General features: G+C 64.3%; 54 protein-coding genes, 1 tRNA gene and 1 pseudogene. 31 read left to right on the top strand and 25 right to left on the bottom strand.

Annotation, left to right across the window (positions count from 1 at the left end; translation table 11 throughout):
• Positions 1–234: 234 nt before the first annotated feature.
• Positions 235–1,299, bottom strand: coding sequence for a carbon-nitrogen hydrolase family protein (locus ACZBJS_RS33460; protein WP_316397764.1), 1,065 nt, complete (start codon positions 1,297–1,299; stop codon positions 235–237).
• 175 nt (positions 1,300–1,474) lie between these two features.
• On the opposite strand from ACZBJS_RS33460, the gene ACZBJS_RS33465 reads away from it, so the two are divergent.
• The 3 genes from ACZBJS_RS33465 to ACZBJS_RS33475 all read left to right on the top strand — a co-directional run bounded on the left by ACZBJS_RS33465 (position 1,475) and on the right by ACZBJS_RS33475 (position 4,412).
• Positions 1,475–2,425, top strand: coding sequence for a LysR family transcriptional regulator (locus tag ACZBJS_RS33465; RefSeq protein WP_057018473.1), 951 nt, complete (start codon positions 1,475–1,477; stop codon positions 2,423–2,425).
• Between the two features lie 76 nt (positions 2,426–2,501).
• Positions 2,502–2,816: a DUF485 domain-containing protein gene (locus tag ACZBJS_RS33470; protein WP_141341333.1), complete on the top strand. Its 315-nt coding sequence runs from the start codon at positions 2,502–2,504 to the stop codon at positions 2,814–2,816.
• Positions 2,817–2,828: 12 nt separating this feature from the next.
• The gene (locus tag ACZBJS_RS33475) at positions 2,829–4,412 is read left to right on the top strand and encodes a solute symporter family protein (protein WP_057018474.1); all 1,584 of its coding nucleotides are present in this window, start codon (positions 2,829–2,831) and stop codon (positions 4,410–4,412) included.
• 255 nt (positions 4,413–4,667) lie between these two features.
• Here the strand turns inward: ACZBJS_RS33475 and glmU are convergent, their stop codons facing one another.
• Positions 4,668–6,026, bottom strand: a complete 1,359-nt coding sequence (gene glmU / locus ACZBJS_RS33480) for a bifunctional UDP-N-acetylglucosamine diphosphorylase/glucosamine-1-phosphate N-acetyltransferase GlmU (protein ID WP_463439793.1) — start codon at positions 6,024–6,026, stop codon at positions 4,668–4,670.
• 183 nt (positions 6,027–6,209) lie between these two features.
• Between glmU and ACZBJS_RS33485 the strand changes: the two genes are divergently transcribed.
• Entirely contained in the window at positions 6,210–7,589 is a 1,380-nt protein-coding gene (locus ACZBJS_RS33485) for a hypothetical protein (RefSeq protein ID WP_463439794.1), read from the top strand.
• Between the two features lie 94 nt (positions 7,590–7,683).
• Positions 7,684–8,064, top strand: coding sequence for a hypothetical protein (locus ACZBJS_RS33490; protein ID WP_016844836.1), 381 nt, complete (start codon positions 7,684–7,686; stop codon positions 8,062–8,064).
• Here the strand turns inward: ACZBJS_RS33490 and ACZBJS_RS33495 are convergent.
• Positions 8,024–9,652 (bottom strand): glycoside hydrolase family 17 protein, encoded by a 1,629-nt coding sequence (locus tag ACZBJS_RS33495; RefSeq protein ID WP_316397760.1) that lies wholly within the window; start codon positions 9,650–9,652, stop codon positions 8,024–8,026. The genes ACZBJS_RS33490 and ACZBJS_RS33495 overlap by 41 nt on opposite strands.
• Before the next feature lie 245 nt (positions 9,653–9,897).
• Between ACZBJS_RS33495 and ACZBJS_RS33500 the strand changes: the two genes are divergently transcribed.
• The 3 genes from ACZBJS_RS33500 to ACZBJS_RS33510 all read left to right on the top strand — a co-directional run bounded on the left by ACZBJS_RS33500 (position 9,898) and on the right by ACZBJS_RS33510 (position 13,817).
• Complete coding sequence (locus ACZBJS_RS33500; RefSeq protein ID WP_057018479.1) at positions 9,898–10,509, top strand: hypothetical protein; 612 nt, start codon at positions 9,898–9,900, stop codon at positions 10,507–10,509.
• A 193-nt stretch (positions 10,510–10,702) separates the two neighbouring features.
• Complete coding sequence (locus ACZBJS_RS33505) at positions 10,703–13,552, top strand: glycosyltransferase (protein ID WP_076828919.1); 2,850 nt, start codon at positions 10,703–10,705, stop codon at positions 13,550–13,552.
• 189 nt (positions 13,553–13,741) lie between these two features.
• Positions 13,742–13,817: transfer RNA gene (locus tag ACZBJS_RS33510), tRNA-Lys, on the top strand.
• 43 nt (positions 13,818–13,860) lie between these two features.
• Here ACZBJS_RS33510 and ACZBJS_RS33515 read toward each other — a convergent pair.
• Positions 13,861–14,061, bottom strand: a pseudogene (locus ACZBJS_RS33515) (IS481 family transposase); the annotation flags it as partial.
• Between the two features lie 362 nt (positions 14,062–14,423).
• Here ACZBJS_RS33515 and ACZBJS_RS33520 point away from each other — a divergent pair.
• Positions 14,424–15,785, top strand: a complete 1,362-nt coding sequence (locus ACZBJS_RS33520; RefSeq protein ID WP_316397758.1) for a TubC N-terminal docking domain-related protein — start codon at positions 14,424–14,426, stop codon at positions 15,783–15,785.
• 770 nt (positions 15,786–16,555) lie between these two features.
• Complete coding sequence (locus ACZBJS_RS33525) at positions 16,556–16,687, top strand: hypothetical protein (protein ID WP_256527598.1); 132 nt, start codon at positions 16,556–16,558, stop codon at positions 16,685–16,687.
• Positions 16,688–17,048: 361 nt separating this feature from the next.
• Here the strand turns inward: ACZBJS_RS33525 and ACZBJS_RS33530 are convergent, their stop codons facing one another.
• From ACZBJS_RS33530 to ACZBJS_RS33540, 3 genes are all read right to left on the bottom strand, one after another.
• Positions 17,049–17,285, bottom strand: coding sequence for a hypothetical protein (locus ACZBJS_RS33530; protein WP_057018484.1), 237 nt, complete (start codon positions 17,283–17,285; stop codon positions 17,049–17,051).
• Positions 17,286–17,427: 142 nt separating this feature from the next.
• On the bottom strand, positions 17,428–18,333 hold the full coding sequence (locus ACZBJS_RS33535) for a ribonuclease Z (RefSeq protein ID WP_316397757.1): 906 nt from the start codon (positions 18,331–18,333) through the stop codon (positions 17,428–17,430).
• Between the two features lie 206 nt (positions 18,334–18,539).
• A complete protein-coding gene (locus ACZBJS_RS33540) occupies positions 18,540–18,734 on the bottom strand; it encodes a hypothetical protein (protein WP_016846119.1) in 195 nt (64 codons plus the stop codon).
• Between the two features lie 255 nt (positions 18,735–18,989).
• Between ACZBJS_RS33540 and ACZBJS_RS33545 the strand changes: the two genes are divergently transcribed.
• A complete protein-coding gene (locus ACZBJS_RS33545) occupies positions 18,990–19,205 on the top strand; it encodes a hypothetical protein (RefSeq protein ID WP_316397756.1) in 216 nt (71 codons plus the stop codon).
• 39 nt (positions 19,206–19,244) lie between these two features.
• Here ACZBJS_RS33545 and ACZBJS_RS33550 read toward each other — a convergent pair whose 3' ends face one another.
• The 3 genes from ACZBJS_RS33550 to ACZBJS_RS33560 form a co-directional block, all read right to left on the bottom strand.
• Positions 19,245–19,703 carry a hypothetical protein gene (locus tag ACZBJS_RS33550; protein ID WP_316397755.1) on the bottom strand — a complete coding sequence of 153 codons (459 nt, stop codon included), beginning with the start codon at positions 19,701–19,703 and terminating at the stop codon, positions 19,245–19,247.
• 37 nt (positions 19,704–19,740) lie between these two features.
• Positions 19,741–19,905 (bottom strand): hypothetical protein, encoded by a 165-nt coding sequence (locus tag ACZBJS_RS33555; RefSeq protein ID WP_016846117.1) that lies wholly within the window; start codon positions 19,903–19,905, stop codon positions 19,741–19,743.
• 88 nt (positions 19,906–19,993) lie between these two features.
• A complete protein-coding gene (locus ACZBJS_RS33560) occupies positions 19,994–20,254 on the bottom strand; it encodes a DUF3551 domain-containing protein (protein WP_463439795.1) in 261 nt (86 codons plus the stop codon).
• 346 nt (positions 20,255–20,600) lie between these two features.
• Between ACZBJS_RS33560 and ACZBJS_RS33565 the strand changes: the two genes are divergently transcribed.
• Positions 20,601–21,392, top strand: coding sequence for a hypothetical protein (locus ACZBJS_RS33565; protein ID WP_253590288.1), 792 nt, complete (start codon positions 20,601–20,603; stop codon positions 21,390–21,392).
• Between the two features lie 156 nt (positions 21,393–21,548).
• On the opposite strand, the gene ACZBJS_RS33570 is transcribed toward ACZBJS_RS33565, so the two are convergent.
• Together ACZBJS_RS33570 and ACZBJS_RS33575 are read right to left on the bottom strand one after the other, a co-directional pair.
• Positions 21,549–22,400 (bottom strand): 3-hydroxybutyryl-CoA dehydrogenase, encoded by an 852-nt coding sequence (locus tag ACZBJS_RS33570; RefSeq protein ID WP_316397754.1) that lies wholly within the window; start codon positions 22,398–22,400, stop codon positions 21,549–21,551.
• Positions 22,401–22,537: 137 nt separating this feature from the next.
• The gene (locus ACZBJS_RS33575) at positions 22,538–22,729 is read right to left on the bottom strand and encodes a hypothetical protein (RefSeq protein WP_316397753.1); all 192 of its coding nucleotides are present in this window, start codon (positions 22,727–22,729) and stop codon (positions 22,538–22,540) included.
• Positions 22,730–23,242: 513 nt separating this feature from the next.
• Here ACZBJS_RS33575 and ACZBJS_RS33580 point away from each other — a divergent pair.
• From ACZBJS_RS33580 to ACZBJS_RS33605, 6 genes are all read left to right on the top strand, one after another.
• Positions 23,243–23,458 (top strand): hypothetical protein, encoded by a 216-nt coding sequence (locus ACZBJS_RS33580; RefSeq protein WP_225646785.1) that lies wholly within the window; start codon positions 23,243–23,245, stop codon positions 23,456–23,458.
• A gap of 128 nt (positions 23,459–23,586) precedes the next feature.
• On the top strand, positions 23,587–23,844 hold the full coding sequence (locus ACZBJS_RS33585) for a hypothetical protein (protein ID WP_057018491.1): 258 nt from the start codon (positions 23,587–23,589) through the stop codon (positions 23,842–23,844).
• Between the two features lie 161 nt (positions 23,845–24,005).
• Positions 24,006–25,295 (top strand): hemolysin family protein, encoded by a 1,290-nt coding sequence (locus ACZBJS_RS33590; protein WP_057018492.1) that lies wholly within the window; start codon positions 24,006–24,008, stop codon positions 25,293–25,295.
• A 121-nt stretch (positions 25,296–25,416) separates the two neighbouring features.
• Positions 25,417–26,016, top strand: a complete 600-nt coding sequence (locus tag ACZBJS_RS33595) for a formyltransferase family protein (protein ID WP_018271570.1) — start codon at positions 25,417–25,419, stop codon at positions 26,014–26,016.
• Positions 26,017–26,207: 191 nt separating this feature from the next.
• A complete protein-coding gene (locus ACZBJS_RS33600) occupies positions 26,208–26,567 on the top strand; it encodes a hypothetical protein (RefSeq protein WP_076828571.1) in 360 nt (119 codons plus the stop codon).
• Positions 26,512–27,066, top strand: coding sequence for a hypothetical protein (locus ACZBJS_RS33605; protein ID WP_076828573.1), 555 nt, complete (start codon positions 26,512–26,514; stop codon positions 27,064–27,066). The genes ACZBJS_RS33600 and ACZBJS_RS33605 overlap by 56 nt, the downstream gene beginning before the upstream one ends.
• Positions 27,067–27,136: 70 nt before the next feature.
• Here ACZBJS_RS33605 and ACZBJS_RS33610 read toward each other — a convergent pair whose 3' ends face one another.
• The gene (locus ACZBJS_RS33610) at positions 27,137–27,535 is read right to left on the bottom strand and encodes a RidA family protein (protein ID WP_316397752.1); all 399 of its coding nucleotides are present in this window, start codon (positions 27,533–27,535) and stop codon (positions 27,137–27,139) included.
• A gap of 231 nt (positions 27,536–27,766) precedes the next feature.
• Here ACZBJS_RS33610 and ACZBJS_RS33615 point away from each other — a divergent pair, with 231 nt between their 5' ends.
• A complete protein-coding gene (locus tag ACZBJS_RS33615) occupies positions 27,767–28,642 on the top strand; it encodes a DMT family transporter (RefSeq protein WP_057018494.1) in 876 nt (291 codons plus the stop codon).
• 80 nt (positions 28,643–28,722) lie between these two features.
• On the opposite strand, the gene ACZBJS_RS33620 is transcribed toward ACZBJS_RS33615, so the two are convergent.
• Positions 28,723–28,962 (bottom strand): BrnA antitoxin family protein, encoded by a 240-nt coding sequence (locus tag ACZBJS_RS33620; RefSeq protein ID WP_050400483.1) that lies wholly within the window; start codon positions 28,960–28,962, stop codon positions 28,723–28,725.
• 18 nt (positions 28,963–28,980) lie between these two features.
• The gene (gene cysK, locus ACZBJS_RS33625; RefSeq protein WP_076828575.1) at positions 28,981–29,955 is read right to left on the bottom strand and encodes a cysteine synthase A; all 975 of its coding nucleotides are present in this window, start codon (positions 29,953–29,955) and stop codon (positions 28,981–28,983) included.
• 224 nt (positions 29,956–30,179) lie between these two features.
• Here cysK and ACZBJS_RS33630 point away from each other — a divergent pair, with 224 nt between their 5' ends.
• A complete protein-coding gene (locus ACZBJS_RS33630; protein ID WP_028332087.1) occupies positions 30,180–30,395 on the top strand; it encodes a hypothetical protein in 216 nt (71 codons plus the stop codon).
• Positions 30,396–30,404: 9 nt separating this feature from the next.
• On the opposite strand, the gene tgt is transcribed toward ACZBJS_RS33630, so the two are convergent.
• Positions 30,405–31,538, bottom strand: coding sequence for a tRNA guanosine(34) transglycosylase Tgt (gene tgt, locus ACZBJS_RS33635; RefSeq protein WP_463439796.1), 1,134 nt, complete (start codon positions 31,536–31,538; stop codon positions 30,405–30,407).
• A gap of 249 nt (positions 31,539–31,787) precedes the next feature.
• Between tgt and ACZBJS_RS33640 the strand changes: the two genes are divergently transcribed.
• From ACZBJS_RS33640 to ACZBJS_RS33655, 4 genes are all read left to right on the top strand, one after another.
• Positions 31,788–32,921 (top strand): patatin-like phospholipase family protein, encoded by a 1,134-nt coding sequence (locus ACZBJS_RS33640; protein WP_463439799.1) that lies wholly within the window; start codon positions 31,788–31,790, stop codon positions 32,919–32,921.
• Between the two features lie 96 nt (positions 32,922–33,017).
• A complete protein-coding gene (locus tag ACZBJS_RS33645; protein WP_141340408.1) occupies positions 33,018–33,779 on the top strand; it encodes a TetR/AcrR family transcriptional regulator in 762 nt (253 codons plus the stop codon).
• A gap of 252 nt (positions 33,780–34,031) precedes the next feature.
• Complete coding sequence (locus ACZBJS_RS33650; RefSeq protein ID WP_057018499.1) at positions 34,032–34,649, top strand: PepSY domain-containing protein; 618 nt, start codon at positions 34,032–34,034, stop codon at positions 34,647–34,649.
• Between the two features lie 244 nt (positions 34,650–34,893).
• Positions 34,894–35,931 carry an aspartate-semialdehyde dehydrogenase gene (locus ACZBJS_RS33655; RefSeq protein ID WP_057018500.1) on the top strand — a complete coding sequence of 346 codons (1,038 nt, stop codon included), beginning with the start codon at positions 34,894–34,896 and terminating at the stop codon, positions 35,929–35,931.
• Between the two features lie 167 nt (positions 35,932–36,098).
• Here ACZBJS_RS33655 and queA read toward each other — a convergent pair whose 3' ends face one another.
• The 5 genes from queA to coaD all read right to left on the bottom strand — a co-directional run bounded on the left by queA (position 36,099) and on the right by coaD (position 39,273).
• Entirely contained in the window at positions 36,099–37,175 is a 1,077-nt protein-coding gene (gene queA, locus ACZBJS_RS33660) for a tRNA preQ1(34) S-adenosylmethionine ribosyltransferase-isomerase QueA (protein ID WP_316397747.1), read from the bottom strand.
• Between the two features lie 108 nt (positions 37,176–37,283).
• Positions 37,284–37,748, bottom strand: a complete 465-nt coding sequence (locus tag ACZBJS_RS33665) for a peptidylprolyl isomerase (RefSeq protein WP_016846097.1) — start codon at positions 37,746–37,748, stop codon at positions 37,284–37,286.
• On the bottom strand, positions 37,724–38,161 hold the full coding sequence (locus ACZBJS_RS33670; protein ID WP_168858294.1) for a hypothetical protein: 438 nt from the start codon (positions 38,159–38,161) through the stop codon (positions 37,724–37,726). Before ACZBJS_RS33670 ends, ACZBJS_RS33665 begins: the two co-directional genes overlap by 25 nt.
• Positions 38,162–38,166: 5 nt before the next feature.
• Entirely contained in the window at positions 38,167–38,730 is a 564-nt protein-coding gene (locus ACZBJS_RS33675; RefSeq protein ID WP_028332096.1) for a peptidylprolyl isomerase, read from the bottom strand.
• A 45-nt stretch (positions 38,731–38,775) separates the two neighbouring features.
• Complete coding sequence (gene coaD, locus ACZBJS_RS33680) at positions 38,776–39,273, bottom strand: pantetheine-phosphate adenylyltransferase (protein ID WP_463439797.1); 498 nt, start codon at positions 39,271–39,273, stop codon at positions 38,776–38,778.
• A gap of 256 nt (positions 39,274–39,529) precedes the next feature.
• Between coaD and ACZBJS_RS33685 the strand changes: the two genes are divergently transcribed.
• The 3 genes from ACZBJS_RS33685 (at position 39,530) to ACZBJS_RS33695 (ending at position 42,834) form a co-directional block, all read left to right on the top strand.
• On the top strand, positions 39,530–39,787 hold the full coding sequence (locus ACZBJS_RS33685) for a hypothetical protein (protein WP_057018505.1): 258 nt from the start codon (positions 39,530–39,532) through the stop codon (positions 39,785–39,787).
• A 167-nt stretch (positions 39,788–39,954) separates the two neighbouring features.
• Positions 39,955–41,853: a potassium transporter Kup gene (locus tag ACZBJS_RS33690; RefSeq protein ID WP_410469775.1), complete on the top strand. Its 1,899-nt coding sequence runs from the start codon at positions 39,955–39,957 to the stop codon at positions 41,851–41,853.
• Positions 41,854–41,874: 21 nt separating this feature from the next.
• Positions 41,875–42,834, top strand: coding sequence for a phosphotransferase family protein (locus tag ACZBJS_RS33695; RefSeq protein WP_463439798.1), 960 nt, complete (start codon positions 41,875–41,877; stop codon positions 42,832–42,834).
• Between the two features lie 88 nt (positions 42,835–42,922).
• Here ACZBJS_RS33695 and ACZBJS_RS33700 read toward each other — a convergent pair whose 3' ends face one another.
• The 4 genes from ACZBJS_RS33700 to ACZBJS_RS33715 all read right to left on the bottom strand — a co-directional run bounded on the left by ACZBJS_RS33700 (position 42,923) and on the right by ACZBJS_RS33715 (position 48,972).
• On the bottom strand, positions 42,923–44,698 hold the full coding sequence (locus ACZBJS_RS33700) for an adenylate/guanylate cyclase domain-containing protein (protein WP_316397744.1): 1,776 nt from the start codon (positions 44,696–44,698) through the stop codon (positions 42,923–42,925).
• A 170-nt stretch (positions 44,699–44,868) separates the two neighbouring features.
• Complete coding sequence (gene gyrA, locus ACZBJS_RS33705; protein WP_316397743.1) at positions 44,869–47,595, bottom strand: DNA gyrase subunit A; 2,727 nt, start codon at positions 47,593–47,595, stop codon at positions 44,869–44,871.
• A gap of 224 nt (positions 47,596–47,819) precedes the next feature.
• On the bottom strand, positions 47,820–48,218 hold the full coding sequence (locus ACZBJS_RS33710) for a DUF2306 domain-containing protein (protein WP_229189812.1): 399 nt from the start codon (positions 48,216–48,218) through the stop codon (positions 47,820–47,822).
• Between the two features lie 259 nt (positions 48,219–48,477).
• Complete coding sequence (locus ACZBJS_RS33715; protein ID WP_057018508.1) at positions 48,478–48,972, bottom strand: single-stranded DNA-binding protein; 495 nt, start codon at positions 48,970–48,972, stop codon at positions 48,478–48,480.
• Between the two features lie 449 nt (positions 48,973–49,421).
• Between ACZBJS_RS33715 and ACZBJS_RS33720 the strand changes: the two genes are divergently transcribed.
• The 4 genes from ACZBJS_RS33720 to ACZBJS_RS33735 all read left to right on the top strand — a co-directional run bounded on the left by ACZBJS_RS33720 (position 49,422) and on the right by ACZBJS_RS33735 (position 54,809).
• Complete coding sequence (locus tag ACZBJS_RS33720; RefSeq protein WP_076828596.1) at positions 49,422–50,168, top strand: outer membrane protein; 747 nt, start codon at positions 49,422–49,424, stop codon at positions 50,166–50,168.
• A 257-nt stretch (positions 50,169–50,425) separates the two neighbouring features.
• Positions 50,426–51,085, top strand: a complete 660-nt coding sequence (locus tag ACZBJS_RS33725; RefSeq protein ID WP_076828598.1) for an outer membrane protein — start codon at positions 50,426–50,428, stop codon at positions 51,083–51,085.
• A 368-nt stretch (positions 51,086–51,453) separates the two neighbouring features.
• Positions 51,454–54,441 (top strand): excinuclease ABC subunit UvrA, encoded by a 2,988-nt coding sequence (gene uvrA / locus ACZBJS_RS33730; protein WP_316397742.1) that lies wholly within the window; start codon positions 51,454–51,456, stop codon positions 54,439–54,441.
• Between the two features lie 50 nt (positions 54,442–54,491).
• Positions 54,492–54,809: a DUF6602 domain-containing protein gene (locus ACZBJS_RS33735; RefSeq protein WP_463439800.1), complete on the top strand. Its 318-nt coding sequence runs from the start codon at positions 54,492–54,494 to the stop codon at positions 54,807–54,809.
• Positions 54,810–54,830: the final 21 nt, after the last annotated feature.

Raw genomic sequence — 54,830 nt, forward strand, 5'->3', positions numbered from 1 at the left:
CCCAAAAGCTGGCGAGAAGATCTCGAAGACGCAACAAACCCAGGTGGGACGGGCTTTGTCGCATCTTGGGATCGAGCATATCGCAGCCTATTCGCCGCAGGCGCGCGGGCGTTCCGAGCGGGTGTTCGGCACCTTGCAGGACCGGCTGCCGAAGGACGAGAATGCCGGACCGCGATGTCCGCGTCGGGTCCCGCACGCGGACGAAGGATCGTGTGAGGCAGCACCAAGGCTTCGTCAGCTCCGGAGGTCGCGGCCCTGCCCATTCGATGCAGCGTCGGCATCGACCGACAGAATTGCCGCGTCTTGCACGTCCGCTATCGGCTGCTCTGGATCGCGGAATCGAGCCGGGGTCAACCGGCTGCGGTCGACCGTCACGCCGAAGATGTCGAAGCGGTTGTAGTAACCGACCACGTCGTGAAACTGTTTCGGCTCGACGCAGCGATTGAGATCGATCTCCGCGTAGGCGATCCCCTCCTCGTCCTGCAATCCATCGCCGAAGACGCTGCCGGTCGGATCGACGAAGAAGCTCGCCGCACGTGGTGTCTGGTCGATCACGTCGGCGATCGTTCGATCGCGTTCAATGAGGAAGGCGCGCAACGCCTGGTCCATGTAGCCGGCGGTGACGATCCCGAATACCTTGGCTTCGAAGCAATGGGCGCTGGCCCGGATGCGGTTGGCGGCCACGTTGTCGAAATTGCCGCCGCCTGCCGGGCGCCGGGTGGGCCACATCGGCGGCCAGCTCGAAATGTGCACCTGCTCGCCCTGCGCCATCAGCGCGAAGCGGGCCAATGGATTGGTATTCTCGCCGCAAATTAACCCGCCGATCCGGCCCTGCCGCGTCTCCGCGACTTTAAGGCCCGCACCATCCCCGGACGACCACACCAGCTTCTCATAGAAGGTCGGAACCAGCTTGCGGTGATGGATGAGAATTTCTCCGGTCTCGCCGATCAGCAGGTTCGAGTTCCACAGCCCCCCGACGCTGACGGCCGAGCGCTCGCTGATGCCGATCGAGACCGTGACGCCGAGGGCGCGTGCCTCGGCGCAGAGCCGCGCCACTTCCGGTCCGTCCGCCAGCACGGATTGCTCCGCCATGCGCACGAACAGATCGTGGTTGTCGATTGGAGGCCACAGCGCAGCCCAGACCGGAAAGGCGGGAATATAGGTTTCGGGAAACGCGATCAGCTCGGCGCCGGCCCCGGCCGCCTCGCGAATGATGGCGATCGCCTTTTCGGTGGTCGCCCAGCTGTCGAGGAAGACGGGCGCGGCGTGGACGGCAGCAGCCTTGAAACGAGGAAGCATGTCGAAAATCCCGGCTAGGACTAGGGGAGCGAAGCGGTATCATCCCTGGCTTGCCGGCGTGCATGGGAATTGTCGCAAGGTCGGTTGCGAAGGATCGGAACCGCCACGCGCTGGAACGGGAATTGCTTTGCTGACAAGGGCCGCAATTTCAACGGCCGCAACCTGGAGGCCGGTGATGTTCGACACGATCAACTGGGACGATCTGCGGGTGTTTCTCTGCGCCGCCCGCGCCGGGAATTTGAGCCAAACGGCAAAGCGGCTGCGGCTCGACCATTCCACCGTCAGCCGGCGCATCGCCCAGATGGAAGCTTCGCTCGGGGTTGCGGTGTTCGAACGCCACCGCGCCGGGCTCAAGCTCAACGAAGTCGGCGAGCGACTGTTGCGCCATGCCGAGCGGGTCGAGAGCGCGGTGATCGCGATCCGCGAGGAGGCCAGCGCCAGCGACACCCAGGAGCTCGTCGGGACCGTGCGGCTCGCCACCATGGAGGGGATCGCCTCGCTTTATCTGGCGCAACGCTTTGCCAAGCTGCGACGCACCGCGCCACAGCTCACCGTCGAACTCGTCACGTCCGCCCAGACGGTCTACGTTCATAAGCGCGAGGCCGATCTGTTCGTGTCCTTCTTCCGGCCGCCCGGTCCGGGCCTGATCTCGGAGCGCATCGGCAAGTTTCGGCTCGGGCTATTCGCGAGCCAGGACTATCTCGACCACCACGGGATGCCCGCAAGCCTGCGCGACCTGCAGGATCATTGGTTCGTGTCCTATATCGAGGACCTGATCCAGGTCGACTCGGTGCGCTGGCTCGCCGATGTCATCGAAGAGCCGAAAATCGCCTTCCACTCCAACAGCATGATCGCGCAGATGAACGCCGCGGCGGGCGGCCTCGGCATCGTGATGCTGCCGAGCTTTGCCACAAGGGACCGGCCCGACCTGATACCGGTGCTGCCCGCTCTCGCCGGCACCGTTCGCGAGGTCTGGCTCAACGTCCACAGCGACCTGCAATTCGCCCCGCGCATCCGCGCCGTCCGCGCCTTCCTGAAAAATACCCTGAAGCAGGATCCCGACATGCAGGTCACGCTGGCCGATGTCGTGCCGCAGCCGCGCACAGCAGATTGCAAAAATCCATAATTCCCTTCCGTCAGCCCCCGGCTGAAGCTCATCCGATTGGCGCAAGCAGAGCGCGCTGAAGTTTTGAGGGGCCGAAATGAACGTGGTTATTCCCGGCAATGCCGATCCGGCGCCGAACGGCGGCGCATTGGCCAAGAAGCAGGCCGAGAAGCTGGCCAAGAAGCGGCTGACAGTCGCGCTCGTTCTGAGCGTTGCGATGATCGTGATCTATTTCGGCTTCATGGGGCTTTTCGCGTTCGACAAGCCGCTGCTCGGCACCATTCTGATGCCCGGCCTGTCGCTTTGCATTGTGCTCGGCCCGCTCGTCATCATCTCTTCCTTCGTGCTCTGCCTGGTCTACGTGCTGTGGGCGAACCGGGTGTTCGACGCAGGCGTTCGCGAGCTTCGCTAAGGGGACAGGCAAATGGGCAGCAGCACGCTTTCGATCGGGTTCTTCTTCGCCTTCATGGCGTTGACGCTGGCGATCACCTATTGGGCTGCGCGGCGCACGCGCACCACCGAGCACTTCTTTGCCGCCGGCGGCCAGGTCACGCCGTGGCAGAACGGCTGGGCACTCGCGGGAGACTTCCTGAGCGCCGCGGCCCTGCTCGGGATTGCCGGCATCGTCACCTCGAACGGCTTCGACGGCATGATCTATTCGATCGGGTGGCTGGTCGGCTGGCCGATCATTCTGTTCCTGATCGTCGAACCATTGCGCAATGTCGGCCGTTTCACCTTCGCCGACGTCGTGGCTTATCGCCTGCGCCAGCGCCCGGTGCGCCTCGCCGGCGCCATCGGTACACTTGCCGTGATCCTGTTCTACCTGATCGCCCAGATGGTCGCGACGGGATCGCTGATCAAGCTGCTGTTCGGCCTGCCCTACACCTGGTCGGTCGTCGTCGTCGGCAGCGTCATGCTGGTCTATGTGCTGTTCGGCGGCATGTTGGCGACGACCTGGGTGCAGGTGGTCAAGGCTGTGCTGCTGATGGGCGGCGGCATCCTGCTCGCCCTCCTCGTGTTGACCCATTTCGACATGAACCCGCTGAAGCTGTTCGCCGCGGCGTCCGAGAAATACGGCACCAAGGTGCTGCAGCCGGGATCGAAGGTGGTCTCGGGTCAATGGGATGCCATCTCGCTCGGGCTCGGACTGATGTTCGGAACCGCCGCGATGCCGCATGTGCTGATGCGGGCCTACACGGTGAAGGATTCCAAAGCCGCACGGCTGTCGATCCTCTATGCCACCGGCCTGATCGGCGTCTTTCATCTCATGGTCTTCATCATCGGCTTCGGCGCCATGGTGCTGGTCGGCGCCGAGGCGGTGGCCAAGGCCGGCGGCGGCGGCAACATGGCAGCGCCCCTGCTCGCACTCACCGTCGGCGGCAACGCGTTCTTCGGCTTCATCTGCGCGGTCGCGTTCGCGACCATGCTTGCCGTCGTCGCGGGGCTGACGCTGTCGGGCGTCGCCACGCTCTGCCACGACGTCTGGACCAATGTGATCAGGAGCGGCACCGCTTCGGAAGCCGAGCAGCTCAAGGTCGCGCGGGTCGCGACGGTTCTGATTTCCATCCTCGCCATCGGCCTGGGCATCGCGTTCGAAGGCCAGAACGTCGCGTTCATGGCGGGACTTGCGTTCTCGATCGCCTGCGCCGCCAACTTCCCTTCGCTCGTGCTCGCCATCACCTGGCGCCGCTTCACGACGCCTGCTGCTGTGGCGAGCATCCTCGTCGGCACACTGAGCTCGCTGGTGCTGATCTATCTGTCCCCGACCATCCAGGTCGACATTCTCGGCAAGCCGCTCGCCGCGGTCGAGCATCAATGGTGGTTCGTGTCGCTGCGCAATCCCGCGATCATCAGCATGCCGCTATCCTTTGCGGTCGCGATCCTGCTGTCGCTGATGACACGGGAGAAGAACGCAAACCTCGCCTTCGACGAGATGCAGCGGCGCATCCTGCTCGGACCGGTAGAGCCGAACACCAGCGAGCCGCGCCAGGCGAAGAATGCGGCATGAACCGGGTCAACCGATCGACGTTGCGATCAGCCCGTTGCGAACCCCGTCACCCGATGCGCATATGTGACTCACAGATCGCGCAACACATTCAGTGTCGTCCCGGCGAAAGGGGACCCATAACCACCGACGGTCATTGCTTCACGATGCTGGAACGACGAGTCCTGTCCCCAACTTCCGCCGCGGAGTATGGGTCCCGGCTTTCGCCGGGACGACATTTTATGGTCGAGACAGGCTCGCAAATATGTCGCGAGAAGATCACTTCCCCTTCGCAGCCTTCTCCTTCAGCTTCGCCGTGCGGTAGCGCGCGGCGCCGCCTTCGCGGATGGACTGCTCGCTGCGCTCGAGCGCCATCGCATCGTCGGGAACATCCTTGGTGATCACGGAGCCCGAACCGATATAGGCGCCCTTGCCGATCGTGACCGGCGCGACCAGCGACGTATTGGTGCCGATGAAGGCGCCCTCGCCGATCAGCGTCTTGTGCTTGAGGAAGCCGTCATAGTTGCAGGTGATGGTGCCAGCGCCGAGGTTGGAATTGGCACCGACATGGGCGTCGCCGACATAGGAGAGATGGTTGACCTTGACGCCGGCCTCCAGCCTCGAACCCTTCGTCTCGACGAAATTGCCGATCTTCACGCCATCGCCGAGCGAGGTGCCGGGCCGCAGCCGCGCGTAGGGTCCGAGTTCCACCTTCTTGCCGATCGTAGCTTGCGTGATGTGCGAGAAGGAATGGATCACGGCGCCGTCGTCGATCGAAACGCCGGGTCCGATCACCACGAACGGCTCGATCGTGACGTCCTTGCCGAATTTGGTGTCAGCGGCGAGATAGACCGTCTCCGGCGCGATCAGGGTCACGCCGGCCTCGAGCGCCTGGTTGCGCAGCCGCGCCTGCATCACGGCCTCGGCCTCGGCGAGCTGCGCCTTGGTGTTGATGCCGCGCACTTCGTCTTCGCTGGTCTCGATCACGACGGCCTCCAGTCCGAGTTCCCTGACAATGCCGACGGCATCGGTCAGATAATATTCGCCCTTGGCATTGGCATTGCCGATCTTCTCGATGATCGCGAGCGCCTTCCTGCCGTCGAACGCCATCACGCCGGCATTGCACAGCGTGATCTTGCGCTCTTCGGCACTTGCATCGGCCTGCTCGCGGATCGCGACCAGCTTGCCGTTCTCGACCACCAGGCGGCCGTAGCCGGTCGGGTCGGCGGCATGGAAGCCGAGCACCGCAAGGGCCGCGCCGTCGCGCAGCGGTGCGCGCATACGGGCGAAGGTCTCGGCCGAGATCAGCGGCGTGTCGCCGAATGCGATCAAGAGGTCGTCGGCGCTGCGGGCGATCGCCTCGCGCGCCGCCAGCACCGCATGCGCGGTGCCGAGCCGCTCGCGCTGCACGAAGGTCTGTGCGTCGGGCCGCACCCGACGCACCTCGTTGGCGACCGCCTCGTGGTCCGGGCCGATCACGACCGCCAGCTGCGACCCCTCGCCGGAGGCCGCGACGTTGAGCACATGCGCCAGCAGCGGCTGCCCGGCCACGGGGTGCAGCACCTTCGGCAGCGACGAGCGCATCCGCGTGCCCTCACCGGCCGCAAGCACCACTGTCAGGCTCGTTCGCGCAGTCATTCGCAATCCTCGATGTCGCGCGCAGTTCGCTGCGCAAAGCTGTCTTCGAGGCCGTCTTTAATTGTTTTCCCCGGCAGAAGAAACCGATTCGCCTCCGTGGCGCTCCGGATTCAAGTTCCCGGTCCATTTCCTGTTAATCTTTACCTCGTGATTCGGCGGGCCTCGAGGAGGGCCAAGCGGGCTTTGGCCAAAGATCGCGACAATCTGGCGGCGGAATTCGACACCGAGAGCACCACCGGCTTTTTGGCCGAGGAGGATGCTCTGGATCGCCGCATGCTGTGGCGGCTCGGCTCGTGGGGCGTTGCCGCGGTCGGCGCCGTCACCGTCGCGGTGATGGCCAACCAGTCGGCGTTGACGCTGCGGCGCGACCAGGTTGCCGCAGCGGACCTCGCGCGACAGGCCCTGCAGTTGCAGACGCTGGCGAAGGAGAGCCACAACGAGACGCGCCGGCTGGCGTCTGCGATCGATACGCTCAACGGCGACCGCGACCGGCTGTATTCGCGCGTCACCACGCTGGAGCAGGGTCTCGACTCCGTGACCGGCGCGATCGCCAAGCAGCCGCCGGCACCATCGCCCTTGGCAGCGCCCGGTACCTCGCCCGCAACCGCCAGTTCGTCGCCCGCCGCCTCCGCGCCAACCGTTGCCGCCGTCGCAACGATGCCGACGGTCGCATTGGACAAGCCGGCGGCGATCGACAAGCTGCCCACAGCCGGCGACAGCAAGGCGACTGGGCCGATCGAGAAGCCGGTTGCGGCGGCCGAAAAGCCGGCAACGGCCGACAAGAAACCGGCGTCCGCGCCCGCCAAGCCGCAGGCCGCCGCGGAGAAGCCGCCAGCCCCCGACAATTCGCCGCCGAATTCCGCCACGGCCGCATCGATCGCAAGTCCAATGAGCGCCGCCGCGGCCGGCGCCGAGGATGCACCCGCTGCGCCGGCGCCGGTCGCAGACAAGTCGCTTGCCGACAAGCCGGTCCTGGCATCGCTCGATCCCGCAGCGAACAAGGCAACCGAAACGGTCAGGCCGCCGACCGCCAGCGATGTCACCGCCGCACCGATCCCTCCGCTGGTGATCACAGCGGATCCGGACGCCGAGGACGATGCGCCGCAGGCACAGATCCACCGCACCGAGTTCGGCGTCGATCTCGGCACGGCCAATTCGGTCAATGGACTGCGCGCGCTGTGGCGCGGCCTGTTGAAGTCGAAGGCCAACGCGCCGCTGGCGGCGCTGCGGCCGATCATCGTGATCAAGGAGAACAGCAACGGGCTCGGCATGCAGTTGCGCCTGGTGGCCGGACCGCTGAACGACGCCGGCACCGCAGCCAGGATCTGCGCGGGCCTCAACCTGGTGCAGCGGACCTGCGAGACGGCGATCTATGACGGCCAGCGACTGGCCCTCATCGAGCCGGCCGCCGGAGCCAAGCCGGCGCCGTCGCATCGCCGGGCCGTGCCGAAGCGCGCCGTCGCGCCGCAGCAGCAGCAGCAGCAGCAGCAGCAGCCGGTCGCCGAGGACAAGAAGCCGGAGCCGACCACGATCTCCTCGATATTCCGGCGGAACAGCCAATAATCATGTGAGCCAAGGGATTGTGGCCGGATTTTCAACCGATTTCGATGCTCCGACCGAACTTGTCCCGCAACCCGATCCCGACCATAGTGCCGCGATGACAAAACCTCCGTTCCGCCTCTCCCCCTATCAGGTCCAGTTCCTGATGGTCGTGGGCTTCGTCACCGTCGGCTACGCGCTCTACGTGCGCTATCTGGCAATCGAGTTCTCTCCCGTTGCGCTGGCCTGCGACGCCGGCGCGCAGACCATGCTCTGCAAGGCTCGCGCGCTGTCGACCGTACTGTTCAAGAACTCGGTGTTCGGGATCACCGCGCTGGTAATCGCGGTGCTCAACCTGACGCGGCCGTCGATCGTGCTGCTCACCGTCGGCTTGATCGCTGCGGGGCTCGGGATCGTGCTCTACAATGTCGTGCTGTCGGGGCTCGCGATCGGGCTGTTCATCCTGGGTTTTGCGCGGCCCGCGCCCGCCACAGCGTAGCGGCGAGCAAGAGGTACATCACGCAGGTCCAGTCCGACTGCCAGTTGATCGTGCCCTCGTTGTAGATCGTGTAGCCGGCGGCGATCACCAGCAGGCCGGCGAATACGGATTCCGCGAGCGGCCGGATGCCTTCCTTCGGACGGTTGAGCATGGTCAGGAGCGCGAATGGCACCACCGCCATGGTCAGCGAGGCATACGGGAAATCGCGGTAGCGCGGATCGAAGGTAAAGCCGAGCGCGGTTTCGGCAGCAATCACCGTGGTGATGATCAGCACAATCGCCAGCGCCGCGCCGATCACGCCCTTGCCGCGATAGTCGCGCGGCCCGACCAGCTCCAGGAAGGTCGGCAGCGACCGCCCGGCGATCAGCGCGTGCGCCGTCAGCAGCGGCGCGGCAATGCCCGCTGCGAGCAGCACGCCCCAATGCAGCCAGCCGCCGACGCCGTAGCTCTCGTAATACATCTTATCGCCGGCAATCCCGAGCAGCGCCCCCGCCGTCGTCGCCGAAATGGCGACCGCGATCCAGGCCGACGGCCGCGGCGTCCAGGGCCGGCGGCGCAGCGTCAGCCAGGCTGCGAGGAATGTGGCGACGGACAGCGCCATGCCGCCCGCCATCTGCAGCTTCCAGTCCGGATAGTTCGTGATAGCAACGCCGGGCGGATATTTCACCTGCCGCTTGACCGAATCGAACAGGCCCCAATTGCCGCCGACGGTGCCCTCGAGCTTGCGCTTCCAGGGCTGGTCGTAGGCCTCGATCAGGTTGACCCGAAAGCCCTCGCGCTTGGCGAGGTCGAGGATCTCGGACACCACCCGCGCCTGGTTGGTGCGCGACGGCAATGCGCCCTCCCGCATCCGCCCCTGGCTCGGCCAGCCGGTCTCGCCGATCAGGATCTCCTTGCCCGGGAATGTCACCGCCATCCGCTTGCGGATATCGTCGACATGCGCCGCGGCGTACTTCGCCTTGACCGGGATGTCCTCCCAATACGGCAGGATGTGAATGGTGACGAAATCGACCGCGTCATAAATCTCGCGGTTCTTCACCCAGTATTCCCAGACGTCGGCATAGGTGACGGGAAGATTGCCCGCCGCCGCCTTCACTGCGCGGATGTTGCCGGCAAGATCGGTGGCGGTCATCTCGCCGCGCAGCAGCACCTCGTTGCCGACGATCAGCGAGGTGACGACGCCGGGATACTCCTTGGCGAGCCGCACCGCGATCGCGATCTGCTGCAAATTCTTGAAGCGGTTGCTGCTGAGCCAGATGCCTTGCATCACCTTCAGCCCGACCTTGGCCGCAACGCCGGGGACCTGGTCGAGGCCGTTCTCGATCGAATAGGTGCGCACGCAGTCGGTGACCTTGGCGAGATCGGTCAGATCCTGCTCGATCTGCTCGACTGGAATCTGCGTGGTGGGATCCAGCGGCGTCTGCGCGCCGCGGAACGGCGTATAGGACACGCATTGCAGCTTTGCAGCGGGATCGATCGGCGCGCGCACGAGCGTAATCGGCGTGGCGAGCCACCACCACACGGATGCAATCACGGCGAGCGAGATCAGGAGATGCGCCAGCGGCGTACGAAGCGAAATCGGTTCCATCCTCCGGGGGACCGTCGAATTAGCCGGTCACAGCCAATCTGCCAAGAGCGGGATTAGGTCAATACCATGGTTGTCCTGCGACAGTTTTGCGCTGGGTCGATAAAGTTGTGAGTTTGCTGGACAAAATACCAAATTCCAGTCATCAGATTTCGCCAGAGTCTCCGCCGCACTGGAGACCTATTTGGACGGCATCACGCGAGCCGTTAGGATGATCCCGCGGGGGCAGGAACATTATCGGGGAATACATGCGTCGACGGCTGCTTGAGTTGAAGAACACTACTTTGCGCCATCTTGCCGTAACGGGCCTTGTCACGGGCCTTGCGCTCCTCATTGGGGCCGGCGGCGCGTTCGCCCAGAGCGGCACGCCGAATCCGCCGGATCAGGCGAAACAGCAGCCTGGACAGCCCGACGCCAACGCAAATGCCGCACGGGAAGCCAACCAGCGCAAGGTCGAGGAGTTCGTCGAGGCCCAGCAGGCCATCAACGGCCCGGCCGGCAACCCGGAATGCGTCTGGCTCGGCCGCCGCGTCGTCCGCCTGATGTGGAACGACGACCTCGATACCGCGTTCCGCCATCTCGACCTCTACGACCGGTTCGGCTGCCCCGGCGGCCACGTCCAGGCGGCGTTCCGCTGCCTGACCCGGTTCGGCGCCCAGATCGACGACAAGGTCCGCGGCAGCCTCGACGGCCGCATCCACGCCTGCTGGATCAATCCGGGCGCGCAGCCCCAGGCCGCGGCCGCCGCCGCTGCTCCCACCCCGGCGCCGGCGACGGCCGGCACCGCCGCACCGGCACCGGCAGCCTCGCCCTCGCCTGCACCGACCCCGTCGGCGTCACCTGCGCCGGCGTCGAAATAGCCATATCCCGCGACCGGGGTCCGGCCGCGATTTTTTCGCGGCTGGAACGGCTTGCGCCCTTAAAACGCCATCGCGGCACACCAGTTGTTAAATCGGATGGCGGAGATATCTTTCCCTCCGCTGTCGTGTTGGTCGAACCCAGGGGACGGGTTCGCTTAGTCCTCAATCTCAGGCCCCGTATGGTTTAACCGCGATGCGCGCCGTCGTCGCCGTCCTGTTGCTTGTCACCGCCGCCCACGCCGCCCTGTGGGGTCTCTTCCAGGAGAAGCAGTCGGCGCCCGATTTCCGTGGCACGCTGCCGAGCCTGTCCTACGCTCCGTTCGAGTCAGGCCACACCGTCGCAGACGTTGCCGCCGACACCGAGAAGGTGCGCACCGACCTGCGAAAACTGTCCACGCTCACCAAAGCGGTCCGCCTCTATTCGTCGACGGAAGGCAACGAGCTGGTGCCGCCGGTCGCCGCCGAGTTCGGCATGAAGGTCACGGTTGGCGCGTGGATCGACAAGGACGCCAACCGCAACAACCGTGAGATCGAAGCCGCGATCAACCTGGCCAAGCGCAACAGCAACGTCATCGGCATTGTAGTCGGCAACGAAACCGTGTTCCGCGGCGAGCAGGTGCCGCTGGAAAACCTCGGCTCGGTTCCGGAGATCGGTGTGCCGCCCGAGGAGTCCGAGAGGATTCTTCGCGAGGAAGCGCAGCGTCTTCACGACGCGGAAATGCAGCCGGATGAAAACGGCAGCAGCGGCTTGAGCAAGCGCGCTGAAGCGATCAAGTGGGCAGTCGCCGAAAACAACGTGCACCGGCTGATCAAGGTGATCCAGCGGGTCAAGAAGTCGGTCAACGTCCCCGTCACGACCGGTGAAATCTGGAACATCTGGCGCGACCATCCGCAGCTCGCCAACTCGTCTGACTTCGTCGCCGCGCACGTGCTGCCCTACTGGGAAAACTTCACCGACAAGCAGGCGGTGGACCAGGCGGTCGACCGCTACAATTTGTTGCGCGACTCCTTCCCCGGCAAACGCATCCTGATTGCCGAATTCGGCTGGCCGAGCCAGGGCTACAATCTGCGCAGCGCCGTGCCCGGCCCGTTCCAGCAGGCCACCGTGCTGCGCAACTTCGTCACCCGCGCCGAAGCCATCGGCATGGACTACAACATCGTCGAGGCGATCGATCAGCCCTGGAAGTTCTTCGAAGGCGGCGTCGGACCCTACTGGGGCATCCTCAATGCCGACCGCGAGCCAAAGTTCGCCTGGACCGGTCCGGTCACCGATCCGAACTACTGGAAGATCGCGCTGGTCGCCGTCCTGGTCGGCCTGTTCATGTCGCTGCCGATCCTGCGGCTGGACCAGCCGACCGTGATGCAGGCGCTGCTCTTGTCGGCGGCCGCCAACGGCGTCGGCGCCTGGGTCGCGACCGTGTTCTCGTACTGGACGACGCACTATTTCGTCTGGGGCTCGGCCTTCGCGCTCAGCCTCGGCCTGGTGCTGCTGGTTCCGCTGGTCCTGATCGCGATGGCGCGGATCGAGGAGATCGCGGCGGTGGCGTTCGGCCGCGGCCCGCGCCGGCTGATCGGCAAGAGCGCGCCGCTCGCGCCCGCCACGATCGGCGAGAACGTCAAGTTTCCGAAGGTCTCGATCCACATCCCGGCCTATTTCGAGCCGGTCGAGATGCTGAAGCAGACGCTTGATGCGGTGTCGCGGCTCGACTATCCGAACTTCGAGTGCGTCTGCATCATCAACAACACGCCCGATCCCGACTTCTGGCGGCCGATCCAGGATCACTGCCGGCTGCTCGGCGAGCGCTTCAAGTTCATCAATGCCGAGAAGGTGCAGGGCTTCAAGGCCGGTGCGCTGCGCATCGCGATGGACCGCACCGCGGCGGATGCCGAGATCATCGGCATCATCGATGCCGACTACGTCGTGCATCCGGACTGGCTGAAGGATCTCGTGCCGGCATTCGCCGATCCGCGCGTCGGCCTCGTGCAGGCGCCGCAGGAGCATCGCGACGGCGATCGCTCGCTGATGCACTACATCATGAACGGCGAATATGCCGGGTTCTTCGACATCGGCATGGTCCAGCGCAACGAGTTCAACGCCATCATCGTGCACGGCACGATGTGCCTGATCCGCCGCGCTGCGATGGACAAGGCCGGCGGCTGGTCCTCTGACACGATCTGCGAGGACACCGATCTCGGCCTCTCGATCCAGCAGCAGGGCTGGCTCACGCACTACACCAATGTGCGTTACGGCGAAGGCCTGCTGCCCGACACCTACGAGGCCTTCAAGAAGCAGCGCCATCGCTGGGCCTATGGCGGCTTCCAGATCGTCAAGAAGCACTGGCGGCGCTTCCTGCCCGGCGCCAGCCGGCTGACGCCCGATCAGCGCCGCGAGTTCTCGCTGGGCTGGCTCAACTGGCTCGGCGCCGAAAGCCTCGGCGTCGTGGTTGCGATCCTCAACCTGATCTGGGTGCCGATCGTCGCCTTCGCCGACATCGCGATCCCCGACAAGATTCTGACGCTGCCGATCATCGCCTCCTTCATCGTCTCGCTGGTGCATTTCGTCGCGCTCTACCGGCTGCGCGTGAACATCAAGGCAGGCCAGATGTTAGGGGCCATGATCGCGGCGATGAGCGTGCAGTGGACGGTGTCGCGCGCGGTGGCGCAGGGCCTGATCACCGAGCATCTTGCGTTCGCCCGCACCTCCAAGGGCGGCCTGTCGCGGATGTCGATCGAGTTCCAGGCGTTCTGGGAAGCCGTGATCGGCGTGTTGCTGCTGATCGGCGCCGTCGTGCTTGTCGTCACCAACGGCTACAAGCAGGTGCGCGAGATCTACATCTTCGCCGGCGTCCTGGTGCTGCAGAGCCTGCCATTCCTGGCGGCGGTCTCCATCGCGATCCTGGAAAATTCGCGGATCAACGAGTTCGCATTCTGGCGCAACAGCGCGATCCGCACCGCGGAACTGATCGGGTTGCGCCCGGTCAGCCTGCCCTCGGTCGCCGCCCCGTCGCAGCCGGTCGGCTCGGAAATCCGCCGCGACAACTAGCGCCGGATTTGGCCTACTTCAAGAAACGGCCCTAACCGCAGGCGCCGGAACGGCAAATCCGGCGCGCCGGTGCACAATTGACCGCCCGTCGGCTATTGACCCGATGGGCCCTGCCCCCTACACAGCGCGGGCTGGAGCACGATCCGGAGCGGTTCACCGCTGGCGTCCGGATCTAATGTTCAGGTGAGTGAGCGCGTAGCTCAGGCGGTAGAGCACGTGACTTTTAATCATGGGGTCGAGGGTTCGAGTCCCTCCGCGCTCACCAAACAAATTCTGTCCAGCCCGGAGACATGGGTAACAGGTCGTACCTAAGACATGGATGACAGCCTCGTGCCGAACGGGTTGTCGAGGGGTTGCAGGGTTTTCTGCTCCAGGTCGAAGTATCCCAAATCATAGTGCATGAAGCTGACGAGCCAAATGCCGTCGTCGACCTCCTTGATGTGTTGGCCGGCCAGCACGGTGGCGATGTTGATCCGCTTTCGGTGCAGGCAAAGCCGCCCGACGCTTGATGGAGCACGCGAGAGCATTCGAGGCGATCCAGGCGGCCCACGCGAGCGGAACGTTCGCGCGGATGCTCCAGCCTGGGAAAGACCTGCTCGCCTGGGCGGTCCCATACATCCGGAGTACCTCATCTAGTGGGCTAAGGCCACGAGACCTTGGCGTTTCGCACGCGCCAATATCCATCGGGAATTTGCACTTCCTTCCTGGGGCTAGGCCGGCGCTACCCGCATGCATTTCAAGCGGACGGCGTCGGGTGTTCTCGCCATGCGGATGATTGACCAGGTGCCGAAAGAAGCTTGGGATAGCATCTGCCCGGCTCCTCCAAGGTCGGGCGCCCATTCCAAGGCGAAGCACCCGAGGACGATCTCAAATGGAAACGGCCACGCTTCTATCGGTTCTCCGCGACCGGAACGTCAGAGTATGGGTCGAAGGGGACCGCCTGAAGTGCAGCGCCCCCGCTGGCGCGCTTGACGCAGAGTTGCGCGCGACACTGGCCGACCGAAAGCAAGAACTGCTCGCCTGGTTTCGGCAGGCGGAGACGCTGAAGAGCGGTCCGGCCGACTCCCCGCCGATCGAGCGCGAGGACGGGACAAGAGCGCTCCTGCCGACAATTTCCAGGGAAGTTCCGTTGCCGATAATCCCGGCACGGCGTGAACGCATGAGCCGTTTCGTCAAGGAGCTCCGAAGTTGCGGTTACGACCTCGCAAGCTGTGCCGAACGTCTTGAGGTCCTTCCTCGCCTCGGCGTCAATTTCTGGCAAAGAATGCGAATGTCCTGGACTCCTCGGAAGAGCGATCCGATCGACAATCTCATTACGCTCTTCATCGATGGCCAGCAGGTGAGCGCAGACGTTATCGCGAAGCAGATTTCGTCGTTCTTTGTCGATGCGGCGCTCGAAATGAGATTGGCTGAAAAAAACGGCGACGTGTTGCAGTCGAACTTCTGTTTGTTTCCATGCTATGGGAAATACCTGATCACCGATCAGGCAGAGAAGAATACCGCAATCAACCAAGTCATGTGGTTGTGGGGAGAGAGCTTTATGCTCGGCGGCTTTGTGAAGAGGATTCCCCGCAGGCGCGCCATTGATCTCGGAACAGGCTCCGGAGTGCACGCTATTCTGGCAAGCGACCATTCTGCGACAGTAGTGGGCGCAGACGTCAGTCCACGCGCCATCGCATTCTCCAACTTCAATGCAGCGCTAAACGAAAAGAGCAACATCGATTTTGTTGCAAGCGATCTCTTCGATTCGATCGACGGGACATGTGATCTGCTGGTATGTAATCCTCCTTACGCACCGGACACGGCCGCCAAGGCGAGCGATAATTTTTGGAGCGGTGGAATAGAAGGCACTGAGCTTCTGCGGAGGGTCGTCGAGGCTCTTCCCACGAGGTTGGATGCGGACGGAACAGCCTACATCAATGCTCTGTTTCCGAATCCTCCAGGAACGAAAATCAGGGATCATTTCGATGCTTGGCTTGAAGGCAATCTCACGGAGTGGGATGTGCTGGATCACACCTGGCCTGTGCCGGGATATCAAGATTTGTTCTCCGAGCAGCCATTCCAAGGTGATATGAGCGCGTGGCGCTTTGGCGTGGTGAGTATGCGTCGATCGCGGATTGGCCGGGGTTGGTGGAAGGAAGTCGCAGGCAATGGCCTGTTTTTTCGAGAGGACGGAAGTTGCAGCGTAATCGCTGATCACGATGCCTACGGGCCACCTGCTGGAATATCGTAGGACACGCGGAACACAGCATCACTCCCGGCAGACGTCCGCCATGGCCTCCTCGTCCAGAAGACAGGCGACAAAGCGACGGCGCTCTTCCATCACCGAACTTGCTTTCCACGGCATCACACCTCCCGCAGAACGGAAGCGGAAAGTGTAACCCATGTGTCCGGTACGGACTGTCGCCCATGTCTCGGGCCGCTCATACATTTGAGCAAGCAGTCAGCCTGCCAAACATTCGCGAAATTTCCGTGCGGCAGTGACATCGCTCTCGTGGTGTTTGGAAGCCGGCCCGGGCCCTGGCGCCGGCTCTTCTTAGTTTTTGTGTGAACCAAGCCACAGTTGTTTGCTGCGATCTTTAGTAGGTTTTCGGTGCTGGGGATTTCAGGGCCCAGAGGCTGGAAGAACAGGGCGTCGCGGGGACAAACCATTTCGGGCCCGGCGGCGTAATTTTTCGGGACGGTCAGAACTGCAATCCCAATGCTCGGACCAGACGCATTCGGACGCCAACGGCTCGTTGCTCTCCCTGTCGCAGTCATCACGTTCGGCGTCGCTTGCGTCGAGCCTGCCTGCGGTTCTCCGGACCGGTCGGAGGCGCGTGTATTCCGGCATGAGCCTTGCTCTTTAGGTGGCGCAGGAAATTTCAGTGTCCCGGTTCAGGAACAAGCTGTCGCCGGATGTGTCTTTTGGAGACGAGCAGCTGGATTCATTGGGAGGTATCGTTGAGATACGCAGCGCCCCTACAGTCAAGGTTTGTCGTTCGGAGAGGAAGCACCGACTGGATGGTTTATGATCGAGAGCTCAAGGGACCAGCGCAGTTGAAGAAAGACGGCCACTTCGCCGAGAAGCTGACGAAGGAACAGGCCGAACACATAAAGCAGGCCTTGACGGACGCCCTTGAGCCCGAGCCGTAGGCAGAGCTGGATCGAATACCCCGATCGGTGGCGACACAAACCGCGAACAGATGACATCTGTGTTACCTCGTAAGGTATATGAACAGAGTTGGGCAAAGCGAACGAGGCGCGGCGAAATGGCGGCGCATCGGTGGAGCAATTAGGCCCTTGCGGAATTCGGCTTTGGCCACGGGACGTTCTGAGCGGGCCAGCGTCGCCGTTGGGAGGGAACGATCGGGGAACAGCTCAAGGCACAACGAAAACCGCCCCCCTCACAAAGTTTACCCCCGCGCCGAGGGAGAGCGCGACGCATGACGGCGCAAGCGCGCCGTTCAGCGCACAATTCGGAGCGAACATTCGGAACGCTGCTGGAGTTCGGCCGTCAAGATAACGGCAGTTCGCCCTGACCGCCTGTCCAGTCGATGATATCGAGCTGCATCCCTCGCTTCAGCATCTCGGCCTCGAGGCTGCCGGCATGCCGTTTCCACTCGGGCGTCGCGCGGACGCGGAATTTTGGCTCTTCGCCGGCTGCCTCGAATTCGTCGTCGGCTCTGAGCGCACCGCGGACGGCTTCGTACATCATCTTCAGGCTGGCGTCGGTGAAGGCGCCGTAGTCCATCGGTCGTCTCCCTTGGCACTGTGGGACGCAAAAAGCCGCCACGTAGTCACTCGTGGCGGCCTTCTGCTAGCGGCCCATCCAGACGGCCTGGGACGACGTTGCGTGAGTCGGGTTAATGAAACGTTGTTCGTGCGGCGCACACTCAGATAGCGATGCGGTCGAAGTCGATGGCTATCCTGCTGTTCGGGAAAGTCCTCGTCGCCTCCGCCAGAATGTCCTCGTCCGGATAGCGGCCGGAGATGTGCGTGAGGACGAGTTGCTTGACCCCGCTCCGCGCTGCGAGCGCGGCGGCTTCGCTGGCCGTCAAATGCCCGTAGTCGCGCGCGATGGCCGCGTCGCGCTCGAGAAACGTCGCTTCGATCACCAGCACGTCGGCGTCCCTGACGTGTTCAGCCAGCCCCTCGGTTGTTTCAGCATCACCGACAATGACGAGCTTCTTTCGCCCCTGGGCCGGGCCAAGCACCTGCTCCGGATCGATGGTGCGACCATCGTCCAGCTTCGCCTGCCGCCCCTCCGCCAGCTCCCGGCGAACCGGCCCATCAGGCACGCGCAGCGCCAGAAGCCGGTCCGGGAGGAGATGCCGGCGTATCGCGCTCTGAAACGAGAAAGCGAAGCTGTCCGTATCCCGGTGGCGGACCGGAAAGCAATCGATGGTGAATTCGCCGGCGTCGAGGACTTGCCCCTCGCTCAACGGCACCAGATCAAGCGGGATCGGCGCTCTGCCCTCGCCCCACAGGCCTGACAGCATCCGGACGACGACATCGAGCGTGCCTGGCCCGGCATGAATCGTCATCGCATCCGAACTTTGCCGCAACCGGAGGGTCGAAAACAGCCCGGGGATGCCGAGCACATGATCGAAATGCCCGTGGGTCAGCAGCAGGTGATCAAGCCGTCGAAAGCCGGCGCCGCTCCGCAGCAGCTGGCGCTGCGTCCCCTCGCCGCAATCGACCAGAATACGACTGCCGGCTGCCTCGACGAGAACGCCCGGGTGATTGCGCTCGGGAGACGGCACGCTTGCCGACGTTCCCAGAAAAGTCAGCGAGAACATCGCAGCACCTCGCCTTCCGACTGCCGACGGCGCCACGCCGCCGAGATCGCGCAATCTGATGGCAGCGTCGCCCGATGTGTTCAAGCATCTTGATGCCGACGACGGTGGACCGAAAGGTCCTGAAGCCGGCGGCTTTAGGCGCAGACCGCATCCGCGCCATCGGGATCGGTCGTCGTGACCGGCGCCCTCGTCACGCCCTCAACCGGTCACAGCCTCAAGCATCGAAACAGCTGCGCGAGTGCGGTGTTGGCGGATTGCGCGCGCCGTTCGACGATTTCAGCCGCAGCGGCGTAGTTGCGCGCCAGGATCTGGAGCGCGCGGCGAGCATCGGGCAGCGTGGATTGCTCCGCCATCTCCAGGCACTGATGCTCGAAATATCTGAGCTCCTCAAGTTCGGTCATTGGCGAATCGTCCGATCGGGTCCTTACATTTTCGAACTCAGTGCGCCAACGCCCTAGTGAAAGTTTGGCAAGTTTGTTGCGGGGGCCGGTCAATCTGATCGCAGTGTTTCTGGACGCATGATTTGATAATCACCGCTCCGTGACCGATGCGAGGGTGAGCAGCGCGGATCGACAAGCGCGTGCAATCGTCTCACAATGCGGCGGGCTCGCTTGGGCGAGCCTCGGAACACACGCGGTTGGTGCGGTATCGAACCGATGAGCAAACGCGATTGGGCTTTCGTGGCGGCCTGTGTGGCAGGCGCGCTGCTGTTTGGCGTCTGGAGTTTCCAGATGGGTATCGCGTTCCATCGATCCCAGCACGCCGCGACGGACCTCTCCAGTTCGCACCGGCGGAGCCAGGACGGCGCGTCCGCGCACAGCCCGGCCCGGCCGAAGGCGGATGATGGCGATCAGGCCGGGCAGCCGCGATAGACGCCACGATCGCGTTCGTCACCGCCACATCGCGTCGGACTAGGCCCAAGCCAAGCCTGCCATGCCGGCGGCGCCATCGTCATCTGTCTTCGCATGCATCAGCCGCGTGCGGCGCGGACCGTCCTTGGCGCGACGGTGACGAATGCCAAACCTGTGCAGTGCCATCGGCACATGCTGCATCACGCCGCGGACGAGACCGATAGCCTGTCTGACGACCGCCACAACCGTCGCAACCCGGGTAAAGAAGCCGATCAGGAAGATCATCGAGAAGATGTCGATATAGGCCAGCACATCGCCGACCAGCATCAGCTCGGGAGGAAGCGGAATCCGGTGCCAATAGGCGCCGATCACGATCGCAACCGGGATCAGCGCGATCAGCTTCCGCAACGTCAGCCGATCGAGCAAGGCGGCGAGCTCAACGACCAGGATCTGCCACAGCCAATCGCCAAGCGCGGCCGGCTTGTCGATCGTCCAAGTTTGCCACAAACGCTGCCACATCGCCGCTCCGCCTCCCCTTGCGCGCAATACCGGCGCGCTACGGCTTCGACGACGCCTCGCTGCCGCTGCCCTCGTCTGCGGCGCCCTGCGCATCAGCCGGGTCGGCCGATGGAAAGATGCGCTCATAATTCGCACGCGCCTCGCGGATCAGACGCGCACGCTCGCGTTCGGACTTCGAGATGAACCTGATGATCTCGCCCATATTCGCTCCAAGGCAGAAAAAATGATCCGACCGTCAGCTATGCAACCATCGTGCCCGACGGTCGCTTGGCCCGACCTCCTTGCACCGCTCAGCGGAACGCCCGCGGCGCCAACCGCTGCTGGCTGAAGGCAACGCGCGGATTGATGCCGCAATAGGCATCGCGGCCCGATGCGGATGCCTGGCACTGCTGATAGGTCTGGTAGCCGCAATAGCCGGGATATCCCTCCTGCCGGCCCTGGATGCACCAGGGATACTCATAGGGATCGGCCGCAGCAGGCGACGCGGAACCGACAATCCAGCTCGTTCCGATGGCCGCGAACGCCAGAATTGCCCAATTCGTCCTGCGCATGATCGTGTTTCCTTGCTCCATCGGCTCCCAGCCGCTCATCTAGGTACGCCGGCAGGATCTGCGAGGTTTCCGGCCACCGCCTCAAGAAGCTGTGACGATGGTTCAAAACCCAGTCGCGGCATCGAGAGGACGGCCGACCGGTCATCGGCCCGCGCGGCCTCCAGACCCGCCGGCCCGCTGCCCGCTGCCCGCCGGCCATCCCAGCGCACGTAGTTAACCGGCGCCTAATCGCAGATGCCCGGTTGAAATGTACGACTTAAGCGCGCTGCAAGACGGCTGCCCTAGTCTCCCGCGCGGCTCAATGGACGACGACACCCGGAGAGGGCTCGTCGCACGGGGGATAATCATGCGCAGCACGCTCATTGCTTCAATGATCCTGTCACTTGCGGCCGGAGCGGCCGTTGCCGGACCACGAATGTCGGGGGCGTCCGAGGCGGCACCAAGCAGCGTCGAGAAATATCGCGGCTACGTCTTCGATCTCTCCGAGAACGCCGACCGCAAGGACGTCACCAGCATCGCCGACATGGTCCGCCGCCAGCTCGACGTCGTGGAAACCGCGGGCTTCAGCCCGAAGGTGTTGCAGTTCTTCCATCGCGTGCCGATCGTTGCGAGCGAGATGGCGTGTCTCGACGAAGGCGCGGCAGCGGCCTGCTATGGCTTGACGCCGCCGGAATGGGACCGCGGCACGACCCGCGACGTCACCATCTGGGATCACGACAAGCAGCAATGGACCAATTCGGATCCGCTCGCGCTTGCGCTCGATTCCGGCATCGGCATCATCAGGATGCGTCCGAACATGATGCGTTACGCGAAGGAGCCGGTGCTGCTGCACGAATTCCTTCACGCCTATCACGCGCGGCTGATGCCGAACGGCTTTGAGAACAAGGGCATCAAGGGCTTCCTCAGCCAGGCCAAATCGAAGGAGCTGTTCGCCAAGGAGGCCTATGCGCTGAAGAACCAGCAGGAGTTCTTCGCGGTGACGGCGAGCATCTTCCTGGCCGGCAAGGATTCCGAGCACGAACCCTATACGCGCGCCACGCTGAAGGAGAAGATGCCGGACTACTACAAGTTCCTCGTCGGCCTGTTCGGCGCCGATCCCGAGGAAACCGGCGTCACGCCGGTCGCATCGGCCAACTGAGCCCGGTATCCCACAAAAAAACGAGGCCCGGTGTGCCTAGGAGACCGGGCCTCGTTTCTGATGTCCCCCGCCTCGTGGCGGATCAGGTCTTGTCGTTACGCGACCTTGTCCGCGCGATCCATCCCGGATGATTACGGGGTCGGGCGCGCGCCGGCCTCACTTGCTGTAGCTGTAGAACCCCTGCCCGGTCTTGCGGCCGAGATGGCCGGCGTCGACCATCTCCTTCAGCAGCGGCGCCGGCCGGTACTTGGGGTCGTTGAAGCCGGTGTAGAACACCTCCATCACCGACAGCATCGTGTCGAGCCCGATCAGATCGGCGAGCGCGAGCGGGCCGATCGGATGATTGCAGCCGAGCTTCATGCCGGCATCGATCTCCTCGGCGGTGGCAATGCCTTCCTGCAGCGCGAAGATCGCCTCGTTGATCATCGGGCACAGGATGCGGTTCACCGCAAAGCCGGGGCTGTTCTTCGCCGTGATCGCCACCTTGCCGACTCGCTTGGCGAACGCTTCGGCCTTGGCGACAGTGTCGTCCGAGGTCTGCAGGCCCCGGATCAATTCGAGCAGCGCCATCACCGGCACCGGATTGAAGAAATGCATCCCGATGAAGCGGTCGGGACGATCGGTCGAGGCTGCAAGGCGGGTGATCGAGATCGACGAGGTGTTGGTTGCGACCAGCGCGCTCGGCTTCAGCCCCGCACAGAGATCCTTCAGGATCTTGATCTTCAACTCCTCGTTCTCGGTCGCGGCTTCGATCACGAGATCGCAGGCGGCGAGCTTGGTCTTGTCGGTGGTCGCATTGATGCGCCCGAGCGTCGCGTCGCGATCGGCCGCGGTCATCTTCTCCTTGGCGACCAGCCGATCGAGACTGCTCCCGACCGTCTTCAGGCCGCGCTGGACCGCCGCGTCGGAAATATCCACCATGGTCACGCCGAGGCCTGCCGCCGCGCAGATCTGCGCGATGCCGTTGCCCATGGTCCCGGCGCCGATAATGCCAACCGTCTCAATCATTGCGTTCGTCCCTCGTCGCTTGCGCGGCCGCGCGGCCGCATCGTCAAAAACGGCGGACCGGAGGGGTCCGCGGATGGCGCATGAATAGCAGTCCGGCCGCACGGCCGATACAGCGGAAGCCGGTAATCCGGTGGGGTCTATTCCGGGCGCGGCGGCACAGGCCGACGTGGCGGAACGGCTGGCCGCGGCGGCAATTGGGTGCGCGGTGGTTCGGCCGCGCGCGACGGTTCGAGCACGCGATTAAGTCGGACGATCCACCAGGCCAGCTGCCCGTAGCTGCGGCGCAGCGCCGATCCAAATCCCTCGTCGATGTCCTGGTCACGATCCATACCCCTATCATTAACGTGCATCCTTGAAGGAACGGTGAGCGCCATCACGTGCCGCGCCGGCAATCGTTAGGAACCTGGCAACTATTTCGCGCAAGCCTCGGTTGACGGCGTGAGCGCCGGTAATCTCCCGGATTGCGTGCGGGAGACCTTGCGCCGCAGCATCGCCATGCCGGTGCGACTCGCATTTTGTTGATCGAATTTTCCGCGGCGCGCCGCGACACAAGGACATTAGACGACGAGGGCTACGCCCATGCTTTCTGAAAAATTCTTTTTGGTGCTCGAGACATTGCTCAACGGCCAGACCCATTCTGACGGAGGCCCCCCCGTGGTGAGCACCGCGCCCCACATCCCGGTCGAGCTTCCGCGCGAAGGATCGCGACGTTTGCCTCCGCCAGTTGGCCCGTCGTGACGCACGAAGCCATTTGGCCGGAGTGGCCCCTCCGCTCGTGATCCAGCTCATAGTTGGTGAAGCCGAGCCACGCTACACCGCTCCCGCAACGACGTGGTGCCGCCGTGGACGACAAGACCGATAGCAAGATCGATTTCGGAAGCGTCGCCGTCGCAATCTGCGTCGCCGCCTACATCGCGATCATGCTGGCCTATCTCGCCCAATACGATCTCGGCCTGACCGCCGCGCAGACGCGTCATCTCTCGATGCTCGCAGCGCTGTTCCTCGCGCTGCCGGTCGCGCTGGATTTGCTGCGCACCGGGCCCAGCGACGCTCGCTGACGCGGACACGAACACGCCTGCAGCCTTCGATCTCCCCTGCCGCAAACGCGCCTGCGCAACATTGCGCTAGGTGAAGCGACGCGAATCAGCGTTACTTTGCAACTGATCGCTTCGTGGGATTTGGCGGCATGACCCAGCCCGACGTGTTTGATCAGAAGGTTCTGGATCAGAACATTCGCGAACTGCAGGAATGGCTGCGCAAGGCCTGGCAGCAACTCGCGGACCCCTCGCTCACCGCCTTCTCCCGCCGCGAATTGCGCAACCAGATGAAGCAATGCAACGCCGACTTGCGCGTGCAACTGCAAGCCGCCTCCAAACGAATGCTGATGCAGCCCGCCTCATCGGGCAGGAGGTTCGCCAAGCCGGCGCTGCGGATCCTCGCCTAGGCATGATGCCAGCGCGCCAAAATGCCGCAATCTCCTGCTGCATGCTGGCCATACGCACCCTCTGCTTGTGCAGGGACGTCCGACAAGGCACAGCAAAACCGCTCCGGTATGCCTATATTGGGTCGTGTAGCGGCCGACGCCGCCAATGTTTAGGGACTCCCGTGTTATATCTGGAACTTGCGATCGTGGCGGTCTTGATCGTCGTCAACGGTCTGTTGTCGATGTCGGAGCTCGCGATCGTTTCCTCGCGTCCGGGGCGTCTCGCGGCGCTGGTCGAACGAGGCGTCAGCGGTTCGCGCCGCGCCCTTGCACTGGCCTCCGATCCCGGCAAGTTCCTCTCTACGGTGCAGATCGGCATCACGCTGATCGGCGTGCTGTCGGGCGCCTTCTCGGGCGCAACGCTCGGCCAGCGTTTGACGCAATGGCTGCTTGAGCTCGGCGTGTCCCCAAGTGTCGCCGACGCGGTCGGCGTCGGCCTCGTCGTCGGCGTGATCACCTATGCCTCGCTGATCGTCGGCGAGCTGGTGCCGAAGCAGATCGCATTGCGCGATCCCGAGTCGATCGCGGTCAAGGTCGCTCCGGCCATGACCATGATGGCGCGGCTGTCGCTGCCGCTGGTGTGGCTGCTCGACCGTTCCGGCAAGTTGCTGCTGTGGGTGCTCGGCCATCGCGAGGATGCACAGGACCGCGTCAGCGAGGACGAGATCAAGACGCTGGTGGTGGAGGCCGAGAACGCCGGTGTGCTCGAGCCCGGCGAAAAGGAGATGATCGCCGGCGTGATGCGGCTCGGCGATCTGCCGGTCGGCGCCGTGATGACGCCGCGCCACGAGGTCAGCCTGATCGACCTCGCCGCCCCCGCGGCCGAGATCCTGGCGACGCTGCAAAAGAGCAGTCACTCGCGCTGCGTGGTGTTCGACGGCAACCGCGATCACGCGCTCGGCATCGTGCAGGCCAAGGACGTGCTCGATGTCTACCTCGCGGGCCAGACGCCCGACATCCGCGCGCTGACGCGCGATGCACCGATCATTCCGGAGACCGTCGACGCCCGCGACGTGGTCGCGATCCTGCGCGACTCCAGAGTGCATATCGGCCTCGTCCACGACGAGTACGGCACCTTCCAGGGTGTCGTCACCAGCGCCGACATCCTCGAGGCCATCGTCGGTGCCTTCCACACCGAGGAAGGACCGGCCGAGCCTGCCTATGTCCGGCGCGCCGACGGCTCCTATCTGATCTCCGGTTGGATGCCGGCGCTGGAATTCAGCGAGCTGCTCGGCATCACGCTGCCATCGCCGCGGCCCTACCAGACCGCGGCCGGCTTCCTGCTGCATGAATTCGGCGCGATCCCCGATGTCGGCGCGAAAACCGCCGCGCAGGGCTGGGAATTCGAGATCGTCGACCTCGACGGCCGGCGCATCGACAAGGTTTTGGCCAGCAAGCAGCCGGCGGCCTGACATTTGCCACCCGGCCGTCCTGTTGATAAGGGGCAAGACAGCGAAACAGGCCGCCGCGGTGTGCTATCGGCATAGCGGCGGCCCGAGCAATCCCCGAGTAAACCCCACGGAATAGATCCCCATGCGCATTACCCTTGTCGGTTCCCGCCATTTCGGCGTGACGACCCTGAACATGCTGCGCGAACACCACGTCACGCTGGTCAGGGTGGTCGTCCATGACGGCGAGGACCGGCTGGCGGCAGCGGCCAGGGCGGCCGGCATCGAAGTCGTTGTCCAGGCTGATCCCAAGCTGGTGACGGCCGCCGAGATCGCGCCGGACACCGACCTGATCGTGACCGCCCACAGCCATGCCCGGGTCAGCAGGGAGGCGCTTGCCGCGTCCCGGCTCGGCGGCATCGGATACCACCCGTCGCTGCTGCCGCGCCACCGTGGCATCGCCGCGGTGGAGTGGACCATCAAGGAAGGCGATCCGATCGCCGGCGGCAGCATCTATCACCTCGCCGACCGCATGGACGCCGGCGCGATCGCCGCGCAGGACTGGGTGTTCGTCAAGAAAGGCGAGACCGCCCGCGAGCTGTGGGAGCGCGCGCTGGCGCCGCTCGGTTTGCGTCTGCTCGCCCAGGTCATTGACTATGGCAAGGTCAACGGCTCGTTGCCGGCCAAGGTCCAGGATGAGCAGTTTGCTACCAAGGCGCCGAATTTGAGCCCCGGCAAACACTAACCCGAGCAGAGTATATGAATACCTCGTTCGAAAAGCCATGCTCGGATTTTCCGTTCCTGATCCGGAACCGAATTCACCATGATGTGTTTGAGTTCACAGGAACATTTGGGGACTCCCGCGACGCAGCAAATTTTGAACACATTGTGACAGGATAAGCCGCGCCATCACACGAAATTACAGGGATTTGATTCATGCGTTCGATCCGCATTCGCGACCTGATTTTGGTCACTTCGGTCGCTTCGGCTGCTGCCCTCACCGCTGCTCCCGTGTCCGCTCAGCAGCCTTATGACGGGCTTTGGAACGTCACCGTCGTCACCAAGACCGGCAGCTGCGAACCGTCGCAGAGCTCGACCGTGACCGTCGCTGAAGGAAAGATCTCGGCACAGGGCGCGGCGATCTCCGGCACCGTCGGCAGCGGGGGACTTGTGCGAGTCTCGATCAATGGTGCATATGCGAACGGACAACTCAGTGGCAACTCCGGATCGGGGAAGTGGAATGGGGCATCAGCTGGCGTACCATGCAGCGGCCGATGGGAAGCATCCCGTCAGTAAGATCACCAGCCTATCAAGTTTCTTTGCCATCGCGCGGCGGCCAGCATTTGCAGCCGCCGCGTTTTTCGTGACCGCACTCGCAAGTACCACGGGCCATGCCCAGTCCGGCCCGTTCGCCGGCATGGCGGGCACCTGGTCGGGCGCCGGCTCGGTCACGCTGGACGACGGCTCCAGCGAGCGCATCCGCTGCCGGGCGACGTATCACGTCGGCGGGCCCCGGATGACCATGAGCCTCACCTGCGCCAGCGACGCTTACAAGTTCAACCTAGCGGCCGATGTGCAGGCCGAAGGCAGCGTGGTCAGCGGCAATTGGAGCGAGTCCAGCCGCAATGTCAGCGGCTCGTTGCAGGGTCGCGGCGGCGGCGGCAACTTCCAGGTCGTTGCCAGCGCTCCCGGCTTCAACGCCGATATCTCGATGCGCACCACCGGCAACAAGCAGGCCGTTACCATCAGGGCTGACAGCCAGTTCCGCGGCGCCAGCATCACGCTGTCGAAGTAATCGATCCGAACTCCAACCTGGAAAGCCCTCGAGTCATCCCCGAGGGCTTTTTGTTTACGCCCCAGCGGTGCTATGCCGCAGGCACGAATGCGGTGACCTCGATCTCGACCTTGGCGCGCTGATCGACCAGCCCGTCGATATAGAGCAAGGTGGACGGCGGGAAATTGTGCCCGAGCGTCTCCTTCCACGCCGCGCCGATACCGGCGCCCGCGGCCTCATATTCGCTGCGGCTGGTCAGGTACCAGGTCAGGCGGACGATGTGCTCGGGGCCAGCACCGGCCTCATTCAACAGCTTGATGATGCGCTTCAACGCGGTGCCGACCTGGGCGGCCATCTCGGGGGCGTAGTCGCCCTTCTCGTCGCCGCCGGTCTGCCCCGCCAGCACGATCCACTTGCCGGGCGCGTCGAACGCGACACCGTGCGAGAAGCCGCGGGGTTTCGACCATTCGGCCGGTTGCAAGACGCGCATGAGCAGATCCTCCTTTTTGGCGTTCGTCATTCCGGGATGGCTCGCAGAGCCAGACCCGGAATCTCGAGATCCCGGGTTCGCCCGTTTCACGTGCGCCCCGGGATGACAGCGTAGTCGATGCTGCTTAGCAGAGATCGCGTGGGTGACGCATCACCGCGCAGACGGAATTGCGCGTTGCAAATTCATGGCAGCTCGCCGATACCGGGCACCCCTCCTCCGCCGTTCCCCGTCATGGATCGCACGCCCTCAAAGACCCGCGCAGCATTGTGGATGTCCGGCTGGCTCGCGCTGATGCTGATCGTGGCGGTGGCCGGCCGCGAGGCGACGCGCGAGGTCAACGTCTTCCAGCTGATGGCCGTGCGCGGCGTGCTCGGCTTCGCGATGCTCTATCCGCTGATCCACATGAATGGCGGGTTTGCGATCGTGAAGACGGCACGGGTGCACGTCCATATCGTGCGCAACCTGATCCATTTCTGCGCGCAGCTCGGCTGGTTCTTTGCGCTGACATTGATCCCGATCGGCCAGGTGGTCGCGATCGAGTTCACGATGCCGATCTGGACCGCGATCCTTGCGGCGAGCTTTCTCGGCGAGCGGATGACGCTGTGGAAGATCGTCGCGATGGTGCTTGGGCTGGTCGGCGTGTTCGTGATCGTGCGGCCGGCGGCCGGCGCGATCAATCCGGGCCAGCTGATCGCGCTCGCCGCGGCGGTCGGCTTCGGCATCTCGGTCGCCGTGGTCAAGTCGCTGACGCGGACCGAGCAGACGCTGACGATCATGTTCTGGATGCTGGTGGTGCAATCGCTCGCGAGCATCGGGCCTGCGCTCTATGTCTGGACCTGGCCGCCGCTCTCGACCTGGGGCTGGCTCGCCGTGATCGCGTTCTGCGGCACGTTCTCGCACTATTGCATGGCACGCGCCCTGCTCCACGCCGACGCGACTGTCGTGATCCCGATGGATTTCGTCCGCGTGCCGCTGACGGCGATCGCCGGTTGGCTGATCTATGCCGAAAGGCTCGATGTTTACACGGTGCTCGGCGCGGCCATGATCCTGGCCGGCAACCTCATGAACCTGAAACCGACCGCAAGGAAGCCGGCGCGCGCGAGGTGACGCTCGCGCCGCAGCCAGCGCGGCCGCGCCCGCCAGCCAAAGCCCGGGGATCGTCCCGGGCCTCCCGGTTTCGAAAGGTGTTACTTTCCGGCGGCCTTGCGCAGCGCCGCGTTGATGCGGTCCTGCCAGCCGGGGCCGCCCTCCTGGAAATACTCCAGCACGTCCTGATCGATCCGCAGCGTGACCTGCTCGCGGACGCCGGGGACAGCGACGGTCTTTGGCACCGCGTCCGCGACCTTGGTGGTGGCGCGCTTGAACGCCGCCTCGGCTTCGCTGCGCGCATCGTTCAGGGTTCGCGGTCGCCTCGGCTGGTCAGCCATATGCTGGATTCCTGTGTGTCAGATTCCTTCAAACAGTACCGTAGAGAGATAGCGCTCCGAGAATGACGGCACAATCGCCAGAATGGTTTTGCCGGCCGCTTCCGGCCGCTTGCCGATCTGCAAGGCGGCAGCGATCGCGGCACCCGACGAGATACCGCCGGGGATGCCTTCGTTGCGCGCCAGCTCGCGCGCGGTCTCGATCGCGGTCGCACTGTTGACCTTGACGATCTCGTCGATCACGGAGCGGTCGAGGATGTCAGGGATGAAGCCCGCGCCGATGCCCTGGATCTTGTGCGGCGTATGCTGGCCACCCGACAGCACCGGGCTCTCTTCCGGCTCCACCGCGACGACACGCAATGATGGCTTGCGCGGCTTCAGCACCTGGCCAACGCCCGTGATGGTGCCGCCGGTGCCAACGCCGGCAACGAAGTAATCGATGTTGCCGCCGGTGTCGTTCCAGATCTCCTCGGCGGTGGTGCGGCGATGGATCTCGGGATTGGCGAGGTTCTTGAATTGCTGCGGCATGACAGCGTTGGGCGTCGTGCGCACCAATTCCTCCGCGGTCGCGATCGAGCCCTTCATGCCCTGCGCGGCCGGGGTCAGCACAATCTCCGCGCCGAGAAAGGCCAGCATCCGCCGCCGCTCGATCGACATCGATTCCGGCATGACGAGCTTGAGCCGATAGCCGCGCGAGGCCGCGACATAGGCAAGCGCAATCCCGGTGTTGCCCGAGGTCGGCTCGATCAGCACGGTGTCGGCGTTGATGATGCCGGCCTTCTCCATCGCCACGATCATCGCCGCGCCGATGCGGTCTTTCACGCTGGCTGCCGGATTGAAGTATTCCAGCTTGGCGAGGATCGTCGCGTTGACGCCAGCCGCCTGCGGCAATCTGCGCAGCCGCACGATCGGCGTAGAGCCGATCGCATCGACGATGGAGTCAAAGACGCGGCCGCGTCCGGGTTGCACTGCACTCGTTGTCGACGGCGCGTCCATCAAGCGGCTCCTGTAGCGGATGTGCTGGGAATATGCGGTCTTGTCTCATTAGAAGCAGCGTACCATGGCACGCAAGTGAGAAACCGCCGCAGCGCGAATTCGTTGCATCGCAAAATAGAACCTGCGCAAATAACGTAAAACCTACGCATTTGTGTTGCGACAAGGTCAAACAAATGGGTTTATATACTTTCGTCAGGTGCAGCTCAGAACGCAAAGGAGGTCACATGCCAGCTCTCGCTGAAGTTCTGTCGACCACAGCGTCCAGGCCCGATCCGCGCGGCTGCGATTTGCCGACCTGTCCGGTGTGTGCGGACTCCATGGTGGCGGCGGAAGCCTCCGCGTACCTGTTCGACAATTTGATCAGCTATCTCTGGACCTGCGACAACTGCGGTTACGGGTTCGTTACCAAACACGCGGTGAAACCGATCGTGTGCAACTGATCACACAGCTCATCTTGGAGCGATGTCACCGCGCGCCCAACCGGCGCGCGTTTTCGTTCTGAAGTCCTCGAACGTGCCGTTCGCCACCGCATCGCGGATGCCCTGCATCAGCTGCTGGTAGTAGGCGACGTTGATTTCGGACAGCAGCATTGCCCCAAGTGTTTCGCCTGATCGAACCAGGTGATGCAGATAGGCACGCGAATAGCCGCTCGCCGCCGGCCACGGGCTCTCTTCATCGAGCGGGCGCGGATCGTCGACGTGCCGGGCGTTGCGCAAATTGATCTGCCCGAAGCGGGTGAACGCCATGCCGTGGCGTCCGTTCCGTGTCGGCATCACACAGTCGAACATGTCGACGCCGCGCGCTACCGCCTCGAGGATGTCCTCCGGCGTGCCGACGCCCATCAGATAACGCGGCCGATCGACCGGGAGCGCCGGCGCGGTCTCCTCGATCATCGCCAGCATCACCGCCTGCGGCTCGCCGACCGCGAGCCCTCCGATCGCGCAACCGTGAAAGCCGATGTCGGTCAGCCCGCGCGCGCTGGCGTGCCGCAGATCCGGCACGTCGCCGCCCTGCACGATGCCGAACAGCATGTAGCCGTCAGGCGCCGCCTCAAACGCGCGCTTGGAGCGTTCAGCCCAGCGCAGCGACAACTGCATCGCGCGCTCGATGTCGGCGCGCTCCGCCGGCAGCCGGACGCATTCGTCCATCTGCATGGCGATATCGGACCCGAGCAGCCGCTGCACCTCAATCGAGCGCTCCGGCGACAGCTCGACCTTGGTGCCGTCGATATGCGAGCGGAAGGTCACGGCCTTCTCGGTCACCTTACGCAGCTCCGACAGCGACATCACCTGGAAGCCGCCGGAATCCGTCAACATCGGGCCGCCCCAGCCGGTGAAGCGCTGCAGGCCGCCAAGCTCGGCAATGCGCTCGGCGCCCGGGCGCAGCATCAGGTGATAGGTGTTGCCGAGCACGATATCGGCGCCCGCATCGCGCACCTCGCGCCAATGCATGCCCTTCATCGCGCCCGCGGTGCCGACCGGCATGAAGGCGGGCGTCCGCACGAGGCCGTGCGGCGTGGTCAGGCGCCCGGTGCGGGCGGCGCCGTCGGTCGCCAGCAGCTCGAAATGATTGGGAAGAGTCATGCGGCTGCTTATTGCGTGTCGCCGGTGCCCGATCAACCCGTCGGATAGCGGCCCTCGCGCGACTTCGTGAACACGGACAACCGGCCGGACGCTTGCCTTGCATCATCAGCCCCGTTAAACAAAACGAAACAGTATCGTTTTATGACGACAATCTGGCAACCGGCTTCCCGCAGCGACGTCGATCCGAGAACGTGACTGGCAGAGATGGTCTTACCCCCTAGCATCCAGCGCGCCGGCGCCGGCCTTTGGATGACGGCCGCCCGCGCGATCCGGCAAGCGATCCTGCTGTGCGGCCTCGCCTTGGCGCTTTCGGCCTGCAGCTCGCTGCCGCGGATGCCCTACACGGCCGCCGACGCCGCCAATTCGCGGGTGCTCGACCTCAACGGGCTGCGCCGCTATGCCGACGAGCCGGCGTCAAAATTCAAGCTCGAGAAGAGCGACCTCGCCCCGATCAAGACCTACCTCGCCCTCTCCGGCGGCGGTGCCGACGGCGCCTATGGCGTGGGCGTCCTCAACGGCTGGACCGCGGCCGGCAACCGTCCGGCCTTTTCAGTCGTCTCCGGCGTCAGCACCGGCGGGCTGATTGCGCCCTTTGCCTTCCTTGGCCCGCGCTACGACGACACGCTGAAGGAGGTCTACACCTCGGGCATCGCGGAAAGCCTGCTGCAGGATCCGAGCCTGATGCGGGTGCTGTTCGGCTCCGGGCTGTTCGGCAACAAGCGGCTGCGCGAACTGGTGGCGCGTTACGTCGGTCCGGAGATCCTGAGCGAGGTGGCGCGCGAAAACGCCAAGGGCCGAAAGCTCCTGATCGTCACCACCGATCTCGACACCCAGCGCACGGTGATCTGGGACATGGGGCGAATCGCCGCTGTCGGAACGCCCGAGGCGCTGCAGCTGTTTCGCGACGTGATGGCCGCGTCCGCCAGCATCCCGCTGGTGTTTCCGCCGATCATGATCGACGCCGAAGGCCAGGGCCGCCGGTTCCAGGAGATGCATGTCGACGGCGGCGTGACCGCGCCGGTGCTGACATTGCCGGATGCGCTGCTGTTCCGCGAGCGCGGCTGGCCCGCCAACAGCCGCATGAACATCTACATCCTCGTCAACAAGAAGCTCGAGGGCAACTTCGAGCTGGTCTCGAACTCGACGATCGAGGTCGCCTCCCGCAGCATTTCCGCGATCACGCAGGCGCAGACACGCTCCGTGATCCTCTCGACCTATGACTTCGCCCGGCGCAACCGGCTGGGTTTCCATCTGTCCTACATCGAGCGCGGCTATCCGGCGCCGGAAACGCAGGGCTTCGACACCGCCTATATGCGCGCGCTGTACCAGTACGGATACGACAAGGCCGCCGCCGGGCAGGCCTGGACTGCGACGCCCCCTTAAGCGGCCTGCTCCCGGTACCGCCGAATGGACGAATCCGCACGGCGCGGGTTATAGACCGGACAGACCCGTCCGATGCACAACGAGATGAATGGGCAAATGGGATTGACGGCAACCAAGGCCAAGGTGGCCAAGCGCGGCGTGATCAAGTCACGCGGCGGCCGGCCGACGCGGGACGCTGCGATCGAGCGCGACCAGCGGCTGATCGAGGTCGCCACCCGCCTGTTCCTCGAGCGCGGCTTCGATGCGACGTCGATCGACGCGGTGGCCGAGGCCGCCCGCGTCAGCAAGCCCACCGTCTACGGTCAGTATGGCGACAAGCGCGGCCTGTTCGCCGCGGTGCTCCGCCGCGAGATCGCCCGCTGGCTTGCCCCGCTCGCCGCCGCGGCAGCCGAAGCGCAGGCCGGCGGCAACTGCGACGGTTCGGTCGAGGAACGGCTGACCGAGCTCGGACGCCAGCTATTGGTGCTGAATTGCAGCGCCGACTCCATCGCTTTCAGCCGGATCCTGACCGCGCAGGCAATCAATTTCCCCGAGGTCGCCAAGCTTGCCGTCGACGAGGGCTGGTCGAAAGCGGTGTCCACCACGGCGGATTTCTTCGACCATCTGGTCGATAAAGGCGTTCTCGATCTCGAGGACACCACAATCGCCGCCGAGACATTTCTCAACATGGTGGTCGGCCACACCCACCGGATGGCAACATTCGGAATTCCGATCGACATGAAGACCGCCGAGACCCGGATGGAAGTCTCGATCCGGCTGTTTCTCGCCGGCGCCGTCGGGCCGCAGGACCGGCTTCGCGATGCGGCCAAAGAGGCGATCAAGGAAGCGACGAAGGCGCGCCGCCGCCCGGCCCGCTGACAGTTTTAGGATCGTTGCATCGCCTCACACGTTGTCGTGATGAGCCTTGAAGGAAACAGAACGAAACCGTATTGTTTAGTTGCAATGAGACGCGAAACCCAAGTTCAGCCCCCCAACGGTTTCGTGTCGCCGATCGTCAGGACGGAGCTGCCGCCATCGCTCCGTCTGAACGTTCGGCGGCCGACCTCTGACTAACAAAGGTCGGCCGCACTTTCTCTGCCCGGGCGGCGGTTCAACGCGACGGATGCGACCATGACGACGGGACGATTACACGCACTGCGGCATTGGGCATTCGGCACGCGGCTGCTGGCAACCGCGCTCATTGCCCTGCCCTTCGCGACGCCGGCGCACGCGATCACGAGCTCAACGGCTGCAGCGCTTACCCCGCAGGATAACGACACCGCGCTCGATGCGCACACGGTTCGCCGCGAGCTCGACAGCTTCCAGGCGGCCCAGATCTCGCTGCGCAAGGCGATGGCGATTGCGGAGGCGCTGCATTCCGGTTCGATAACCGCCGACATCAGCTTCGACGGCGCGTCGGAGCCTGCGGTCTACCGGGTCAAGACCATGCAGCAGGACCGCATCTGGCGGCACGCCATTGACGCGGCGACCGGCGAAGTGGTGGGTGGCGAGGCCGCCGCGCCGCTGAAGTCGCTCGGCACCGAAGACCGTGACAACCTCGCCGTGCTGAGGGCGCTCCGGCATCGCCTCGCCGACGCCGTGCGGGTGGCCGAGCGCACGACCTCCGGAAAGGCGATCAGTGGTGGCCTGATGCGCGAACGCGGCAAGCTCAATTTCGTTATCGTCGTGCTCGCCGGCAGCGACCTGAAAGAGGTGATCCTCGAACCGCCCGGCGCGCGCAGGCGCTGAGGCCGGCGCGGCACTCGCCAAGTTTTCTCTCGCCAAGTTTTCGCCCAAAAGCCGTTGACGGACGCCGATCTGTCCCGCATAAGTCCGCTCCATGATCACCGCGACCAAACGCACCAGCAAAACCACCAAGCCCTCCGGGGCCTCGGGAGGCGTGCGCGCGTAGTCGGTCGAACCGCATCATCTCTACCCGAAGCCCCGCCTGATGAAGGTCCGGGGCTTTTTTGTTGCCTGAAATACAACTCGAATGGAGGACAAAGTGAGTAACGATCCCGTCGTCGCGATTGTCGGCGTCACCGGTGCCGTCGGCGCCGAATTCATCGCCACCATGGACAAGCGCGGCTTCCGCGTCGGCAAGCTGAAGGCGCTGGCGAGCGCCCGCTCGGCCGGCAAGACCATCAGCTTCCGCGGCAAGCCGATCGTGATCGAGGAACTGACCGAGCGCGCCTTCGAGGGCGTCGACATCGCGCTGTTCTCGGCCGGCAGCGGCATCTCCAGGAAGTTCGCGCCGCTTGCGGTGAAGTCCGGCGCCGTCGTGGTCGACAATTCCTCGGCGTTCCGGATGGATCCGAACGTGCCGCTGGTGATCCCCGAGATCAACGCCAACCGCATCCGCGACCACAAGGGCATCATCGCCAACCCGAACTGCGCCGCCATCACCGCGCTGGTGCCGCTGTGGCCGATCCACCAGAAGAACCGCATCAAGCGCGTGATCATCTCGACCTACCAGGCCGCGAGCGGCGCCGGCGCAGCTGCGATGGAGGAGCTCGTCGAGTCCACCCGCGCCAATCTTAACGGACAGGTCTACACCCCGAAGGTGATGCCGCACCCCTACGCCTTCAACCTGTTCAACCACAACACGGCGATCGATCCGGAGACCGGCTACAACGACGAGGAGACCAAGGTCATCAAGGAGACCCACAAGATCTTCGAGGACGAGAAGATCGCGGTCGGCGTTACCTGCGTGCGGGTGCCTGTGCTGCGCGCGCATTGCGAGTCGATCACCTTCGAATGCGAAAAGCCGATCACCGAGGACCAGGTGCGCGCGATGATGGCGCAGGCGCCGGGCGTCAAGGTCGTCGACGATCGCGCCAAGAACTACTTCCCGATGCCGATCGACGCCTCCGGCCAGGACGACGTGCTGGTCGGCCGCATCCGCAAGGATCTCAGCGACCCCAGCGGTCACTCGATCTCGATGTTCGTCGCGGCCGATCAGCTGCTCAAGGGCGCCGCCCTCAACGCGGTGCAGATCGCCGAGCTGCTGCCCGAACGCGCGATGGCGTGAATGCAAGAACCGTCATCCCCGCGCAATGGCGCAGCCATTGTCGCTGGAGGAGCCCGCGCGGCGGGCGTCTCGAAGGATGCATCGGCCCCAGTCGGGCCGTCGCCCTTCGAGGGCCGCTGAAGAAGCGGCCGCCTCAGGGTGACGGTGAAGCAACCGTGCTTGCGGAGCTAGCCTCGCGCGCGAAACAGCAAACACGCATCGCCATACGAATAGAACCGGTAGCCGTCCCTGATCGCATGCGCGTAGGCGCCCTGCATCGTCTCGAGGCCGGAGAAGGCCGAGACCAGCATGAACAGCGTCGAGCGCGGCAGATGGAAGTTGGTCAGCAAAATATCGACCGCGCGGAAGCGGTAGCCCGGCGTGATGAAGATCGAGGTTTCCGCCGCAAACGGCTCGATGGTGCCGTCGGCACTGGCGGCACTTTCCAGCAGGCGCAGCGACGTGGTGCCGATCGCGACGATCCGGCCGCCTTTTGCGCGCGCGGCATTCAAGGCGGAAGCGGTCTCGGCGGTGATGCAGCCCCACTCGGCATGCATCTTGTGCTCCGAGGTCTCCTCGGTCTTCACCGGCAGGAAGGTCCCTGCCCCGACATGCAGCGTCAGGCGGTGCAGCTCGACGCCGCGGCTCTTCAGCGCGGCCTCCAAGGCCCGCGTGAAATGCAGCCCCGCCGTGGGCGCTGCGACCGCGCCCTCATTGGCGGCGAACATGGTCTGGTAGTCGCTGACGTCCCTCTCGTCAGGCGTGCGTTTGGAGGCGATGTAGGGCGGCAGCGGCGTGGCGCCGACATCGGCGATCGCCTGGTCGAGCACCGGACCATGGAACGAGAATGACAGCGTCACCTCGCCCTCCTGCCCCTTGGCCTCGACCTCTGCATCGAGATTGCCGAGCAGGCACACCCTGCCCTCATTGCCGAAGCGGATGGTGTCGCCGGGGCTGAGCTTCTTCGCCGGCTTCACCAGCGCCTGCCAGCGCGAGCCGTCGAGCCGCTTGATCAAGGTCGCCTCGATCTTCGGTTCGGTGTCGCGCCCGATCCGGCGGCCCTTGAGTTGCGCCGCGATCACCTTGGTGTCGTTGACGACGATCTGATCACCCGGCTCCAGCCACTGCGGCAGGTCGGCGATCGCGGCGTCGCGCAGCACGCCGCCCGGATGCACCACCAGCATCCGCGCGGCATCGCGCGGGCTCGCGGGGCGAAGCGCGATGCTTTCCGGGGGCAGTTCGAAGTCGAAGAGGTCGGTGCGCATGGCGGTGACTAATACTTCAGCGCCGTCATTCCGGGGCACGCGAAGCGTGAACCCGGAATCTCGGGATTCCGGGTTCGATGCTGCGCCCGGAATGACGGAGTGTTTGACTTACGCCGCGTCGGCAGCCATGCGCGCCTTGACGATCTTGTCCGGATCCTTCACCGGCTCGCCGCGCTTGATCTTGTCGACGTTCTCCATGCCCTCGGTGACCTTGCCCCAGACGGTGTACTGGCCGTTGAGGAACGAGGCGTCGTCGAAGCAGATGAAGAACTGGCTGTCGCCGGAATCCGGATTGGCGGCGCGGGCCATCGAGGCGGTGCCGCGGACATGCGGCTCCTTGTTGAATTCGGCCTTCAGCTTCTTGCCGGAGCCGCCCATGCCGGTGCCCTGCGGGCAGCCGGTCTGCGCCATGAAGCCGTCGATCACGCGGTGGAATACGATGCCGTCGTAGAAGCCCTCGCGCACCAGCTCCTTGATCCGCGCGACGTGGCCGGGCGCGAGATCCGGGCGCATCTCGATCGTGACCGGGCCCTGCGTGGTTTCGAGGATCAGAGTATTTTCGGTAGCAGCCATGCTCGCTTCTCCTGGCTTCGGGGTGGATACTTCTTATTCCTGAACGGGATCGCGAATGGGCGGCCGGCGACTGCCCCGCCCAGGCTCTCGGTAAATGGCAACGGCGTGCAGCGTTGCAACGTCTCCATCACCGCGATCCGGTATGCAATCCGGTCGTTGTCGGTCGCCTCCTGCGATTCATAGCTGATCCTGGGATGCCCGAGGATCGCGCCCTCGCGGTTGAAGCTGACAATGACGGTGATGTCGATCTGGCCGGCCTTGTCTGCCGGCGGCGGCCGCCAGCAGCGGTGGATGGCAAGAACAACGTCCTTGATCGTATTGAGTTGCTCCGGCTCGGCCTGCACCGGTACGGTCAGCGTCAGGCAAACCAGCGGCGCGGCGAACCAGGCGAGTGGTTTGCAGCGCGCCGCCATGCGGATCACTTGATGTCGGATGCGACCTGCACCTTCACCATCTTGTCGGGATCGGTGACGGCTCCGCCAGGAGAGCCCGCAGACGCCTTCTTCAGCTTGTCGACCACGTCCATGCCCTGTACCACCTCGCCGATCACGGTGTACTGGCCATTCAGGCTCGGCCCGTCGGCGAACATGATGAAGAACTGCGAATTGGCGCTGTCGACGCTGTCGCCGCGCCGGGCCATGCCGACGATGCCGCGCTTGAACGGGACCTGGGAGAATTCCTGCTTCAGGTTCGGATATTTCGAGCCGCCGGTGCCGTTGAAGTTCTGGCCGTCGCCGGTCTGCGCCATGAAGCCGTCCATTACGCGATGGAACGGCACGTTGTTGTAGAAGCCCTCGCGCGCCAGCTGCTTAATGCGCTCGGCATGCTTGGGCGCGATATCGGTGCGCAGCTTGATGACGATGCGGCCCTTGGTGGTGTCGATCACGATCGCATCGGCCTTGTCGAGATTGGCCGGCAGCGGCTGCGCGACCGCGGGCACGACGCAGAGCAGCGCAGCAACGAATGCAAGAATGCGGATCATGGCAACTCCGGAGCTTTAACGTTGGGGTGTGGCAGGCCGCCGGGATCAGCCGGCGAACTTGGCCTTCAGGCTAGCTGCGACTGATGACGGCACGAATGAAGAGAAGTCGCCGCCCATCTGGGCGATTTGGCGCACCAGTGTGGCGGTGATCGGGCGGACCGCAACCGACGCCGGAACGAACACGGTATGCACCTCGGGCGCCATCGCCTCGTTCATGCCGGCAAGCTGCATCTCGTAATCGAGATCGGTGCCGTCGCGCAGGCCGCGAATCATCAGCGTGGCCTTGGCCGCGCGGGCCGCCGCGACCGTGAGATTGTCATAGGTCGCGCTCTCGAAGGCGCAGCCTGCCTGCTGGGCGATGGGGCCGAACACCTCATGGACCATGGCCAGCCGTTCCTCGGTGGAAAACAGCGGCCTCTTGCCGGGATGGACGCCAATGGCGACGATCAGGCGGTCGCAAAGGAAGACGGCCTGTTTCACCACGTCCAGATGGCCGTTGGTGACGGGATCGAAGGAGCCAGGATAGATCGCGATACGGGACATGGTCCCTCCTAACCCGCCCGGCTCTCCCCGGCAAGCCGCCTGGGTTCCATTGCTTGCTTTCCAGTCGTCCAGTGAACGAGTCCTGGGATGCCAGCGTCTACGGGGGTGAATGTTTCGTCGGCCGTTGGCGGACGAAACAAAACCGGCCGCGACGAAACCATTTCCCGCGGTGGCGAAGACACCAGGAAACTTGCTGCCGGTAGACATTGGACAACGAAACGACGGGCCCGGGCGGCCCGATCAACTGGGGACCGTCATGATCAAGGCACTTTCCGCCATCGCTGTTGCCGCGTTCATTGCCGCCGCGCTCACCGTGCTGCCGGGCTTTGCGCCGCAGGTCGAAGCCTCCACCCCGCAGCCGCTGGCCAAGAGCGACCGTCTTGACGTCCACCCGGTCGGCAAGGACTGCTCGCAGCAGGCCTGGCCGAATTTCGAGGCCGCGTGCCTGCGCAGCGCCGGCAACAAGACAGTGGTTCGTGAAGCCCGCCTGGTCACCGCCGACCGTACCCCGTAGCCCGTAGTCGAGCGACGTCCCTCGTCAGCCTGGCGTAAGGTCAGGCCGTCACACAAAACCCAATGGTAATTTGCGACGTCCCGTCGCAGACTATCGTCTAAGGCGCCCGGCCGGATGACCCGGCGCGCGCAAGACATCGGGGGATTGCCGTGACGAGTACGCCCGCCATCGTTTCTTCTGGCCACCCCCCGTCCAGTCCGATCCCGGTTGCCGTCACGCTCGGTGCCCTGGGCGTCGTCTATGGCGACATCGGCACCAGCCCCCTCTACGCCCTGAAGGAAGCCGCCAAGGCCGCCACCCATGGCGGTCCGCTCACCGAGAGCGCGGTGCTCGGCGTGGTCTCGCTGATCCTGTGGGCGCTGATTCTGATCATCTCGATCAAATACGCGATGCTGATCCTGCGCGCCGACAACCGCGGCGAAGGCGGCATCGTCGCGCTCTTGGCGCTGCTCTCGGCGCGCAACGCGGCGCCCGGCACCTGGCGCGCCCATCTTCTGGTGGTCGGCCTGATCGGCGCCGCCCTGCTCTATGGCGACGGCGCCATCACCCCGGCCATCTCGGTGCTGTCGGCGATCGAGGGCCTCAAGGTCGACGCGCCCTCGCTGACCCCTGCGGTGGTGCCGATCACCGTCGTGATCCTGATCGGCCTGTTCATGATGCAGAAGCAGGGCACCGGCTTCATCGGGAGGATCTTCGGTCCGGTGATGCTGTTCTGGTTCGCCGTGCTGGCAGCGCTCGGCATTCACGGCATCGTCAAGGCGCCCGGCGTGCTGGTTGCGCTGAGCCCGCTCTATGCATTCGATTTCCTGATCCATCAGGATTTCCACGTCAGCTTCGCCATCCTTGGCGCCGCCTTCCTCGCGGTGACCGGCGGTGAGGCGATGTATGCCGACATGGGGCATTTCGGCCGCTTTCCGATCCGGCTCGCCTGGTTCGCCGTCTGCCTGCCCGCTCTGGTGCTGAACTATTTCGGCCAGGCCGCGCTGTTGATCACCGATCCGACCGCGATCGAAAACCCGTTCTTCCAGCTCTCACCGGACTGGTCGCATTACCCGCTCGTGCTGCTCGCGACCATTGCCACCGTGATTGCCTCGCAGGCCATCATCTCGGGTGTGTTCTCGCTGACCCAGCAATCGATCCAGCTCGGCTTCCTGCCGCGCATGCACATCGAGCACACCACGAGCGATGCGATCGGGCAGATCTACGTGCCGCTGGTGAACTGGATGCTTGCGGCGGGGACACTCGGCGCGGTGCTCGCCTTCGGCACCTCGGACGCGCTCGCCGGCGCCTACGGCATCGCAGTGTCGCTGTTGATGGCGATCACCACGCTGCTTGCAGCGCTGGTCGCGATCCAGTGGGGCTATTCGCCGATCATCGTGATCGCGGTGAACGGCTTCTTCTTCATCATCGACGCGATCTTCTTTGCGGCGAACTCGACCAAGCTGTTCGAAGGCGGCTGGTTCCCGCTGCTGCTCGCCGCTGCGGTGGCCTTCCTGATGCTGACCTGGCGCGGCGGCGTGAAACTGGTCGAGACGGCGCGCAGCAAGCTGCGTCAGCCGGAAGAAGATCTGATCGAGACCGCGGTCAACAAGTGCCACAGCCGGCTGCCGGGCACCGCCATATTCCTCGCCTCCGCCCCTAACGGCGTGCCGCTTGCCTTGACCCAGTTCGTCAAGCACAACCACGTGCTGCACCAGCGCGTGCTGCTGGTCACCGTACAGATCGAGGAATCCCCCCGCATCCCGGACGAGGATCGCGTGGTGGTTCACGACGTCACCCCGGGCATCATCCGCGTCATCCTGCGTTACGGCTTCATGCAATATCCCACCGTTTACGAAGGGCTAAAGCTCGCCTGTCGTCAGGGCAAACTGCCCGGTCTGCGTCTGACCGATGTGACCTACTACATCGGCCGCGAGACCATCATCCCGCGGGAAGACATTCCGGGCATGTGGGTATGGCGGGAATCGCTGTTCGCGTTCCTGCAGCGCAACGCCGAACGGTCGGCGGCGTTCTTCGGCGTGCCGACCGGACAGGTCGTGGAATTCGGGACGGAGATCGAGATCTAGTCCCACAGCCCGGATGCGGACATGTCAGACGATCCGCCTCTTCAGCTGAAGCCGCGGCTGGCGATTTCGATCGATCAGGCTCAGGCGATCATCGATCGGATTGCGCCAGGCGCGCGCGTGGCAGGCATCACCGAGCTACGCGGCGGCGAGATCAGCACGATCCTCCAGATCACGCGGGCTGACGCGCCAAGCTGCATCCTCAAGGTCTACCCCGCCCAGCTGCAATGGAAGATGGCGAAGGAGGTCTATGTCCTCGGTCTTCTGCGCGACGCCGGCATTGCCATTCCCCGCATCCTCATAGCCGACGACAGCCGCGCGCTGATCGACTTCAATTTTGTGCTGATGAGCAAGCTCGACGGCGTCGTGCTCGGCAACCGCGAGGCGGCGCTGACGTATCAGGAGCTGTTTTCGATCTACGCCGCCATGGGCACGGCGCTCCGCCGTATCAATGGCATCACGTTCGACAGCTTCGGCTATATCGGCCCGCACGGCGTCTGGACGTCGTACCCGACCAACCGCGCCTACATGTCCGCGCAGTTCGAGCGGAAGCTGACCGAGTTTTGCACGCGCGGCGGGGACGAAACGCTGGCCGCGCGGCTGCGGGCCGGCATCCTGGCGCGCAGCGTCCTGCTCGACGCAACCGACACGCCCCGCCTCTGTCACTATGACTTCCACGCCGGCAACGTGCTGGTGACACCGGAGGGGCAGCCGCGTCTCACCGGCATCGTCGATTTCGAGAATGCCACCGCCGGCGATCCGCTGATGGACGTCGCCAAGGCGCTCTATTACTTCACGCCGAAGGACGCGCCGAAGCGCGACGGATTGCTCGCGGGCCACGGCACGAGCGGCCGGCCGGACTGGGAGGCCACGATCGCGCTCTACCGGCTGGCCTGCACGCTCGAGCTCTGGTGCTGGTTCGCGCAGATCGGCCGGATCGATGCCCTTCCCGCGCTCACGCGCGAACTGGAAAGCGCCGTCTAGGCCACGTTCCCACAAGCGCACCCGGCTAAGGGCTTGTCAGAGCCCGCGGGCTCCCGACGGCCGCCTCGTCGGCGCCCGCGGGCACAATTCATTCGGGCAATCCCGCCTTCCGAAGCCCCTCGATCAACAGCTGCGCGTTTGGGTACCCGCCCCTGGCGATCATTGCGGAAATTGTAAAGGCGGGATCGAGCTGAAGCAGGAGCGCCGCCGCCTCGCGCGCCTCCGCGTCGCGTCCGAGATGAGCGAACGCGGACGCGAGACAACGGTAGGCCAGCGAATAGGAGGCATTCTGGCGCCGGCATTTATTCGCTGCGGCAATGGCCTCGTCAAAGCGGCGAAGCTCGATGAAGGCCATCCCCATCCCAACAAACGTGATGGGTAGCCGCGGGTCTAACGGGCTCAGGCGGATGGCGCGTTCAAAACTCCGGACCGCTTCATCGGGAAGCCCGGCAACTCTGTAGACGCTGCCTCTGGCGGTCCATGCGCGATATGAATTCGGATTAAGAGCGACCGCCCGGTCGGCCAATTCGATCTCACTCTCACAATCGCCGACCATGTACGCCGAGGTGAGGGAAACCCAGGCTAATGTTTCCGCATCACCATCGTCGATGCTCAATGCCAGGCGAAGCAGCCGAACCGCTTCCTTGCGGTCAAATTGAGGATCGACGGCATGCCCCCAAAGGATGTTCTGCATGTGGGCGAGACCTGCCAGAGCGGCGACAAAGCCGAACCTGGGGTCAAGCTCCAATGCACGATGCGCCAGCCTGATCGCCTCGGCCAATCCTTCGCGGGTCATCAGGTAATGCTGCTGCATGGCGCGGAGATAGAAATCATAGGCGGTGAGGTTCTCTGGTCGCCGTGCCGACAGGCCGATTTCGATCTGCAGCAATTTTGGTTGAATGGCCGAGACGACGGCGACGGTCACCTCGTCCTGGAGAGCGAATATGTCCGTCAGGTCACGCTCGAACCTGTCTGCCCAGATGTGCGTTCCGGTAACCGCATCGATCAACTGCCCGGTGATGCGAACCTTCCCCGCGGCCTTGCGCACAGACCCCTCAAGGACATAGCGGACGCCGAGCCTGCGGCCGACCTCCTTGATATCGACCGCCCGGCCCTTGAAGGTAAAACTCGAATTTCGGGCGATCACGAACAGCCATTTGAAGCGCGACAGCGCCGTGATGATTTCCTCGACCATTCCGTCCGCGAAGTATTCCTGCTCGGGGTCGCCGCTCATATTCTCGAACGGCAGCACGGCGATCGACGGCTTGTCAGGGAGCGCCAGAGCTTGCGCGCTGTCGACCGGCGGCTCGATCGGGGCGCTCGCGGGATGGCCCGCGTTTATCCGCAATCGCCACGCGCGCATCGGCTCAGCAATGCTCTTCAGGTTCTGCGAGCCCATGTCCGCGAACACGGCATCGACCTTGCCGCGGATTTGACGTTGCGCATCGTCCGAGATGCAGATTCCGCCGGGCTCCGCGATCCCTTCAAGGCGGGCGGCGATATTGACGCCGTCTCCAAAGATATCGTTTTCATCGACGATGATGTCGCCGACGTGGATGCCAATGCGGAATTCGATCCGCTTGAGTTGCGGCACCGTGGCATTTCGCTCGGCCATTCCGCGCTGGACCTCAATGGCGCAACGCACCGCATCCACGACACTGCCAAACTCGGCGAGCACGCCGTCGCCCGTGTGCTTGACGACCTTGCCACGGTGTTCGCTGATCTTGGGATCAGCGAGTCCACGCAGACACTCCCTCAGCCCGACGTGTGTCCCTTCCTCGTCCAGGCCGGTCAGCCGACTATATCCGGCCACGTCAGCCGCCAGGATAGCTGCAAGCCGCCGCTCAACGCGATGATCGGTCACAACGGCCTCCCGAAATCGGTAGATCCGCCGGACCCCATCAAAGCATAGGGCGTTGCCCTTGGGCTAGGGGCGTACGGCAGGCCCGCCGGATTTCGCGGAGCCTGTCAACGGGCGCGCCTGTTGCGCGCCCGTTGGCTGCATTCGGGCTGGGGTTCTCCGAAACGGCGGCGCTAGCCGCCGTTGCCGTTCTCGCCGTTTTCCTCTTCAGGGATGTGCTCGACCGAGACCACGTGCTCATCCTCGGCGGTGTCGAACACGATCACGCCCTGGGTCGAGCGGCCGGCGACGCGGATATCGGCCACCGGGCAGCGGATCAGCTGACCCTTGTCGGTGACCAGCATGATCTGGTCGGCGTCCTCGACCGGGAACGACGCCACCAGGTTGCCGTTCCGGTTGTTGACGCTCATCGCGACGATGCCTTTGCCGCCGCGGCCGGTGGTGCGGTACTCGTAGGACGAGGTCCGCTTGCCATAGCCGTTGACGGAGACGGTCAGCACCACCTGCTCGGCCGCCGACAGTTCGGCATAGCGCTCCTGCGACAGCTGGATCGCATTCGCGGTCTCCTCGCCCTCGGCCTCGACCGGCTCCTCGGTCGCGGCCTCGCCGGCCACGGCGCGGCGCATCTTCAAATAGGCCGAGCGCTCGTCCGAGGTGGTCTCGACATGGCGCAGGATCGCCAGCGAGATCAGCTTGTCGGCCTCGGGCAGCGCAATGCCGCGCACGCCCATCGAGGTGCGGCCGGTGAAGACGCGCACTTCGGTGACCGGGAAACGGATGCACTGGCCGCCGGCGGCGGTCAGCAGCACGTCGTCATGCTCGGTGCAGATCTGGACGTCGACGATCGCCTCGCCTTCCCCGAGCTTCATGGCGATGATGCCGGAACGGCGCACGTCGACGAAGTCGGACAGCTTGTTGCGGCGAACGGTGCCTCCGGTCGTCGCGAACATCACGTCGAGATTGGCCCAGGAGGATTCATCCTCCGGCAGCGGCATGATCGTCGTGATGCGTTCGCCCTGCTCCAGCGGCAAAATGTTGATCAGCGCCTTGCCGCGCGCGTTTGGCGCGGCCATCGGCAGCCGCCAGACCTTCTCCTTGTAGACCTGGCCGCGCGACGAGAAGAACAGCACCGGCGTGTGCGTGGACGCCACGAACAGGCGCGAGACGAAATCCTCGTCGCGGGTCTGCATCCCGGCGCGGCCCTTGCCGCCGCGGCGCTGCGCCCGGTAGGTCGACAGCGGCACGCGCTTGACGTAGCCCGCATGCGACACGGTGACGACCATGTCCTCGCGCTGGATCAGGTCCTCGTCCTCGACCTCGCCTTCCTGCTCGATGATCACGGTCTTGCGCGGGGTGGCGAACTGCTGCTTCACCTCGGCCAGTTCGGTCTTGACGATGCCCTGCACGCGGGCGCGCGAGCGCAGGATATCGAGATAGTCGGCGATCTCGGCCGCCAGCTTGTCGAGCTCTTCGGAAATCTCGTCGCGGCCCAGCGCGGTCAAGCGCTGCAGGCGAAGGTCGAGGATGGCCCTGGCCTGCTCCATCGATAGCCGCAGCGTGCCGTCCTCGTTGATGCGATGCCGGGGATCGTCGATCAGCGTGATCATCGCCTCGACGTCGCGTGCCGGCCAGTCGCGTGACATCAGCGCCTCGCGCGCGGTGTTCGGATCGGGCGAGGTCCGGATGACGCGGATGATCTCATCGATGTTGGCGACCGCGATCGCAAGGCCGACCAGGATGTGGGCGCGGTCGCGCGCCTTGCCGAGCAGGAACTTGGTCCGCCGGGTCACCACCTGCTCGCGGAACGCGACGAAAATGGTGAGCAGGTCCTTCAGATTCATCGTCTGCGGACGGCCGGAATCCAGCGCCAGCATGTTAGCCGGGAAATTGGTCTGCAGCGGTGTGAATCGGTAGAGCTGGTTCAGCACCACGTCGGGCACCGCTTCGCGCTTCAGCTCGATGACGACGCGATAGCCGTCACGATCGGACTCGTCGCGCAGGTCCCCGATGCCCTCGATCTTCTTCTCTTTGACGAGATCGGCGATACGCTCGACCATCGTCGCCTTGTTCACCTGATAGGGAATCTCGGTGATGATGATCGCTTCACGGTCCTTGCGGATGGTGTCGATCGTCACCTTGCCGCGCATCACAATCGAGCCGCGGCCGAGATGGTAGGCGCTACGAATGCCCTGGCGGCCGAGGATGACGCCGCCGGTCGGGAAGTCCGGTCCGGGAATGATGTCGATCAGTTCGTCGATCGTGAGCGCCGGATTGTCGATCAGCGCCACGCAGGCATCGACGACCTCACCGAGATTGTGCGGCGGGATATTGGTCGCCATGCCGACGGCGATGCCGCCGGCGCCATTGACCAGAAGGTTCGGGAACCGGGCCGGCAGAACCGACGGCTCTTTCTCGGAGTTGTCGTAGTTCGGCTGGAAATCGACCGTTTCCATGTCGATGTCGGCCAGCACGGCGAGCGCCGCCCGGGTCAGCCGCGCTTCGGTATATCGATAGGCGGCCGGCGGATCGCCGTCGACCGAACCGAAATTGCCCTGGCCGTCGATCAGCGGCACGCGCAGTGAGAAATCCTGCGCCATGCGGACCATCGCGTCGTAAATCGACTGGTCGCCATGCGGGTGATATTTACCGATCACGTCGCCGACGACGCGGGCGGATTTGACGTATTTCTTGTCCGGCGTATGTCCCTGCTCATGCATCGAATAGAGGATGCGCCGGTGCACCGGCTTGAGCCCGTCGCGCGCATCGGGCAGCGCACGCGACACGATCACGCTCATCGCGTAATCGAGATAGGACTTCTTCATCTCGTCGAGGATGGAAACGGGACGAATATCTGAGGGTCCCGGCGGCTCGCCGGGCTTGTGGTCGTCGTTATCGGACAAAGGGGAAATCCGGTCGGTTCTACTGGGGAATCATATAGCCCATCGGAGGCCTGATAACCACCCTTGCGCGGCTCCGGCAAGCCGTTTTTCCGTTCGTTTTTTCATGCACTTACGGGGGGAGCGCCAAGGTTCCCACGGCTTGGTCGGGAAGCGCGTGGCGAATGGCGAACAGCAATGGAAAAATCCCCTATTCGCCACCCGCCATTCGCTACTTGTCTCTCCCGTCAGTGGCCGAAGACCACCGCGTGCATGATCCGCCCGGGGATGAAGGTGAACAGTCCGGCGATGAGCAGTGCGCCAAAGAAGATGCCGATCATCGTGAACCTGTGGCGGCGGACATTGTGGCTCCGTGCGGCCGTGACGCCGAGCGCCAGCATGGCGAGCGAGAAGATCGACAGCAGGTGGATCGGGCTCCAGGGACCGACCAGCTGGATCTGATGGATCCAGAACGAGCTTCCGGCGACCACCAGCATCAGGATCACCCAGATCCAGCCCAGGGTCCGGTGCGGCAGCGTGCCCTTGGGGGCGGCGAGCTGGATGGAGCCGAGCACGAAGGCGGCCATCGCGGCAAAGGCGTGGAGCGGGATCGCAGGCGCGGTGTCGAGCAATGGCGCGAGGCTCATGATGGCCGGCCCTCGGGTGAAGCTCGCGGCCAAGCATCAAATGCCGCAGCCAAATGTAAATATCATTTACATCAGGCTGTGTCAAAGTCCAGGGAACCCGCATCCCTTTGCGTCGAACCACCGACGTTCTGACAGAGAGTTACCGGGTTATCCTCATATTCCACACGAGGAAATTGCTGGTGCCGATCGCAACGACCGTTCCGGGAAATGATCTTCACGGAACGGCGCCTGACGGAATCGACGGAAGCGCGACCGCTGCTCAGAACGGGATGTCGTCGTCCATGTCGCTGTTGCGGCTGCTGCCACCACCCGCGGCGACGGCGCGGCGCGGCGCCGAGCTGACCGGTCCGGCCGAACCGAAATCGCTGCCGCCATCATCGGAGAAGCTGCTGCCCCCACCGCCACGCCCGTCGAGCATGGTGAGGTTGGAGTTGAAGCCCTGCAGCACGACTTCGGTCGAGTACTTCTCGACGCCGCTCTGGTCGGTCCATTTGCGGGTCTGCAACTGCCCCTCGATGTACACCTTGGCGCCCTTCTTCAGATACTGCTCGGCGACCTTGCAGAGGCCCTCGTTGAAGATCACGACGCGGTGCCACTCTGTCTTTTCCTTGCGCTCGCCGGTGCCCTTGTCGCGCCAGGTTTCCGAGGTGGCGATGGAAAGGTTTGCGATCGGACGGCCGTCCTGCGTCCGCCGGATTTCCGGATCCTTGCCGAGGTTTCCCACCAGGATCACCTTGTTCACGCTTCCCGCCATCGCATCATCTCCACTCAAAAACCGGGCGTCCGGACATTCGGCCGCCACTCTCAACCTTCGCCACTTACGTCGCAGGCGTCGTGGATGACCCTATACGCCGGTGCCGGCTCGCCGCCTTTGCCGTCGCGCCGGTTATCCACGATATTCGAGATATAGCATCGGATCCGGCGTCGTTCCAGTTTTGTTCGCCACAACCATCCGTAGAAGCGGCCAGTGCCGTCGGAGCGGCAGTCGATCTCGGTGCAGGCCGACGCTCGGCAGCAAGATTTAGGAGAATAACAAACAAATCAGCAGCTTGCCTTATCGATACTTCTCCCGCGAGTGTTGCATTTGGGAGACTGCGTTTGCGGTTGAATCAGCGTATAGCTCCAACCATGGCGCGGGCGCTCGCGTCTGGGATCGTGCTTCGGGACCGTTTGGAAGCCGATCGGGGTGCTGGGGGATTGATAATGAAGAAGTTTTTGCTCGGTACGGTTGCTCTGATTGCGTTTGCTGCGCCTGCCGCGGCTGCCGATCTCGCTGCGCGCCCGTACACCAAGGCGCCGCCGCCCGTGGTTGCCCCGATCTATGACTGGACCGGCTTCTACATCGGCGCCAACGGCGGCTGGGGCTCGAGCCACAATTGCTGGGACCAGCTCCCGGCCGGCATCTTCCTCGCATCAGATGGTTGCCATGATGCAACCGGCGGCGTCGCCGGTGGCCAGATCGGTTATCGCTGGCAGGCTGGCGCCTGGGTGTTCGGCCTCGAAGCGCAGGGCGACTGGGCTGACCTGAAGGGCAGCAACAACAGCGCGATCTTCCCGGGCCTGTTCACCAACCAGTCCAAGATCGACGCGTTCGGCCTGTTCACCGGCCAGATCGGTTACGCCGTCAACAACGTGCTGCTCTACGCCAAGGGCGGCGCGGCGCTGACCGACAACCGCTTCAACACCTACTTCACCCCAACCGGCGTGCTGGTCGGCAGCGCCAGCGACACCCGCTGGGGCGGCACCGTCGGCGCCGGCATCGAAGTCGGCTTCGCGCCGAACTGGACCGCGGGCATCGAATACGACCACCTGTTCATGCAGGACAAGACCTATAACCTGATCGCCCCCAACGGCACGCTGAACAGCACCATCCGCGATCGCCAGGACGTCGACCTCGTTACCGTCCGCGTGAACTACAAGTGGGGTGGTCCGGTCGTCGCGCGCTATTGATCGCGCCAGGCCGATTGATCCAGACGAAAGGCCGGCCTCGCGCCGGCCTTTTTGTTTGCGCGCCTGTTTGTGCGCCGGCTTTTTCGTTGCGTGTGCACGCGCACCTCACCGGGGCCGTTTTCGGTGCGTTGTGGTTTCGCGGATACACACGTTCCGGCATTTCTCTGTAAAGCACCAGCACGTCACGCGACACTGCTGTGACGCTCTCTTCAAGATATCTGAAGGGACAACAAGAAAATGGGACTGGGACTTTGAAAATGAGGACTGTTTTGCTGGCCTCGGCCGGCATGTTTGCACTGAGCGCTTTTGCACCGGCAATGGCCGCCGACATGGCGGCACGCGCGCCTTACGTGAAGGCTCCGCCGCCGGCCGCGATCTACAACTGGACCGGCTTCTACGTCGGTGGCTTCGGCGGCTACGCCAGCGAGAACTCCGGCACCCCGAGCATGGAAGGCGGCTTCGGCGGCGGCACCATCGGCTACAACTGGCAAGCCGGCAACATCGTGTACGGCCTCGAGGTCGACGCCGCAGGCGCTGACATCGACGCATCGGTCTCCGCGCTCGGCGTCACCGCCCGCAGCAAGATCGACTCGCTCGGCACCGTGCGCGGCCGCCTCGGCTTCGCCGTCGACAAGGTGCTGTTCTATGGCACCGGCGGTTACGCCTGGGCCAACAACGAGGTCAGCGTCACCGCGCTCGGCGTGACCGCCTCGCAGAGCAACTTTCACTCCGGCTGGACCGTCGGCGCCGGCGTCGAGGCGTTCATCGCGCCGCAGTGGTCGATCAAGGGCGAATACCTGTATCGCAGCCTCGACAGCGAGAACTATTTCGGCGTGCCGTCCGGTACGCTCGAGCTGCACAGCGCCCAGTTCGGCGTCAACTATCACTTCGGCGGCCCGATCGTCGCCAAGTACTAAGCCTGAGCGAATTGCCTGACCGCCATCGGCGGTCAGATCGCACTGAAAGGCCGGCCTAACGCCGGCCTTTTTGCGTAAGCGCGTTTTCGAGCGAAGTGAATTGCGGTTCGCGTCAAGAAAACGCGTCACAGCAGGAATCCAGAGCTCCCGTTCCGATCCCATCGAAGCGGGAAAAGGCTCTAGCGGAACCGGCGCTGCTGACGGCTGCTGCCATCAGGCAAACTATCCGTTGATGGACGCGACTCAGCACTGGAAATTGTCCACCGTTCTTCCTACGTTCCAGTCTTCACACCCCATCGGCGCAAGGTCCCGGCATCACCGGCGATGCGCGCCCAAAAGGCGCCAAGCATGCGCCCGGAACTGTCGCTATGGATGAAGTGCTCAAGGCGAAGCGCCAACAGAACGCCGGCTCCTCATCGCGCGCCATCACGATCCGTGGCGCGCGCGAACACAATCTGAAGAACATCGACGTCGAGATTCCCCGCGACAAGCTCGTGGTGTTCACCGGCCTGTCCGGCTCCGGCAAATCGTCGCTCGCGTTCGACACCATCTATGCCGAGGGCCAGCGCCGCTACGTCGAATCGCTGTCGGCCTATGCGCGCCAGTTCCTCGAGATGATGCAGAAGCCGGATGTCGACCAGATCGACGGCCTGTCGCCGGCGATCTCGATCGAGCAGAAGACCACGTCGAAGAACCCGCGCTCCACCGTCGGCACCGTCACCGAGATCTACGACTACATGCGCCTGCTCTGGGCGCGCGTCGGCGTGCCCTATTCGCCGGCCACCGGCCTGCCGATCGAGAGCCAGATCGTCTCGCAGATGGTCGACCGCGTGCTGGCGCTGCCGGAAGGCACCCGCCTCTATCTGCTGGCGCCGGTCGTGCGAGGTCGCAAGGGCGAGTACAAGAAGGAGCTCGCCGAGTACCTCAAGAAGGGCTTTCAGCGCGTCAAGATCGACGGCACCTTTTACGAACTGTCCGAGGCGCCGGCGCTCGACAAGAAATTCCCGCACGACATCGACGTCGTGGTCGACCGCATCGTGGTGCGTCCCGACCTCGCCCAGCGCCTCGCGGAAAGCTTTGAGACCGCGCTGAAGCTCGCCGAGGGCCTCGCCGTGATTGAATATGCCGACGCGCCGGCGGCGGCCGCCCAGGACGACAAGAAAGAGGACAAGAAGAAAACCGCCAAAATCCACGACAAGAGCGGGCCCGAGCGCATCCTGTTCTCGGAGAAGTTCGCCTGCCCGGTCTCCGGGTTCACGATCCCCGAGATCGAGCCGCGCCTGTTCTCGTTCAACAACCCCTATGGCGCCTGTCCGGCCTGCGGCGGCCTCGGCGTCGAGCAGCATATCGACGAGGACCTGGTCATCCCCGACAAGGAGCTGACCTTGCGCAAGGGCGCGATCGCGCCCTGGGCGAAATCATCCTCGCCCTACTACATCCAGACCCTGACCGCGCTCGGCAAGCACTACAAGTTCACGCTCGACACCAAGTGGAAGGACCTCACCAAGAAGGTCCAGAACGCGCTGCTGCACGGCTCCGGCGACGACGAGATCAAGTTCTCCTATGAGGACGGCGTCCGCTCCTACGACACCAAGAAGCCGTTCGAGGGCGTCATCACCAACATCAACCGCCGCTACCGCGAGACCGAGAGCGAGTGGGCGCGCGAGGAGCTCGGCAAGTATTTCTCCGACGTGCCCTGCGCCGGCTGCAACGGCCACCGGCTGAAGCCGGAGGCGCTGTGCGTCAAGATCGGCGGCAAGCATATCGGCGAGATCTCCGAGCTCTCGGTGAAGCGCGCCGGCGAATGGTTCGAGACGGTGCCGGAGGCGCTGAACGCGCAGCAGAACGAGATCGCAACGCGGATCCTGAAGGAGATCCGCGAGCGCCTGACCTTCCTGCTCGACGTCGGCCTGAACTACCTGACGCTGTCGCGCTCCTCCGGCACGCTGTCGGGCGGCGAGAGCCAGCGCATCCGCCTCGCCTCGCAGATCGGCTCGGGCCTCACCGGCGTGCTCTACGTGCTGGACGAGCCGTCGATCGGCCTGCACCAGCGCGACAATGCCCGCCTGCTCGACACCCTCAAGAGACTCCGCGACCTCGGCAATACCGTGGTCGTGGTCGAGCATGACGAGGACGCGATCCGCCTCGCCGACTATGTGCTCGATATCGGGCCCGGCGCCGGCATGCATGGCGGCCACATCGTGGCCGAAGGCACGCCCGACCAGATCATGCGCAACCCGAAATCGCTGACCGGCAAGTACCTCACCGGCGAGCTTTCGGTGCCCGTGCCCGACCGGCGGCCGCCGAACCATCGGCGCACCATCAAGGTCGTCAACGCCCGCGGCAATAACCTCAAGAACGTCTCGGCCGAGATCCCGCTCGGCCTGTTCACCTGCGTCACCGGCGTCTCCGGCGGCGGCAAATCGACGCTGCTGATCGACACGCTCTACAAGTCGATCGCGCGCAAGCTGAACAACGCCAGCGAGGGCGCCGCGCCACACGACCGCATCGAGGGCCTCGAGCACATCGACAAGATCATCGACATCGACCAGTCGCCGATCGGCCGCACGCCACGTTCGAACCCCGCGACCTATACCGGCGCGTTCACGCCGATCCGCGAATGGTTCGCCGGTCTGCCCGAGGCGAAGGCGCGCGGCTACGAGCCCGGGCGCTTCTCCTTCAACGTCAAGGGCGGCCGCTGCGAGGCCTGCCAGGGCGACGGCGTCATCAAGATCGAGATGCACTTCCTGCCCGACGTCTACGTCACCTGCGACACCTGCAAGGGCAAGCGCTACAACCGCGAGACCCTCGAGGTGCTGTTCAAGGGCAAGAGCATCGCCGACGTGCTCGACATGACCGTCGAGGAAGCCGCCGAGTTCTTCAAGGCGGTGCCGCGCGTGCGCGAGACGTTCCAGACCCTGCACCGCGTCGGCCTCGACTACATCCATGTCGGCCAGCAGGCGACGACGCTGTCGGGCGGCGAAGCCCAGCGCGTCAAGCTGGCGAAGGAGCTGTCAAAGCGCGCCACCGGCCGCACGCTCTACATCCTGGACGAGCCGACCACCGGCCTGCACTTCCACGATGTCGCAAAACTGCTCGAGGTGCTGCACGAGCTGGTCGCCCAGGGCAACACGGTTGTCGTGATCGAGCACAATCTCGAAGTCATCAAGACCGCCGACTGGGTGATCGACCTCGGCCCCGAAGGCGGCGACGGCGGCGGCGAGATCGTCGCCTGGGGCCCGCCGGAAGACATCGTCAAGGCGCCGCGCAGCTACACCGGCAAGTTTTTAGCCCCGGTGCTGAAGAAGGCGAACAGCAAGCCAAGGAAGAGCTCAGCGAGCGAGGCGGCGGAGTAGTTAGGACATTGCCGGGTCAAATTGTGAAAAAGCACGACTTCTTCAATTTGATGAGTGCAGTGAAGGAGTCGCTCAACAGCGCCTATCTTAGAATAAGAGCCCGAAGTAAGGATGATCCAGGAACGGCAGGCGATCAGGCCGAGGAGGACTGGGCCGAAATCCTGCGCGATTGGCTGCCCGCAACCTACCGAATTGTTACAAAGGGAAGGATATTGTTCGCGGATGGCTCATCCAGTCCGCAGGTGGACATATTAGTTCTCACTCCATCATATCCGCGCGGCCTAGGACCGATCGACATTCATTGCATCCAGATCATTGCGGCAGCGAGATGGATGAAGCCGGTAAAGTTGTCAGATCGCCTGTCATAACGGGTTGCCAAGCGTCGGAAG

The organism is Bradyrhizobium sp. KZN70725 (assembly GCF_055264925.1).

Bases quoted from the DNA above. Each gene is read 5' to 3' on its own strand.
- ACZBJS_RS33575 (WP_316397753.1), bottom strand. From the start codon at position 22,729: ATGGATCGTGACCAGGACATCGACGAGGGATTTGGATCGGCGCTGCGC.
- ACZBJS_RS33595 (WP_018271570.1), top strand. From the start codon at position 25,417: ATGCGCATTACCCTTGTCGGTTCCCGCCATTTCGGCGTGACGACCCTG.
- ACZBJS_RS33555 (WP_016846117.1), bottom strand. From the start codon at position 19,905: ATGGGCGAGATCATCAGGTTCATCTCGAAGTCCGAACGCGAGCGTGCG.
- ACZBJS_RS33675 (WP_028332096.1), bottom strand. From the start codon at position 38,730: ATGATCCGCATTCTTGCATTCGTTGCTGCGCTGCTCTGCGTCGTGCCC.
- ACZBJS_RS33470 (WP_141341333.1), top strand. From the start codon at position 2,502: ATGAACGTGGTTATTCCCGGCAATGCCGATCCGGCGCCGAACGGCGGC.
- ACZBJS_RS33500 (WP_057018479.1), top strand. From the start codon at position 9,898: ATGCGTCGACGGCTGCTTGAGTTGAAGAACACTACTTTGCGCCATCTT.
- tgt (WP_463439796.1), bottom strand. From the start codon at position 31,538: ATGACTCTTCCCAATCATTTCGAGCTGCTGGCGACCGACGGCGCCGCC.
- ACZBJS_RS33520 (WP_316397758.1), top strand. From the start codon at position 14,424: ATGGAAACGGCCACGCTTCTATCGGTTCTCCGCGACCGGAACGTCAGA.
- ACZBJS_RS33605 (WP_076828573.1), top strand. From the start codon at position 26,512: ATGGGGCATCAGCTGGCGTACCATGCAGCGGCCGATGGGAAGCATCCC.
- ACZBJS_RS33535 (WP_316397757.1), bottom strand. From the start codon at position 18,333: ATGTTCTCGCTGACTTTTCTGGGAACGTCGGCAAGCGTGCCGTCTCCC.
- ACZBJS_RS33545 (WP_316397756.1), top strand. From the start codon at position 18,990: ATGAGCAAACGCGATTGGGCTTTCGTGGCGGCCTGTGTGGCAGGCGCG.
- ACZBJS_RS33685 (WP_057018505.1), top strand. From the start codon at position 39,530: ATGATCAAGGCACTTTCCGCCATCGCTGTTGCCGCGTTCATTGCCGCC.
- ACZBJS_RS33610 (WP_316397752.1), bottom strand. From the start codon at position 27,535: ATGCGCGTCTTGCAACCGGCCGAATGGTCGAAACCCCGCGGCTTCTCG.
- glmU (WP_463439793.1), bottom strand. From the start codon at position 6,026: ATGACTGCGCGAACGAGCCTGACAGTGGTGCTTGCGGCCGGTGAGGGC.
- ACZBJS_RS33505 (WP_076828919.1), top strand. From the start codon at position 10,703: ATGCGCGCCGTCGTCGCCGTCCTGTTGCTTGTCACCGCCGCCCACGCC.
- ACZBJS_RS33525 (WP_256527598.1), top strand. From the start codon at position 16,556: ATGGTTTATGATCGAGAGCTCAAGGGACCAGCGCAGTTGAAGAAAGAC.
- ACZBJS_RS33640 (WP_463439799.1), top strand. From the start codon at position 31,788: ATGACGGCCGCCCGCGCGATCCGGCAAGCGATCCTGCTGTGCGGCCTC.
- ACZBJS_RS33695 (WP_463439798.1), top strand. From the start codon at position 41,875: ATGTCAGACGATCCGCCTCTTCAGCTGAAGCCGCGGCTGGCGATTTCG.
- ACZBJS_RS33530 (WP_057018484.1), bottom strand. From the start codon at position 17,285: ATGGACTACGGCGCCTTCACCGACGCCAGCCTGAAGATGATGTACGAA.
- uvrA (WP_316397742.1), top strand. From the start codon at position 51,454: ATGGATGAAGTGCTCAAGGCGAAGCGCCAACAGAACGCCGGCTCCTCA.
- ACZBJS_RS33655 (WP_057018500.1), top strand. From the start codon at position 34,894: ATGGAGGACAAAGTGAGTAACGATCCCGTCGTCGCGATTGTCGGCGTC.
- ACZBJS_RS33620 (WP_050400483.1), bottom strand. From the start codon at position 28,962: ATGGCTGACCAGCCGAGGCGACCGCGAACCCTGAACGATGCGCGCAGC.
- ACZBJS_RS33630 (WP_028332087.1), top strand. From the start codon at position 30,180: ATGCCAGCTCTCGCTGAAGTTCTGTCGACCACAGCGTCCAGGCCCGAT.
- ACZBJS_RS33715 (WP_057018508.1), bottom strand. From the start codon at position 48,972: ATGGCGGGAAGCGTGAACAAGGTGATCCTGGTGGGAAACCTCGGCAAG.
- ACZBJS_RS33490 (WP_016844836.1), top strand. From the start codon at position 7,684: ATGACAAAACCTCCGTTCCGCCTCTCCCCCTATCAGGTCCAGTTCCTG.
- ACZBJS_RS33565 (WP_253590288.1), top strand. From the start codon at position 20,601: ATGCGCAGCACGCTCATTGCTTCAATGATCCTGTCACTTGCGGCCGGA.
- ACZBJS_RS33615 (WP_057018494.1), top strand. From the start codon at position 27,767: ATGGATCGCACGCCCTCAAAGACCCGCGCAGCATTGTGGATGTCCGGC.
- ACZBJS_RS33475 (WP_057018474.1), top strand. From the start codon at position 2,829: ATGGGCAGCAGCACGCTTTCGATCGGGTTCTTCTTCGCCTTCATGGCG.
- ACZBJS_RS33735 (WP_463439800.1), top strand. From the start codon at position 54,492: ATGAGTGCAGTGAAGGAGTCGCTCAACAGCGCCTATCTTAGAATAAGA.
- ACZBJS_RS33460 (WP_316397764.1), bottom strand. From the start codon at position 1,299: ATGCTTCCTCGTTTCAAGGCTGCTGCCGTCCACGCCGCGCCCGTCTTC.
- ACZBJS_RS33600 (WP_076828571.1), top strand. From the start codon at position 26,208: ATGCGTTCGATCCGCATTCGCGACCTGATTTTGGTCACTTCGGTCGCT.
- ACZBJS_RS33665 (WP_016846097.1), bottom strand. From the start codon at position 37,748: ATGGCTGCTACCGAAAATACTCTGATCCTCGAAACCACGCAGGGCCCG.
- queA (WP_316397747.1), bottom strand. From the start codon at position 37,175: ATGCGCACCGACCTCTTCGACTTCGAACTGCCCCCGGAAAGCATCGCG.
- ACZBJS_RS33495 (WP_316397760.1), bottom strand. From the start codon at position 9,652: ATGGAACCGATTTCGCTTCGTACGCCGCTGGCGCATCTCCTGATCTCG.
- ACZBJS_RS33540 (WP_016846119.1), bottom strand. From the start codon at position 18,734: ATGACCGAACTTGAGGAGCTCAGATATTTCGAGCATCAGTGCCTGGAG.
- ACZBJS_RS33550 (WP_316397755.1), bottom strand. From the start codon at position 19,703: ATGTGGCAGCGTTTGTGGCAAACTTGGACGATCGACAAGCCGGCCGCG.
- ACZBJS_RS33710 (WP_229189812.1), bottom strand. From the start codon at position 48,218: ATGAGCCTCGCGCCATTGCTCGACACCGCGCCTGCGATCCCGCTCCAC.
- ACZBJS_RS33585 (WP_057018491.1), top strand. From the start codon at position 23,587: ATGACCCAGCCCGACGTGTTTGATCAGAAGGTTCTGGATCAGAACATT.
- ACZBJS_RS33720 (WP_076828596.1), top strand. From the start codon at position 49,422: ATGAAGAAGTTTTTGCTCGGTACGGTTGCTCTGATTGCGTTTGCTGCG.
- ACZBJS_RS33670 (WP_168858294.1), bottom strand. From the start codon at position 38,161: ATGGCGGCGCGCTGCAAACCACTCGCCTGGTTCGCCGCGCCGCTGGTT.
- ACZBJS_RS33560 (WP_463439795.1), bottom strand. From the start codon at position 20,254: ATGCGCAGGACGAATTGGGCAATTCTGGCGTTCGCGGCCATCGGAACG.
- ACZBJS_RS33725 (WP_076828598.1), top strand. From the start codon at position 50,426: ATGAGGACTGTTTTGCTGGCCTCGGCCGGCATGTTTGCACTGAGCGCT.
- cysK (WP_076828575.1), bottom strand. From the start codon at position 29,955: ATGGACGCGCCGTCGACAACGAGTGCAGTGCAACCCGGACGCGGCCGC.
- ACZBJS_RS33570 (WP_316397754.1), bottom strand. From the start codon at position 22,400: ATGATTGAGACGGTTGGCATTATCGGCGCCGGGACCATGGGCAACGGC.
- coaD (WP_463439797.1), bottom strand. From the start codon at position 39,273: ATGTCCCGTATCGCGATCTATCCTGGCTCCTTCGATCCCGTCACCAAC.
- ACZBJS_RS33465 (WP_057018473.1), top strand. From the start codon at position 1,475: ATGTTCGACACGATCAACTGGGACGATCTGCGGGTGTTTCTCTGCGCC.
- ACZBJS_RS33650 (WP_057018499.1), top strand. From the start codon at position 34,032: ATGACGACGGGACGATTACACGCACTGCGGCATTGGGCATTCGGCACG.
- ACZBJS_RS33645 (WP_141340408.1), top strand. From the start codon at position 33,018: ATGGGATTGACGGCAACCAAGGCCAAGGTGGCCAAGCGCGGCGTGATC.